Source organism: Streptomyces thermospinosisporus (assembly GCF_039526425.1).
Classification (GTDB): domain Bacteria; phylum Actinomycetota; class Actinomycetes; order Streptomycetales; family Streptomycetaceae; genus Streptomyces; species Streptomyces thermocarboxydovorans.
Genome location: NZ_BAAAIZ010000027.1, coordinates 28017 through 85263 on the forward strand (window position 1 = coordinate 28017; position 57247 = coordinate 85263).

Here is a 57247-nt window from a genome sequence, read left to right on the forward strand (position 1 = left end):
AGGCGGGCGGGCGGCCGTCCCGTGCGGGGTTCTCGGCGAGCGCCGCGCAGCCGGTGAGCGCCACGGTCATCAGCAGTGCCACGGCCGGCCGCGGCAGGCGGGGGGTGCGCCGGGGGGAGGCGGGCCACGGGTCACGCCGGGAGGAGTGGCTCTCCCGGTGCGGGTGGTCGGTCGATGAAGCCATGCGCTCAGCCTGACTTCGGTGACGGCGAAACCCGCTCGCTCGGCGCGCGAGTCCGGGCAAGGTCCCCCATCTGCGCGCCCGTCGCCCCGGCCCGGCCCCCTCCGGCGGCGCGTCGCCTCGGCCGTTCGTGTGACGGCTCGTCCCCCGAGTGGAGCAGGCAGCCGTCGCGTGCCGGTTCCGGGCCCGGGCCTCGTGCGAAGCGTCCGTGAACTCCCTTGCGTGCGCGCGTTCGCGGGCCCCGCGTTCCGACGGCGGGCGGGGAGCGCGTAGGTGGCACGGCCGTACGATGACTGGCCACCAGGCAACCTACGAGAAGGGGCACCGTCATGTCCGACAACGCGGCCTCCGTCACGGACCTCACCTCGCAGTACACCGCACAGGTGGCCAGTGACCTGGAGCGCAACGTCAAGGAGCAGGAGCGCGTCTCGGCGGAGATCGCCGCGCTGCAGGAGCAATTGGCCATGCTGCGGCGCGACCACACCGTGCTGGTGAACATGCGTCAGGCGCTGGAGTCGGCGGCGCAGCGGGCGGAGACCGACGGGGGCGGCGAGAGCGGCGAGACGTCCGAGGAGCCCGCCGGCTCCGGGCAGACCGCCGGGCAGGACCCGCGGTCGCGGGGCGCGAAGGTTCCCGCTCCCCGCGGGAAGAGCGGCGCCAAGGCGGGCGCCGGCAAGCAGAAGCGTGCGAGGAAGGCGTCCTCGGCCGCGCCGGCCGCCGCGAAGAAGCCGGCGCGCAAGTCCCGTACGGCCAAGGCGGAAGCGCAGGCCAAGACGGAAGCGGCTTCCAGGACGGAAGCGGCGACCAAGGCCGGCGGTCCCCGGCTGGTGGATCTCGTCCGGCAGCATCTGGCGGAGCAGAAGGAGCCGCGTTCGGCGGCGGAGATCGCCACCGCCCTCGGCCAGGCGCACCCCGGCCGTTCGGTGAAGACGACGGTGGTGCGCAACACCCTTGAAGCCCTCGTCGCCCGGAACCAGGCCCAGCGCAGCAAGCAGGGCACGTCGGTCTTCTACACCGCGCCCGGCACCGGGTCCGTGCCGGCGCAGGCGAGCGAAGAGGCCTCCTCCGCGGCCTCCTGACGCACGCTCACGAGCGGCCCGGCTCGCCGGAGTCCGGCCTGCGGATCTGCATACCGGGGCGGCGGCGGTGGACGGTGAGATACGTCAGCCCGTCGGGTCCCGCGGTGAGGCTGCGGGTGGAGCCGTGCGGGAGCCAGGTGAGGGTGCCCCGCTGCAGGGAGCGGGTGCCGTCGGGGGCGGTGAGTGTGCCGCTGCCGGCGAGGACGAGGTGCAGCACGTCGAGGTCGGGCTCGCGGTGGGTGCCGACCTGCTGTCCGGGCGGCAGATGCACGACGTTGGCGTCGAGCTGACGGCCGGACTCGGCGAGCCGCCAGAGCGCGCCGGCGGGGGCGTCGTCGAGGGACGCCAGGGCGGCGGTGTCGCACAGGATCTTCGGAAGCGGCGCGTCCGCCGGGGGCGGGCCGGAGGTCCCGCCGTTCGCCCCGGAAGGCGGACCAGGGGTGTCACCGCCTGCCCCGGAGGGCGGACCGGGGGTGTCGTCGCCTGCTGCCGTCATCCGGTGTCACCGTCCTCCGTGCCAGAACACGCCGGTCGCGGGCCGGACGCCGGTGGTCCGGGCCGGCCGCGGCCCGCACGGGAAGTTAGCACGGCGCCGGGGCCGGACCCGTCCGTGGGCGCCGTCCCGTGAGAGTGGCCTGCTCGAACAGGTGCTACGGCGTCAGGGGCCAGCCCAGTGGGTGCACCTGGGAGACGGGCGGTTCGCCGCCGGCCTCGTTGAAGGCGGTGAGGGCCTCGATCAGGGCGGCGCGCTGGCCGGGCTCCAGGCGCGCCACGATCGCGGCGATCTCCGCCCGGCGCCGCGCGGTGACGTGCTCGACGATGCGGCGGCCCTCCTCGGTGAGGCTCAGCAGGGTCTCGCGGCGGTTGGCGGGGTTGGTCTGGCGGTCGGCGAGTCCGGCGGCGATCAGCCGGTCGACCATGCGCATCGCGGTGGACGGGGCGACCCGGAGCTGTTCGGCGAGCGCCACGAGCTTGGTGTCGCCGCGGGTGTGGAGCACCATCAGCATGCGGAACTGCGGCAGCGTCACCCGTTCCTCGACGGCCGCCAGCGACCGCGCCGACACCGCGACCAGCAGCCGTGAGGCGGTGAGGAACGCCCGCGTCACCGCTTCGGCGTCGTCCATGCCCCCGGCGGGGCTCTCGCGCGGCTCCATTCCTTCTTTGTACCGCTCCGGTGCGCCCCGGTCCCGCTCGGGTCGCACGCCGGTTCGCCGGGCGGGTCCCCGGGGCGCCGGTCCGGTCAGCGGGCGGGCCCGGTGTCCTGGCCCGTGTCGCCGGTGCCGTGGGCGTGGTAGCGCAGCAGGAGCATCGCGGCGTCGTCGCCGGGCGGGCCGCCCGCGTGCCGGACGAGGTCCTCGCGCAGCGCCTCCAGGGCGCGGTGCACGTCGGGTTCCTTGAGCAACTGGGTGCGCTCGGCCAGCGGATAGAACCGGCCGTCCTGGTCGCGGGCCTCGGTGACACCGTCGGTGTACAGCAGGAGCTGCTGGCCCGGTGTGAAGGGGACGCGGTAGGGGCGGGGGCCGTCGGCGCCGTGCGCGGAGAGGCCGAGCGGCAGCGCGTACGCGGGGGGTTCGGGGAACTCCGCGCTGCCGTCCCGCCGTACCAGCAGGGGTGCGGGGTGGCCGTAGTTGAGGAGGACGACGTCCTGGTCGCCCCGGATCTCGGCGAGGATCGCGGTGACGAACCGCTCTCCCTGCAGTTCGCGGGCGACGCTGCGTTCCACCCGCTCGCCGAGGCCGACGAGATCGGGTTCGTCGTAGGCTGCCTCCCGGAAGGCGCCGAGGACCACGGCGGCGGTCTCCACTGCGGCCAGGCCCTTGCCCTGCACATCGCCGACGATGACCCGCACACCGTGCGGAGAGGCGACCACCTCGTACAGGTCGCCGCCGATACGGGCCTCGGCGACGGCCGAGGTGTACGACACCGCCAGCTGGAGCGGGCCCGCGGTCAGCGGCACCGGGCGCAGCAGCACCCGCTGGGCGACCTCCGCGATGGACCGCACGCTGGCCAGCTCCGCCTCCCGGCGGGAGCGCATCACCGCCGCGGCGATGCCGACTCCGGTGACACCGGCGACCGAGGCCATGGCGGTGTAGCCGCGCCGTTCGGCGAACAGCCCGTTGTACAGGCCCAGTGCGACGCACAGCAGCAGGGCCAGTACGCCGATCAGGGCGGTGCGGCGCCAGCCGCCGACGAGCCCGGCGAAGGCGGGTCCGAGCGAGACCAGCGGCAGCAGCCCGACGCCGGGACCGGCCGACACGTCCATGACCGCGATCACCGCCATCACCGCGAGCGGCATCCAGGCCAGGGCCTTCTGACTCGGTGACGGCTTCTTGTCGGTCATTGCTGCTCCAGCGGTGTCCGGGCGCTCGAGAGCCGTCCCTTTCCTCCGCAGACGCCCTCCCCAGCTTGAGACTATGCAAAGATCCCGTGCCCCCGAGCGGCGGCGCGGGGCACCTTTACGGAATCGAGTCCGGTGTCCGGTGGTGTCGTCCGGCGGTGTCCCTGGGCCGCCGTACGCACGACGCCCCGGACAGTGGTCTGTCCGGGGCGCCCGTCCGCGGCAGCCGCTTCTTCGTGTGCCGCGGTGCCTGTGACGTGACCACAGTGGCACGCGGGACCCGTGGTGCGAAGCGGAGTCGGGTGCGACGTCAGCCACTCGTAAGGGACGGACGTCCGCCACTCGTCAGGGACACCGGCCGCACAGGAGGACGGGGGCGGGCAGTGTGGTCCGGCATCTTGGCACTGTGCCATGATCCTGACGAACACCGGCACGAGAGGGGAAGGAACGGACGTGACCGCGCAGCGGCCGGAGGAGGGCGGCACGCCTGAACTGCCAGGCGGCGGCCCCTTGCTGCCGGAGGACGTCTGGCAGCGGTTCCTCGACGACGACGAACGCGCCATCCGGGCCTCGGCGCCCAGGGAACCCTCCGCGCGTCAGCGGGCGGAGGGACAGCGCACCCGGCCGCCGCGTGCCGGCGGCTCCGGCCGGACAGCCGGGGATGCCGTCGGCGAGATGTGGCGTCCCGACGATCCGTGGGACGCTCCGGCCTGGCGGGACCTGGACGGCCGTGCCCGGCTGCGCCGCATCGGCCGGTTCGCCGGTACGGCCGCCGCGATCGCGCTGGTGCTGATGGCCTGGTCGCGGCTGGCCACCACGGCGGACGGCACGCCGCAAGGCCCCGGCGACACGGTGCTGCAGCAGTCGGAGGAGATGCCCGCGGAACTCCCGGCGGCCACCTCCCGGCCGAAGGACTCCCTCGCCCCGTCGCCCTCCGCGCCCACCACGTCCGCGGTGCAGGCCGGTTGACGCCGTCCGCCCGGCGGCGCCGGCCGGCCTGCCCGGCGGTGGCTCAGCCGCCCAGCGCGGCGAGGACCACCGACTTGGCCTCCTCCTGCACCTGGCGCAGGTGGTCGGCGCCGCGGAACGACTCGGCGTAGATCTTGTAGACGTCCTCGGTGCCCGAGGGGCGGGCCGCGAACCAGGCGCTGTCGGTGGTGACCTTGATGCCGCCGATGGACGCGCCGTTGCCGGGGGCCTCGGTGAGCACCGAGGTGACCCGGTCGCCGGCGAGGGTGTCGGCGGTGACCTGGGCGGGCGACAGCTTGGCGAGCCTGGCCTTCTCCTCCCGGGTGGCGGGGGCGTCGATGCGCTCGTAGGCGGGAGAGCCGAAGCGGGCGGTGAGGGCGGCGTAGTGCTCCGAGGGGGTCTTGCCGGTGACGGCGGTGATCTCGGAGGCGAGCAGCGCGAGGATGATGCCGTCCTTGTCGGTGGTCCACACCGAGCCGTCGCGGCGCAGGAAGGACGCGCCGGCGGACTCCTCGCCGCCGAAGCCGAGGGAGCCGTCCATCAGTCCGTCCACGAACCACTTGAATCCGACGGGCACCTCGACGAGCCGGCGTCCCAGGTCGGCGGCGACCCGGTCGATCATCGCGGAGGAGACCAGGGTCTTGCCGACGCCGGCCGTAGCCGGCCACTGCTCGCGGTGGGCGTAGAGGTAGTTGATGGCCGTGGCGAGGTAGTGGTTGGGGTTCATCAGGCCGGCGTCCGGGGTGACGATGCCGTGCCGGTCGGCGTCGGCGTCGTTGCCGGTGGCGATCTGGAAGCGGTCGCGCCGGTCGATGAGCGAGGCCATGGCGTGCGGGGAGGAGCAGTCCATGCGGATCTTGCCGTCCCAGTCCAGCGTCATGAACCGCCAGGTGGGGTCGGTGAGCGGGTTGACCACGGTGAGGTCGATGCGGTGCTGCTCGGCGATCCGGCCCCAGTAGGCGACGGACGCGCCGCCCAGCGGATCGGCGCCGATGCGCACGCCGGCCGCGCGGATCGCGTCCAGGTCGAGCACGCTCGGCAGGTCGTCGACATAGCGGCCGAGGAAGTCGTAGCGGCCGGTGGTCCCCGCGGTGAGCGCGCGGGCGTAGGGGATGCGGCGGACGTCCTTCAGGCCGCCGCGGATGATGTCGTTGGCGCGGTCCTGGATCCAGGAGGTGGCGTCCGAGCCCGCGGGCCCGCCGCTCGGCGGGTTGTACTTGAACCCTCCGTCCGCGGGCGGGTTGTGCGACGGGGTGACGACCACGCCGTCCGCGAGGCCCGAGGTGCGGCCGCGGTTGTGGGTGAGGATCGCGTGCGAGACCGCCGGGGTGGGCGTGTAGCCGTCGGCCTCGTCGATGAGCACCGTGACGCCGTTGGCGGCGAACACCTCAAGCGCGGTCACCCGGGCGGGCTCGGACAGCGCGTGGGTGTCGGCGCCGAGGAACAGCGGGCCGTCGATGCCCTGCTCGGCGCGGTATTCACAGATGGCCTGGCTGGTCGCCGCGATGTGGTCCTCGTTGAACGCGGCCGCCAGGGACGAGCCACGGTGTCCCGACGTCCCGAAGGTGACGCGCTGGCCGGCGTCCTCCGGGTCGGGGTGCAAGGCGTAGTACGCCGTGACCAGCCGAGCGACGTCGACGAGATCCTCGGGGCCGGCGGGGCCGCCCGCTCGCTCGTGCTGCATGTGCCCACTCCTCCGCATGGGTCGATACTTCTCCTGCGGAGACATCTTTCCTTGTCAGGGACGTTTTGCGCGAGCGGGCCCCTGGCGCCGTCCCGGCGGGGTGCCGCCGGTGCCGCAGGCGGCCATGACCGTCGGTCAGATGCGGCCGCCGGTCCACCTGGTGAGAGGACCGTGCGCATGGCGTTCCGCGCGGCGGCCGACGGCGTACGAGGCGGCGCTCAGCGCGGTGAGTCCGGCGCCGACGCCGGCGGCGACCAGCTTGCGGTTGGCGATCACGGTCCAGACGGTCTTGGCGCCGGCGGCGACCTGGCCGGAGGTGGCGACGACCACGCGGCGGCCCGCCTCGACCCCCTTCACCGCGCTCTGCGCGGCGCCCTCGGCGGCCTGGGCGGCGCGCCGGGTGCCGGTCGCTGCCGCTGACGCGGTGTCAGTGGCCTTGGCGCCGCTGTCCTTCGCCGCCTGCGCGGCCGCGGCGGTCGCCTTCTCGGTGGCCCCGCGGGCCTTGCCGGCGGTGCGCTCCTGGGTGTTCTTCGCTTGCGAGTTCTTGTTCGGTTCACTCATGCACACCGACTTGCCTGCGATGCCCGGTGCAAACCCGCCGGGTGGAGCGGAGGTGGCGGGGCGGGTGTGGGCACGGTCACCCAACCGCGCGCTGAGCAGGCGGCGTTGACGGCATGTGGAGGGTGAGCGATCGCCCCGGATCCGGCCGGAGGCCCGGTGTGAGGTCTCGGGCGCGCCGGGAGGGGTAGGGGCACTGTGCGAGGACACTGGACGACACAGGGCACGGTCACCGGCCGTGCGAGGAGAGGAGCCCCCGATGGCGAGCATGATGGAGCGCATCAAGCAGTTCGCACAGAGCCCCCAGGGCCGGCGCGCGACCGAGCAGGTGCGTCGCGCGGCGGCCGACCCGAAGCGCCGTGAGCAGGCACAGAAGCTGCTGGGCAAGCTCCGCGGCAAGCGCCACTGACAGACGGCCGGGGCGCGCGGCGGCCCGGCACGGCGGTGAAGGGCCACGGGCCCCGGCATGTAGGGAACGGCCGCGGGCCCAGGCAGGGTGCTGGGCAGCCGCCTGCCCCCGGCGCGTGGGGGAACCGGCCGCCGGACCCGACGCGACGGTGAGGGGTCGCGGGCCCCGGCACGTGGGGAACGGCCGCCAGCCCCGGGCACGGCTGTGAACGGCCGTCAGCTCCGAGCACTTCTGTGAACGGCCGCCGGACCCGACGCGGCGGTGAAAGGCCGCAGGCTCCGGCACGTGCGCGACGGCCATCGGCCCGGAAGAGTGGTGGACAGCCGCGGTCTGGCGCGGCGGTGAAGGGTCACGGGATCCGGTCCGTGTGACGGCGGTCCGGCCAGGCGGCATACGATCGGCCGGTCCGACCCGTCGTGAGGAGTTCCGCCCGGTGACCGCCGTCGTTCCGCCGCCCCGCAGCACCGAGGGACTCCTGCGTCCGCGTCGTCTCACCAGGGTCGAGGAGGGCGAGCGGCTGGAGTCGCTGCTGTGGGTGACCGGGCCGGGCTGGCGGATGGTCAGCAGCGCCGTGCTGGGCGGCGGGATCGGTGAGCGGACCTGGGTGCTCAACGCCCAGGTCGGTCACGGCTACCGGCGCACCGACCCCGACCGGCACCTCGCCTCGCTGGCCGCCGCGGCCGGGCTGCGGGGTCCCGGAGTCGGGCTGATGACGGCGGCCGACGTCTCTGCGTACGGGCATGCCCACGACTCAGGGGCGGAAGCGGTCGTCACGGCCGGGACCGAGGTGCGCGGCTGGGCCGCCGCCGCGGACCCGGCCGGCGAACCGCACGGTCCGGGGACCGTCAACATCGTGGCCGCCGTGCCCGCGCCGCTCACCGACGCCGCGCTGGTCAACGCGGTGGCGACGGCCACGGAGGCCAAGGTGCAGGCGCTGCTGGACGCCGGCCTCGACTGCTCCGGCACGCCGACCGACGCGGTGTGTGCCGCCGCCCGCACCCCCTCCCCCGGTGACGAGCCGTGTGCCTTCGCCGGTCCCCGTTCGCTGTGGGGGGCGCGTCTGGCGCGTGCCGTCCACCGGGCCGTCCTGGACGCGTCACCCGGAGCACGCTGACGGCCCGCACGCAGGGCGCTGACAGGAAGTGCGAGAGCTGTCATCCGCTCCGGCGGGCGGCGGCCCGGTCGGCCTGCCCGCCGGCGCCCAGGGCGCCCGTGGGGCGCAGCGACTCCTCCGGCTCCAGGCGGGTCAGCGCGCGGCGGGACACCCGCAGCACCAGCGGCGGCAGGGCCGCACGGGTCACCTGCACCAGGCGCAGCCAGCGGGGAATGTAGACGGCGGTGCTGCGGTGCTCGACCGCCGACGCCAGCCGTGCGGCGACCAGTTCGGCCGGGTGGACGCGACGGGCCGGGGGCGGCATGTGGCCGCGCAGCTCGCGGAGCACCGGGTAGCGGTCACCGTCGCGGATCATCTCGGTGTCGGTCCAGTTGAGGTAGCCGATGCCCACGGCGACGCCCCGGTGGGCCACTTCGGCACGCAGGCTGTGCGCGAAGGCCTCCACGCCGGACTTGGAGGCGCAGTAGGCGCTCATCATGGGCGCGGCGCCGAAGGAGGCGAGCGAGGCGACCTGGAGGTAGTAGCCGCGGGTGTCGAACAGGTCGGGCAGGAAGGTGCGGGCGGTCACCGCGCTGCCGCCCAGGTTGACGTCGATGATGCGGCGCCATGCGGCGAGGTCGGAGTCGGCGAAGGGTGCGCCCTCGGCGACGCCCGCGTTGGCCACCACGGCGGAGGGCGGTCCGAGGCGCTCCCGTACCAGTGCGGCGGCACGCTCCATCGCGGCCTGGTCGGTGACGTCCACCTCGTGGGCCAGTGCCGGGACGGGCAGTCCGGCGGCCAGGGCCCGCAGTTCGTCCGGTTCGTGGCCGAGGAGGGCGAGCCGGGCGCCACGTCCGGCCAGGTTCCGGGCCACGGCGGCCCCGATGCCCCGGGCGGCCCCGGTCACCACCACGGTGCGATCCAGCAGCGGGTTCGGGCCCGCCGGCGGTGCCTTCATGGTCCTACCGTTCCTCGGTGCCGGTGCGGTCGGCGGGAGTGGTGTCCGGCCGGGCGGTGTGGTCGGGGTGGCCGGCGGTGCGGCGGGCCTCCTTCATCTCGGCCTCGTAGAGGTGGTCGCGGCCCTCGGCCAGTTCCTCGACGGCGCCTCGTTCGATCTCGCGGAAGGGCTGGTAGTAGGTGCTGTCGTAGGCCTCGACGATCTGGAACGTCCAGTGCCCGGGGATCACGTTGCGGCCCAGCACCTGGGTGCGCACCGTCTCCGCCCACTCGGGGTGGCCGGCCCTGCGCAGCAGCTCGACGGTGCGGTCGAGTTCGAGGTCGGCGGTGCCGGTGAGCTGGTGGAAGCTGTAGAGGTGCCCGCGGGCGCGCTCGACGGTCTCCAGTGCCTTGGACAGGGACCCGAGGGCCTCCACCGTCTCGTCGCTGACCCCCTCGGGACGCTGATGGGCGCGGTCGGGGCCTTCGCCGTCGTGACCGGTCATCGTCTCGCCTCCGTCTGTCGCATACGGTCGTCCGTTCCCTCGTGTTCGGTGGTCGTCAGTCGCGTTTGCGTTCGGTCGTCGTCAGTCGCGCTCGCCGGACCGCCGGGCCAGCAGGCGCTGCGCCTGCGGCAGTCCCGGTGCGAGGCGGCGGCGCAGCGCGGCGCGTGCGGCGTTGGCGCCGGCGGCGCCGTGCACACCGCCGCCCGGGTGTGCTCCGGCCGAGGCCAGGTACAGGCCCTTCACCGGGGTCTCGGGGCGGCCGGTGCCGGGGACCGGGCGGAAGAGGAGCTGCTGGTGCATGGCGGTGGTGCCGCCGTTGAGGGCGCCGCCGTGCAGATTGCGGTCGAGGGCCTGCAGATCCGGCGGCGAGAGGATGCGGCGGGCCCGGATCCGGGAGCGGAAGCCGGGTGCGAACCGCTCGACCTGGCGCTCGACGCGGTCGGCCATGATCTCCCGCTCCTTGGCGTCCCAGGTTCCGGTGAGCCCCTCGTCACCGGCGTCGCCGGTGATGTTGTGCGGCACATGGGTGTAGGCCCATGCCGACTCGGTGCCCTCGGGTGAGCGGGACGGGTCGGCGGTGGTCATCTGGCCGAACAGGCAGAAGGGGCGGTCGGGCACCTGCCGCATGGCGATCTGGGCGGAGAAACGGGTGAGTTCGTCGATGCCGTCGGCGAGGTGGACGGTGCCGGCGCCCGCGGCCTGCCCGGCCTCCCAGGGCACCGGCCGGTCGAGCGCCCAGTCCACCTTGAAGGTGGCGAAGTCCCACTGGAAGCGCCGCAGGTCGTCCAGGAGCCGGCCGGGCAGGTGGTCGGGCGCGACCAGCTGCCCGTACAGGGCGGGCACGGAGACGTCGGCCAGGACGGCCCGCCGGGCGGTGACGGTGTCGCCGGAGGCGGTGCGCACCCCGCGGGCCCGTCCGTCGCTCACCAGGACGCGGGTGACGCGCTGCCCGCAGCGCAGTTCCCCGCCGCGGGAGCGCAGCCGGCGGACCAGGGCCTCGGTGAGGGCACCGGAGCCGCCGGCCGGCACGGGGAAGCCGAAGGTCTGCCCGAGCATGGCCATCAGCCAGCCGAAGCCGCCGCTGCCCGCCGCCTCGGGGGCGAGGTCGGCGTGGAGGGCGTTGCCGGCCAGCAGCAGTCCGCCGCCCTCGCCGCGGAACTCCTCCTCCCCCATCCGGCGGACCGGCAGCACCAGGGTGCGCGCCACCCGCAGCCCGCCTGCGGCGCGCAGCCGGAGGGCCAGCCGGGCGGCGGGGCGCACGGGCGGGAACGGGGTGAACAGCGCGTCGATCACATAGGGCCGCAGGTGCTGCCACATCCGGTACAGCTCGCGCCAGGCGGCCCCGTCGCCCGGTGCGAAGGCCTCCACGGACGCGGCGGTGACGTCGATGCGGCGGTCGAGCACCACGCAGCGGCCGTCGGTCAGCGGGTGCGCGAGGACGTGCGGGGCGTGGCTCCAGCGCAGGCCGTGGTCCTCGAGGCGCATCGCGGTGAGGACCGGGGAGGCCGCGGCGAGCGGGTAGAAGGAGCTGCACAGATCGCTGACGAAGTCGGGGTCGACGCCCCGGTCGTGGCGTACCGCTCCGCCGGGCTCGGGCTGCTCCTCCAGCACGAGCACGCTCCAGCCGGCGTCGGCGAGGAGGTTCGCCGCCACCAGCCCGTTGGGGCCTGCCCCGATCACCACGGCGTCAGGCACGGGCGGCTCCCTCTCCCGGGTCCGGCACCACCTGTCCGAGTGGACGGCGGCGTTCCTCCTCGGCGGCCACCTCCTCGCACAGCTCGGCGAGCCGGGCCAGCATGGCTCGGTGGCGCAGCTGGATGAAGGCGTCCACGGCCACGTTGTGCAGGGTGCCGCCGACGCCGTGCAGCGGGTGCTCGTCCACGATGACGAGGCAGTGGTGGCCCCAGGGGCGCAGCTCGATCGCGATGCGCGCGGTGCCGAGCGCCCCCGCCTGGGCCTCGAGTTCCAGCTGCTCGCCGTGGACGCAGCGCCGTACGACGGTGGTGTTGGACAGCTGCACCGGGCCCAGGCGCACCGTGTAGCGGATCGCCGATCCGAGGTCGGGCCAGTGGCCGTGCTCGGGTTCCGTGGCTTCGGTGCCCACCACCCACTGGGCGTAGCGGCTGCCGTCCGCGAGGACGGACCAGACGATCTGCGGGCTCGTTCTGATCAGCCGGTGTCGGACCGCCACGACGACCTCCCGATGTCTTTCAAGGGCTCCGGTCAGCACTGAGTGCCCCGTGTGGCGGAGGTCAACCGGAGGCGGCCCGGCGAACCGCTCGCTCGCCCGCTATGCGGCGTCGCGCGGCGGCAGGACCCAGCGGATGCCCGCGGTGACGGCGGTGCCGAGCGGGCGTACGCACACGTCCTCGGCCGGGGGCAGGCGCGGCACCCACAGGGCGCGGGTGGCCCAGGCGGGCAGCAGCGACACGGCGTTGGCGGCCAGGACGCCGTAGGGCAGCCGGGCGATCAGCGGCACGGGCGGGTGGAGCAGCAGGAAGCGTGCCGTACTGCGGGCCTCCGGGGTGGCGCGCAGCTCACCGCGGTAGGCGGCCAGCCGCTCTTCGAGTCCGGCGCGGTCGGCCGGCGGGTCGACGACGCCGAGTGCGGCGCCGACCCGCGCCATGTCGGCGACGTAGGCGTCGCAGCCGGCGTCGTCCAGGGGGCGTGCGCCGTACCGCTGGTGGGCGCGGAGGAAGCAGTCGACCTCGGCGATGTGCACCCAGCACAGCAGCCGGGGGTCGTCCGCCCGGTACTCCTGGCCGTCGGAGGTGGTGCCGCGGACCATGCGGTGCACGGCGCGGACCCGTTCGACGGCCTGCTGGGCGGCGTCGGCGGTGCCGTAGGTGGTCACGGCGAGGAAGGTGCTGGTCCGCTGCAGCCGTCCCCAGGGGTCGCCGCGGAAGCCGGAGTGGCCGGCGACGGCGGCCATGGCCAGCGGGTGGAGCGACTGCAGCAGCAGGGCGGCCAGACCGCCGATGAACATGGAGGCGTCGCCGTGCACGCGCCTCACGGGCCGGTCCGGTCCGAACCAGCGCGGGCCGGGTGTGCCGTGGATCCGCTCGCGGTTGAGCGGGCCGTCCGGTCCGGCGACGCGGGTGAGGATCGCGCCGCCGATGCGGTCGCGCAGCACCGAGCCCCCGTCCGAGAGGAGTCCCATGGCTCCCTCCGCTTCCCGCGTCCCGGCGTGCGTGACGCTTCCCGCGTCCCGGCGTGCGTGACGCTGCGTGCGTCGAGCGTGCGTGACGCTGCGTGCGTCGAGCGTGCGTGACGCTGCGTGCGTCGAGCGTGCGTGACGCTCCTTCCGTCCCCGGCGTGCGTGATGCCCCGGGCGTACGGCTGTCCCACCTGGTGCCTCTACGCGTACATCTGCCCCACCCCTGTCACCGCTACGCGGCCTGGGGGCTCAGGGGATGTCGCCGCGCCACTCGAACACCCGGTCGCCGGTGCCGCGCGGTGCGTAGACGGCGCGGCCGCCCGCTCCGTAGCGGCCTATCTCGGTGCGCAGGCGGACGCCCTCCTCGCGTTCCGCCCGGGTCAGATCGGTGACGTCCAGCAGCAGGCCGTCCAGCGGACCGCCCACCAGCTCGACGTACGCGCGCCCCTCTCGCGGGCCGGGATCGTCGTGGTCCGCCCCGTAGACCCGGCCCCGCATGAACTCCAGTTCGTCCATAACGGCAGGGTGGCATCCGGCACTGACAACGGGCGGGACTCCGCCTCGCGGAGCCCCGCCCGGTCGACGTCCCCGGCGGATGAGAAGCGCGCTCGGATTCTCAGTGCTTGACGACGTCTTCTCAGTGCTTGAAGACGTCCTTGGTCTTCTCCTTGGCCTGCCGTGCGTCGCCCTTGGACCGCTCGGCGCGGCCCTCGGCCTCGAGCCGCTCGTTGCCCATGACGCGGCCCGCCGCCTCCTTGAGCTTGCCCTTGGCCTGCTCCGTCTTCGCCCTGGCCTTCTGCTCCTCAGCCACCGTGTCTCACTCCCAGTCGCGTGGGCGATCAGTGTCCGTGGGAAGCGGGTGGCCGCCGAGGCGCAGCTCAGACCTCACGCGGGGGCGGGTGGGCGATCTCCGGGCGTGCCACCATGGGACGGGGTAGACGGACGGGATCGGCCGGGGAGGCGGACCGTGGACTGGCAGGGTTTCGCACAGCAGATGGCATCCCTGGCGCGTGACCTTCTGGCCGAGCACACCCTGGACGACACGCTGAAGCAGATCACCGGCTCGGCGGTGGACCTGGTGGACGGCTGCGACGCCGCCGGGATCCTGGTGCTCCAGGGCCGCCGGGTGCGGTCGCTGGCGCCGACGGACGAGATGGTCGCCGAGAGCGACCGCCTCCAGGAACGGCTGCGGGAGGGGCCCTGCTTCGACGTGGCCCGGCCGGAGAGCGGCGAGCAGGTGTTCCGCATCGTCGACTTCACGGCGGGCGACGACCGGTGGCCGGTTTTCGTGCCGCAGGGCAGGGAGCTGGGCGTGGGCAGCATGATGGGGTTCCTGCTGTACACGCGGGAGGAGGAGCTGGGCGCGCTCAACATGTACTCCCGCAAGCCCGGCATGTTCACCGAGGACAGCGAGACCGCAGGCTGGCTGCTGGCCTCGCACGCGGCGGTCGCCTTCGCCACCGCCCGGTCCGACGCGCAGTTGCAGGAGGCCATCGCCACCCGGCATCTGATCGGCGAGGCGATGGGCATCCTCATGGGCCGCCATCACATCAGCGAGGACCGGGCCTTCGAGATTCTGCGCATCCACTCGCAGCGCACCAACACCAAGCTCCGCGAGGTGGCCCGCCAGATCTGCGAGACCGGCGCACCGCCCGGCTGAGCGCCCGCCGGGGCGCTGGTGATCCCGGGCGGGCCCGCAGGCCACCGGGCAGTGACGGCCCCGAATGCACCGGCCGGACACCCGGCACCGGCTCGAACGGACCCGACGGACACTGGCACCGGCACCCAACGCCCCCGGGACGCACCGACGGGCGCCCGCACCGGAGGGCCGGGCGCCCGTGCGGCAGCGGGGGCCCGGCTCAGCGTGCGCCGGTCCAGTTGTGGGCCACGTCGATCACGACGCGGTCGGGCAGCTGCAGCACCCGGAAGGGCAGGCGGGCCCGGACACCGAGGCCGATCTGGGTGTCGCCCTCGAAGCTGCCGGCGAACCGGGCGTCCCGGAAGGTGCGGTACCCGGCGAGGTCGACGCCCGGCAGCGGACGTCCGGCGCGTGCGGGATACGTGGCGGCGCCGGTCTCGGGGTCGTAGGCGGGTGCGGCCACCCGCACCTCGAGGACGGCGCCGCCGGCGACCGGGATGTGCCGGCCGGAACCGTCCTGGTGGAGACGGTCGACGTAGCGGACGGAGTACCCGACGTCCCGGCCCGCGCCGGGCAGGCCGACGACCATCCGGTCGTAGCAGGCGTGCCGCCCGGTCCTGACGTCCCGCACCGGTGTGGTGGTGGGGGTGGTGTCGGTCTTGGGGAGGCTGCCCCAGCCGGTGGGGCAGGCCGTCGTGCTCATGGGTGCGGACTGGGTGGCGACGGCCGGGACCGCCGCGGTCCCCAGCGTGGCGCCGACGAGCACAAGAGTCGCGCAGATCGTTCTGGTTCGTAGCATTTTCGCCCCCGGGCTGGCATCTGCCTGATATCAGGTGAGACGACCCACTGGGGGCGAAGGTTGCGCTTATTACCGGCCTTGTCGCCGCATCCGCCGCGCCTTCGCGTCACTCATGGCACATCCTGGTGAAGAGCGAACGAATCCTGTGCGTCCGCACCGGGAGGACGCGAGATGGAAGAGGAAGCCGCGGTACCGGATGAAGCGCGGCGGACAGGCAGGGGCGGACGGAGCGCGGAGCGGATCCGGACCGGAGGGCCGGCCCGGATCGAGGACGCGCTCGCGGAACCGGTCCTGGCCGCCGTCCGGGCGCTGGACGGGTACGGCGGCCTGGTCTACCTGCGCTCGCCCGACCGCCGTTCCCTGGTGCTGTGTGTGGTGACCGGTGTCCCGCGCTCGCTGCTGCGGTCCTGGTGGCGGGTCCCGGTGGGCGGCGCGCTGCCCATGGCCGAGTCCTATCGGAACCGGGAGAGCCTCTGGCTGCCGGACGAGCGGGCGACGATGCTGCGCTTCCCCCAGTTCACCGCCGCGCTGCCGTACCCGTTCGCCTCCGCCCACCACCCGGTGACCATGGGCGGTGAGGCCGTGGGCGTGCTGGTGGTGCTGCGGTCGGCGTCCCTGGACCCGGTGGCCGCGGAGGAGGTCGACTTCGCGCTGCGGACCGCCGGGCGGACCATGGAGGGCAGGCTCACCGAGTACCTGGACGACCTCCCGGCGCCCGCGCACCCCGGCATACCGGTGCCGGAGATCGAGTACGACAGCCAGCCGGTCAGTGTGCAGCTGCACGCCCCTCCGGCGCGGGCCGTGCGGATCGGCGGCCTCGAATGGGACCTGGACACCGGCCTGTGGAACATGGACGAGGAGGCGCTGGAGCTGCTGGGGCTGGAGGCGTCCACGTTCGGCGGCACCTCGGCGGAGGTGGAGAGCCGGGTGTGCCCGGACGACCGGTACGAGCTGCGGGCGAGCCGGCGCGAGGCGCTGACCACCGGCTTCGTGAGGGCCCGGCGTCTGCGGGTGGTGGACGAACCGGCCGAGGACGGGCAGACCCGCTACCGTCCGCTCGAGCTGCGGGGGCACGTCCTGCGCTCACTGCCGTCCCAGCGGCTGTTCACCGGCGCGTTCGTCGACACATCCGGGTCGGCCACCGCGGCCGAGGCCGCCGAGCGGCTGCCCGACGGGCTGTTCTCGCTCGACCAGGACGGCCGGGTGACCTACGTCAACCAGCGCTGTCTGGAACTGCTGGGGTGCGAGCGCAAGCAGCTGATCGGCCACTACCCGTGGCATGTGATCACCTGGCTGCGCGACCCGGCCTACGAGGACCGCTACCGGGCGGCGATGCTGTCGCAGCAGCCCGTGTCGTACCTGGTGCACACCACGGACGGGCCCTGGCTGGGATTCGTGCTCTATCCAGGGGTGCACGGCCTGACCGGCCGGGTCTTCACCACCGCGCCGCCCACCGCGGCGCGCACGGGGGGCCGGTCCACGGCGCCGGGCGACCTGGTGGGCCCGGCGGCCGCGGAGCAGGTCGCCCCGGCGCGTGCGGGCGCGCTGTACCACGTGGTGCAGATGGCCAGCGTGCTCACCGAGGCGGTGACCGTCCAGGATGTGTGCCGGGCCGTCTCGGAGCAGCTGCTGCCGGCGTTCGGCGCCCAGGAGCTGGCCCTCTACACGGTCAGCGACGGACGGATGTACCTGTTGTGGGAGTCGGGCTATCCGGAAGGCTTCCTCGACCGCTTCGAGGGGGTGCCCCTCGACACCCAGCTGCCCGGTGTGCACGCCCTGACCACCCGGTTCCCGCTGTTCTTCGAGTCGCCCGAGGCGCTGAGCAGCGCCTATCCGGGGATCGCCCTGGACCGGATGAGCTCGTGGTCGTTCCTGCCGCTGATCGCCTCCGGGCACGCGGTGGGCTCCTGCATCCTCGGCTGGGCGGACCGGCACCGCTTCACCCCCGACGAGCGGGCCGCGCTGACCGCGCTGAGCGGGCTGGCCGCGCAGGCGCTGGAGCGGGCCCGGCTCTACGACGACGAGTCGGCCGTGGCCCGCGGGCTGCAGGAGGGGCTGCTGCCGCACCGGCTGCCCGCCATCGAGGGCTTGCGCGCCACCGGCCGCTATCTGCCCGGCACCCGGGGCATGGCCATCGGCGGCGACTGGTACGACGTGATCCGGACCGGCCGCAAGGTGGCCCTGGTGATCGGGGACGTGGAGGGGCACAGTGTGAGCGCCGCGGCCGTCATGGGGCAGCTGCGCAGCGCGGTGCACGCCTTCGCCGCCAGCGGGCGCCAGCCGCAGGAGGTCATCACCCACACCAACCGGCTGCTGTCCGAGCTGGAGGCGGACGCGATCGCCACCTGCTGCTACATCGAGCTCGACCCGGCCACCGGCCGCGCCCTGGCGGTGCGGGCGGGCCATCCGCCGCCGCTGCTGCGCCACCCCGACGGCCGCACCGAGGTCCTCGATCTGGTCGGCGGGGTGATGCTGGGCGTGCAGCCCGAGGCGGTGTACCCGGTCACCGCGCTCAGCCTCGTGCCCGGCAGTGTGCTCGCGTTGTACACCGACGGGCTGGTGGAGATGCCGGGCAGCGACATCGAGACCGGCATCGACACGCTGCGCCGTTCTCTGGCCGCCGGCGCCCCCGACTCGGTCGAGGAGCTCGCCGACCAGCTCATCAAGTCGGCGCACCGCACCGAGGACCGGGTGGACGACGTGGCCCTGCTGCTCACCGCGTTCGGCCGCCCCCAGGAGGGGCCGGGCTGAGGCGCGGCTGAGCGACGGGGCCACCTCCCTCGATGATTTTTCTGAGATGCCGGGATTATTCCTCCCGCTTGTAATGGACCCAGTGTCGGGAATCGCCCGGCCGGCCAGAGGAGAACGGGGCCCATGCCGTCCATGCGCAAGGGCGGGAGCAGGAGAAAGCCGAAGGCGGGGCTGTTGCGGCGGCTCGGCGAGTGGTGCGCGCACCACTTCGTGATCGTCATCGTCGCCTGGCTGGCGGCGCTGCTGGCCCTTCAGCTGTCGAGCCGTTCGGTCGGGGCGGACTACTCCGACAACTTCACGCTGCCCGACGCGCAGTCGCAGCAGGGCCTCGAGGTGCTGCAGCAGCACGATCCCCAGGCGGGCGGTTACAGCAGCCAGATCGTGCTGCACGACGCGCAGCAGGAGCTGACCTCGTTCGGCTCGCAGATGTCCACGGCCGTCTCCGGCCTGCAGAAGCTGCCGCACGTGCTGTCGGCGCAGAACCCGCTGTCCGCGTCCGGCGCCGGCCAGGGCGGCTCGCAGCCGAACGTCGGCCCGCTCTCCTCCGACCGGAAGACGGCCTACATCACCGTCCGCTTCGACGTGCAGCCCTCCACGCTGGGGGACGGCTACCTCCACGGGGTGGACGAGGCGGTCCAGCCGCTGCGGCAGGCCGGGGTCGAGGTGGAGTACGGCGGTCCGCTGGGGGAGCTGGCCCGGCCCGCCCCCGACGACCGGGTGAGCGAGGCGATCGGCTTCGGGGTGGCCATCGTGGTGCTGCTGATCGGCTTCGGCAGTGTCATCGCGGCCGTGGTACCGCTGCTGACCGCGCTGATCAGCGTCGTCGGCGGGCTCGCCATCCTGGGGCTGCTGGCGGCCGCGTTCACCTTCGCCACGGTCTCGCCGACGCTGGCCACGATGATCGGCCTGGGCGTCGGCATCGACTACGCGCTGTTCCTGATCACCCGGTACCGGCAGGACATCATGGACGGCCGGGACCCGGTGGAGGCGGCCGGACACGCCACCTCCACCAGCGGGCGGGCCGTGCTGGTCTCCGGATGCACGGTGATCATCGCGCTGGCGGGTCTGTTCACCTCCGGTGTCTCGTTCATCGGGCTGCTCGGGCTCGCCGCGGCCGTCACGGTCGTCTCGGCCGTGGCCGGGGCGCTCACCCTGGTACCGGCCCTGCTGGGTCTGATCGGCCGGCGCATCGACCGCTACCGGGTGCGCCGCCCGGTGGCCGAGACCGACGCCGAGCCGGGGGCGGAGCCCCAGGGCACCTGGCACCGGTACGCGCAGCGGGTGGAGCGCAGACCCTGGCAGTTCCTCGCGGCGGGCGTGGCCACCATCGCCGTCCTGGCGATCCCGGTGTTCTCGATCCAGCTCGGGCACATCGGCGACGGCGCGGACCCCACGTCGTTCACCGACCGGCGGGCCTACGACCTGATGACCGACGCCTTCGGGCCGGGCTCCAACGGCCCGCTCACGGTCGTCATCGACCAGTCGTCCGTGCCGCAGTCCGACCGCTCCGACCTGGCCTCGCAGGCCCAGAAGACCCTGGACGGCGTGGAGGGCGCGGCCGTGGTCACGCCGCTGACCGCCACGCAGGACGGGGACGTCCTGGTCGGCACGGTGTACTCCTCGGCGTCCCCGCAGAGCGCCACCACGACCGACCTCACCAACCGCCTGGTGGACGACACCCTGCCGCAGGCCGTGCGGGGCACGGACGCCAAGACCTATGTCACCGGGACGACGGCGGCGCAGGTCGACTTCCGCGACATCGTCGCCGAGCGGCTGCCGCTGATCATCGCCGTGGTGGTCGCCCTGGCGTTCCTGATCATCCTGGCCGTCTTCCGCGGGGTGCTCGTCGCGGTCAAGGCCGCCGTGCTGAACGTCCTGTCCATCACCGCCTCCTACGGCGTCGTGGTCGCCGTCTTCCAGTGGGGGTGGGGCGGTCCCGCGCTGGGCGTGAACGGCACGGTGCCGATCGAGAGCTATGTGCCGATGATGATGTTCGCGATCATCTTCGGCCTGAGCATGGACTACGAGATCTTCCTGCTCTCCCGCGTCCACGAGGCGTGGATGCGCACCGGCGACGCCAGGGCGGCGGTCGCCCATGCCCTGGAGATCACCGCGCGGGTCATCACCTGCGCGGCACTGATCATGGTGAGCGTGTTCGCGGCGTTCATCATCAGCGACAACGTCGTGGTGAAGATGCTCGGACTGGGTCTCGCGGTGAGCGTGCTCATCGACGCGACCGTGGTGCGGCTGCTGCTGGTCCCGGCCGTGATGACCCTGCTGGGCCGGCACGCCTGGTGGACACCGCGGTGGCTGGACCGGATCCTGCCGCACATCGACGCGGAGGGGACGGGCACGGACACCCCCCGGCCGGCTTCCGGAGCGCCTGAGTCCTGACGGCGGGTCCCGGAACTGAGTCCTGACGGCGGGTCCGGAACGGCGAGGCGGCAGGCCCCCGGTGCGGGGACCTGCCGCCGTGGTGCCTGCCGTCAGGGGATCAGGCGTTGCGCCGCACGCTGCGCAGGACGAAGAAGCCGAGGATGACCAGCACTCCGCCGAGCGCGGCCGGCCACATCTGGGCGCCGGTCTCGGCCAGGCTGCCCGACTCGGCCTGTGCCTCGGTACGGTCCTCGAGCTCCGGCAGGCTGCCGGGCACCTGAGCGGCCTGGGCGGCCTGGCCCCCGTCGTCGCCCTTGCCGCCGTCGCCCTTGCCGCCGTCGTCCTTGCCGGCGTCACCGGCGTCGTCCTTGGCCGGGGTGGAGGCCTTCACGCCGGGCTGCTCGGCGTTCTCGCCGCCCGAGGGCTCCTCGGCGGGCTCGGTCTCCCGCGGCGGCTCCGACGGGTTCTGCTGGTCGCCCTTGCCGTCGTCACCCGGCTTGTCACCGTCGTCGCCACCGTTGTCACCGCCGGCGTTGCCACCGTCGCCGGCGTCGCCGCCGTTGTCGCCACCGGCGTTGCCACCGTCGCCGGCGTCGCCGCCGTTGTCGCCACCGGCGTTGCCACCGTCGCCGGCGTTACCACCGTTGTCACCACCGGCATTGCCGCCGTCACCGCCGTTGTCACCACCGGCATTGCCGTCGTCGCCGCCGTTGCCGCCGTCGCCCGCGCCGGCGCCGCACTCGCGGCCGCTGTTGATGCAGTCGACCATCTCGTTCATCAGGTCCTCGTCGAAGACGTTGATGAAGTCGCCGTGGTCGGTGATCGGCTTGTGCAGCTGCTCGGGGAAGGAGTCCACCGCGAACAGCGGGGTGGTCTTCCCGCCGTCCTCCAGGCTCGGCGCGTCCACGTCGTAGACGATGCGCTGCACCAGCTGCGGGATCGCCTTGAAGCCGGACGGGCAGTTGCCGTTCTCGTCCGTGAACGCCATGTGCGTACGGTGGTTGGCGCTGTCGATGTTGCGGCCGTCCCAGCAGCTCTGGAACTTGAAGGTGCGCACCACGTCGCTGCCCTCGGGGCACAGCGGGTACTTGTCCTTCAGCTGCCGGTCCTCGAAGCCCGTGCAGCTCCAGGAGGCGTTGGCGTTGGCCGGACCGTTGACGAAGGACTTGGCGTCACCGGTGATGATGCGCAGCAGGCGGGGCATGGCCACGACCTCGCTCTGCGGGTTGCCGACGAAGGTGAGGCTGACGTCCTTGGGCGTCACGATCTCGCCGACGTTGCCCTCGATGCCGCCGCCGGGCTGGTTGGCGTCCTGCTCCTGCTTGCCGTTCTGCAGGCGCAGCACGGGCCAGTAGTACGCGGACTTGTCGCGCTGGTCCTCGCAGCTGGTCTCGGCCGCGGCCAGGTCCTCGTCGCTGGAGAACGCGTTGGTGTCCTGGTTGCCGATGTAGTCGTGGAAGTGGTGGGCGCCGTTGCTCACACCGGGCGCCGCGATCACGTTGTCCGAGTTGAACAGGCCGTTGGCGTTGACACCGCACTCGCTGGAGAAGGTGCCGGTGGAGGCGTTGTCGCCCGGCTCGGGCTCATTGGCGTTCGGCTGGACGCTCTTGATGTCCACGTAGTCGCCGGGGACGGGCCCGTTGCCGGCCTGGCCGCCGTTGCCGCCCTGCTGGCCCTGCTCGTCGCCCTGCTGCTGGTCCTGGCTGCCCTGATCCTGGCCGCCCTGCTGGTCCTGACCATCCTGCTGGTCCTGGCCCGCCTGGTCCTGGCCGCCGTCGCCGGCCTGGCCGTCCTGCTGGTCCTGGCCGTCCTGCGCGGAGGTGTTGTTGCCGGACTCGCGCACGGTGCAGGCGGCGAGTTTGTCCAGGCCCTCGGGCCGGTCGCCCACGCGGTCGATGGCGGTCGCGATGCGCGACAGGGTCGCGGAGCGCTTCTCCTCGAGCGGCTTGGCGATCGCGTTCTGGGCGAAGTCCGGGTCCTGCTGGAGCTCCTGGGTGGACTCCGCGATCCGCTTGTAGGCATCGGCGATCTGCTGGTCCAGCGCGGCGAGTTCCTTGTCCACCTCCCCTCGGGCCTGCTCGGGCACCGCGGTCAGCCGGGTGGCCACGTCGGGGCAGTCGATGGTGGCGCCGTTGAGCACCTGAGCCTGGTTGTCCCCGTCCACGGTCGCGGAAGCGTAGACATTGGCCGCCATCAACCCCCCTCCGCCCAGCATCAGTGCGAACGCGGCGAGGGTCGCTCGCTGTTTCGGGCGTCTGCGTGTGTTGCGTGCCAAGGCAGTACTCCTACGCTTCAGTCGCGGGGGGTCAGCATGGAATTCCCACGCCCCATACGCAGGGCGGCCGCCCTGTGTTCAATCGCCTCACAAGTTCTTCGTAACATCTTCAGAACCGTCGCCCACCGGTGACGGAGCGTCAGGGCCGGTCCGGGTCGGCCGTCGGGCGTCCGAGGCAGGTCACCGAGGCGTCCATCGGCACGTCGAGCACCTCGAAGCCCATCCGGTCGTAGAAGGCGCGGGCCGGCTTGTTCGCCTTGGCCATGACCAGATGGACGGCGGGTACTCCCCGGTCCCGCAGCGCGCGCAGGAAGGTGCGCATCAGCTCCCGGCCGAAGCCGCGGCCCTGCCACTCGGGCAGCAGGTCGATGTGCAGATGGGCGGGATAGCCGGCCAGTTCGGGCAGGACCATGCGCTCGGGGTGGTGCAGCAGGCGGGCCATCACCTCGTCCGGGGTGCCCGGCTCCCCGGACGGCTCCGGGTACCGCGCGGCGACCAGCGGCAGCCAGGTGGTGCGGAACTCCTCGGCGAAGCGCGGGGTGTCCGCGGTGCCCAGGATGTAGCCGACCGCGCTGCCGGTGCCGTCGTCGAGTACGAAGGCGAGGTCCGGCTCCAGGTGGACGTAGGGGGCGGCGAAGGTGGCCGGGAGGATCGAGGGGTCGGCGTAGACCGGGCGGTTGTCCAGGCCGTTGTGGGCGGTGCGGATGCAGATGTCGTCGAGGGCGTCCCGGTCCCCGGGGCGGTACGGGCGGATCGTCGGCGTGGAGATCATGTACGGAATGGTGCCCACTTGGGAGCGCTCCCACAACCACTTTCGGGTGCGCTTCCGTTCGCGAGGTTGGCTCCGGCCGCTCCTGGTTACCCGGCGCTCATGAAGCTGCACTTGCCTGGCCGGAACGGCCAGAGGACGGACCAGACGACGGACGAGGCGCCGGCGGCCGGGGAACCGGGCCCGGACGCCGAGGTGGAGCGGGCGGCACCGGACACGCCCACCGGGCTGCCGAAGCGGTCGTGGGGTGCAGCGCTCAAGGGCAGTCTGCGCGAGTTCAAGGACGACCAGCTGACCGACCGGGCCGCGGCCCTCACCTACTACGGGGTGCTGGCGCTGTTCCCCGCGCTGCTGGTGCTGGTGTCGCTGCTGGGCATCGCCGGCAAGTCGGCGATCGACCGGGTGATGGAACAGGTGCAGGACCTCGCGCCCGGCGCGGTGCGCGACATCCTCACCCAGGCGGTCTCGCAGCTCCAGGGCGGGGCGGGCACCGGCTCGATCGTCGCGCTGGTCGGCCTGGTGCTGGCGGTGTGGTCGGCCTCGGGCTATGTGGCGGCGTTCATCCGCTCCGCCAACGCCGTCTACGACATCCCCGAGGGCCGTCCGGTGTGGAAGGTGCTGCCGGTGCGGGTCGGGCTGACGGTGGTGCTGATGGTGCTGGCGGTGATCAGCGCGCTGATCGTGGTGTTCACCGGTGACCTGGCCCGCCGGGCCGGCGATGTGCTCGGCCTCGGCGACACGGCCGTGACCGTGTGGTCGATCGCCAAGTGGCCGGTCCTGGTCCTGCTGGTCGTCCTGATGATCGCGCTGCTGTACTGGGCGGCACCCAACGCGAAGGTCAGGGGGTTCCGCTGGATCACCCCGGGCAGTTTCCTGGCCCTGCTGATCTGGCTGGTCGCCTCCGGCGGCTTCGCCGTGTACGTGGCCAACTTCGCCTCGTACAACAAGACCTACGGCACCATGGCCGGCGTCATCGTGTTCCTGGTGTGGCTGTGGATCAGCAATCTGGCGATCCTGCTGGGCCTGGAGTTCGACGCGGAGATCGCCCGGCAGCGCGCCATCGCCGGGGGCCATCCGCCCGAGGCCGAGCCGTACACCCAGCCGCGCGACACACGGGCGTGGGACGAGCAGGACCGCCGGCGGATGGATTGACGCGCTTCCTCGCAGGCCCGCTGGTCACTCCATGAGCCCGGCCTCGCAGGCCCGGTGCTCACTCCATGAGCCCGGCGGCGACGGTGGCGCCCAGCTCCCAGCAGCGCTCCAGCGCCTGCTTGTCGGGCGCTCCGGTGACGGTGACGGTGTCCGCGGCGCGGCGCCAGCCGAGGCCCGTGGTGACGGACTCGATGCCGCGCAGTGCCCCGGTGACGTCGCTGCCGCCGTGCACGAAGACGCCGAAGGGGCGGCCGCGGGTGGAGTCGAGGCAGGGGTAGTAGATCTGGTCGAAGAAGTGCTTCAGCGCCCCCGACATGTAGCCGAGGTTGGCGGGCGTGCCGAGGAGGTAGCCGTCGGCCTGCAGCACGTCGCTCGCGGTGGCGGCGAGCGCGGCCCGGCGCACGACCTCGACGTTCTCGATCTCGGGGGCGGTGGCGCCGTCGACGACGGCCTCGAACATCGCCTGGCAGTTGGGCGACGGCGTGTGATGGACGATCAGCAGTGTCGGCACACCCCGACCCTGCCGTGCGCTGCCGCCGCCGCGCAAGCCGCGCCCGCACCCGTACGGCCGGGCGGCGTTGTGGGGAGTGCACTCGGGTGGGACGATGCCTGCGCGTCCAAATGTCAAGACCGGGTACGACGGGGTGCGTAGTGGTCGATGAGGTGCGCAGGCCGCCCGCGGCGGTGGTGTTCGATGCGCTGGGCAGCCGGTACGAGAAGGCGTTCGCCTCCTCCGAGGCGCACCGCGGATCGCTGCGATGGCTGACCGAACGGCTGCCGCCCGGCGCCCGGGTGCTGGACGTCGGCAGCGGCACGGGCCGGCCGACGGCCGCCACCCTCGCCAAGGAAGGTCACCGGGTGCTCGGGGTCGACGTGTCCCCGGTGATGGTGGAGACCGCCTCCCGTCAGGTGCCCGGGGCGGAGTTCGCGTGCGCGGACATCCACACGATGCCGCTGGAGGACGGCTCGTTCGACGCGGTCTGTGTCTACTTCTCGCTGCTGCAGATGTCGCGCACCGAGCAGGCCGGTCTTGTGGAGCGGCTGGCGCGGGCACTGCGGCCGGGCGGTCTGCTGGCGCCGGCGACCGTGCCGCTGGACGTGGAGGACTTCGACGGCGTCTTCATGGGGCAGCCGGTGCGGGTCACCAGCTTCGCGGCGCAGGACGTCGTCGCGGTGGTGCGGGCGGCGGGTCTGACGGTGGAGTCGCAGGAGAGCGTGATGTTCACGCCGGCCCATCCCGACGCCCGGCCCGAGCCGCACCTGTTCGTGCACGCCCGGCGTGCGGAGGGCACGGACGCCTTTCCGGGCGGCCCCGACGGCACGCGGAGGGACTGACCGGGGCGGCACGCGGACGGACTGACCGGGGCGGAGCTGGCCGTCGGAGGCGGACGGGTCAGCCGGTCATCCGCTTGCGCCACATCGGTTCGACCCACTGCCACTCGGCCTCCCACTGGTCGAGGACCCGGTGCCGGATCCTCCTGCGCACCAGCCATCCGGCGCCCAGGATCAGCCCGCCGCAGGCGGCACCGACCGTGACGCCGCCCATGACGACCTGGAAGTGCGCCTCCACGCCCTCGGGGGGCTTGGTGACCAGCCGGCCGCTGCCGTCCGTCCAGACGGTGACGGTGCTGCCGGCCTTCCTGCCGGGCGGGACCTCGGCGCGGCCCGTGTGCGTGGCGCCGTCCCGGTCGGTCCACCGGACGGTCGTCCAGACGCCGGCGCCGCCGTCGTCGGTGACGGGTGCGGGCACCGCGTCGGCGGTGCCCTTGGTCAGGACGGCGGTGGCGGGCCGGTCCTCGGCCCGTCGGTCGGCGAGGGAGGAGCCGAGGGCGCCGGCCGCCAGGAGGCCGACGCACACCGCGGTCAGCAGGGCGAGGACGTGGGTGGCGAGCTGCACCCAGGCCTCGGCGACGTCGCTGCGTCGCCGCAGCGGGTTCCGGCGCCAGCGCCACAGCCGTTCCCTGCGGGGCCGTGCACCGGGTGTGCGTGCCATCGCGCTTCACCTCCTCGCACCGGGGCGGAGGTCAGGACGTCTGCGTCTGCTGCACCGGGACGACCTCGTGCTGGGGCACACCGAGGACGACCTTGAGCGCGCCGGTCTCGGCGGCGTTGCCGAAGACGTCGTACGCCTCCTGCATGTGGTCCAGGGGGAAGGTGTGGGTGACCAGCGGTCCGGTGGGCAGCCGGCCGGCGGCCAGCATGCGCAGCAGGGTGGGCGTGGAGTGGGTGTCGACCAGGCCGGTGGTCACGGTGACGTTCTTGATCCACAGGCTCTCGAGGTGCAGAGTGGCGGGGGCGCCGTGCACGCCGACGTTGGCCACGCGACCGCCCGGCCGCACCATGCGGGTGCACAGTTCGAAGGTCGCGGGGACGCCCACCGCCTCGACGACCACATCGGCGCCGAGCCCGTCGGTGAGGTCCTCGACCAGTTGCTCCGGGCCCTCGCCGGCGTCGACGACGGCCTCCGCGCCGAGGTCGCGGGCGGCCTGCAGGCGGGTCGGTGCCAGGTCGACGGCGATGACGCGCTCGGGGGAGAAGAGGTGCGCCGTGGCGACGGCGGCGAGCCCCACCGGTCCGGCCCCGACCACCACGACGGTGTCGCCGGGCCGCACCTTTCCGTTGAGCACGCCGACCTCGTAGGCGGTGGGGAAGATGTCGGCCAGCAGTACGGCGTCCTCGTTGGCGACCGCGCCGGGCAGGGCGTGCACGGACAGGTCGGCGTAGGGGACGCGGACGTACTCGGCCTGGGTGCCGTTGATCAGATGGCCGAGAATCCAGCCTCCGCCGCCGCGGCACTGGCCGTACATGGCCTCGCGGCAGAAGCGGCAGCGGCCGCAGGCGGTGATGCAGGACACGAGCACGCGGTCTCCGGGACGTACGCTGCGCACGTCGCCGCCGGTCTCGACGATCTCGCCGACCGCCTCGTGTCCGAGGACGGTCCCCGGCTGCACCTCCGGCACGTCGCCCTTGAGGATGTGCAGGTCCGTGCCGCAGATGGTGACGGCGTCGACCCGCACGATCGCGTCGGTGGGCTCCTTGATGTCCGGATCGGGGACTTCTTCCCAGGCGGACTGCCCGGGGCCGTGGAAGACGTAGCCCTTCATGCCGTTGCTCACCCTTCTGCTCGCGGCGGGCCACGGCGTCGGGCGCTGCCGCGCCCGCCTGCGTCGGCGGGCCCGGGGAGGGGGTCCTGCGGCCCGCCCTGCATCTTCCAGTCTGGGCGAACGGCGGCGGTTCCGCGCGGGCCGGACGTCCCGGCCGGCTGGGCTGCCCGGACCCCTCGCGGACTCCCCATCAGCCCCCAGCTCCCCTACCAGGCTCCGCTACGACACCACCGGGCGGGCAATACCGCTGTGCAGGAGGTGGCGGGCCTCCTGGGCGTGGGCGCCGAGGCGCAGCAGCAGGCGGGAGGCGGCGTCGTAGGCGTGGCGGACGGCGGCCCGGCGTTCCAGGCGCGGGGCGAGGGCGGACAGGGTGATGGCGAGGGCGACGCCGGTCCAGGCGACCGGGCCGAGCGGGGTGCAGCCGAAGAAGTGGCTGACGCCGGGGGTCTGCACCAGGGCGGCCAGCACGGCGGCGGAGCCGAGTGCGGTCGTCCACACCAGCGGGCTGTGGCGGCGGCCGGAGAGGGTCTGCACGAGCTGGGCGCCGACCACGCCGCACAGCGCCATGGTGGTGGCGCGGCGGTCGCTGCCGGGGGTGAGCCGGCCGGCCAGGTAGGCGGCGACCGCGCCGAGGCAGGTGGTCACGCCGCGGCGGCGGATGGCGCGCAGCAGCGGGGCGCCGAGCGCGTCGAGCCCCATGGGGCCGGTCGCGGCGTGCACGGCGGTCGCCGGGTCGTCGCTGGGGGTCACCGCCACGGCCATGGCGGGGAACATGTCGGTGAGCAGGTTGACCAGCAGCAGCTGCCGGGTGGACAGCGGCGAGGAACCGGCGAGCAGGGTGCCGAGCACGCTGAAGCCGACCTCGCCGGCGTTGCCGCCGATGAGGATGCTCACCGCGTCGGCGACGCTGCGCCACAGGGCCCGGCCCTCGGCCACGGCGTCGACCAGGACGGACAGGTCGGTGGTGGTCAGCACCAGGTCGGCGGCGTTGCGGGCGGCGGCCGAGCCGCGGGCCTCGATGCCGACGCCGACGTCGGCGGCGCGGATGGCGGCGGCGTCGTTGGCGCCGTCGCCGGCCATCGCCACCACCCGGCCGGCCTGTTGCAGCGCCTCCACCACGTGCAGCTTCTGCTCGGGCGCGACGCGGGCGACGACGCCCGCGCCGTGCAGCGCGCGGACCCGCTCGCGCCGGTCCATGGCGACCAGTTCGTCCCCGGTGACCACCTCGGTCTCCTCGGGCCAGCCCAGCTGCAGGGCGATGGCGCGGGCGGTCTCGGGGTGGTCTCCGGTGAGCATCACGGGCAGGATGCCGGAGCGCCGCAGCTCGGCCAGCAGGGCCTCGGAGGTGTCGCGGGGGACGTCGGCGAGGGCGACGAATCCCGCGAACTCCAGTCCGTCGAGGCCGCCTTCGAGCTCCTCGGCGGGGTCGCCGCCCCGGCAGGGGCGCCGGGCCACGGCGAGGACGCGCAGTCCCTGCGCGGCGAGGGCGTGGGCGGTCTCGGCGGCGTGGCCGGGCAGATGGGGGCAGGCGGGCAGGACGGCCTCGGGCGCGCCCTTGACCACCAGCAGTTCGCCGGAGTGCGCGGAGCCGGCGGACTCGTCCCGGCCGACGGCGGCGGCGTAGCCGCGGCTTGCCTCGAAGGCGAGTTCGCCGCTGGGCTTCCAGCCGTCGTCGGGCGGGGCGACGTCGAGGACGGCCTCGTCGGTGGCGTGCGCGACCTTGCGGCCCTGCCCGGTCTCCTCCTGCGGGCAGGCCCGCGCGGCCAGCCGGACGACGTCCACGGCGTCCTCGGCGCCGGGGTCGAGGACGGTGCCGTCGGCGGTGGCGACGCGGACCAGGCGCAGCCGGTTCTCGGTGAGGGTGCCGGTCTTGTCGAAGCAGACGGTGTCGACCCGGCCGAGCGCCTCCAGCGTGCGCGGGGTGCGCACCAGGACGCCGCGCCGGGACAGCCGCCGGGCGGCGGCCATCTGGGCGACGGTGGCGACCAGCGGCAGCCCCTCGGGCACGGCGGCGACGGCCACCGCGACGCCGCCGCTGACGGCCCGTCGGACCGGGCTGCCGCGCAGCAGGGACAGCCCGGTGACCAGGGCGCCGCCGGTGAAGGTGACCGGCAGGGCCTTGCGGGTGAGTTCCTGCAGCCGGGCCTGCACCCCGGCGGGCGGCGGGGTGCGCGAGGCCAGGGCGACGGCGCGCCCCGCCTCGGTGTGCTCGCCGGTGTCGACCACCAGGGCCGTGGCGTGGCCGGCGACGACGGTGGTGCCCTCGAAGACCATGCAGGTGCGCTGGGCCACCGGTGCGCCCGGTGTCGCCTCGACGGCCTTGGTGACCGGCAGCGACTCGCCGGTGAGGGCGGACTCGTCGACCTCCAGTCCCTCCGCCTCCAGCAGGCGGGCGTCCGCCGGTACGACGTCGCCGGCGGCGAGGCTGATCCGGTCCCCCGGCCGCAGCCGGGCCGCGTCGACGGTGACAGTGCGTCTGCGGTTCTCCTGCCGCCGGGCCTTGGGCTGCTGGCGGGCGGCGAGGCGGGCGAGCGCCTGCTCGGCGCGCAGCCTCTGCAGCCCGCCCGCGACGGCGTTGATGTCCATGGCGCCGACCACGAGCAGGGCGTCCACCAGTGAGCCGAGCAGCGCGGAGGCGACGGCGCCGGTGGCCAGCACGGGGGTGAGGGGGTCGTCGAGTTCGCGCCGGACGGCTCCGGCGGCCTGCCAGGTCCAGCGGGCGGGGGCGGCCACGGGGGTGCGGGCGAGCCGTGCGGCGTACTGCCGGGAGCGGTCGGCGAGCACGGCCAGTCCGCGCGGTTCCGCCTCGCCGCGGGCGCGGCGCAGCCGCTCGTGCGCCTCGTGGGGTTCCATCGCGTGCCACGGCACGTGGAGGTGGGGTTCGGGTGGGGTGGCCCGGGCCACGCGCAGCGCCTCGGTCCACCCGAAGCACAGGGCGGCGGCCGCGGCGGCGTTGACCGGGGCGTGCCGGGTGAGCACACGCCACAGTCGGCCGCTGGGCTTGCCGCCGCGGGCGACCAGCAGTCCGGAAAGGGCGGCACCGGCGCGGGCCAGGGTCTGGGAGCGGCGGCTCACCCGGCGGGCCGACGGGATCGCCCGGAGCAGCCGCCAGACGTCGGCGCTGCCGCCCGGGGTGAGGATGTCGGCGCCCCAGGGAACGGCCGAGCGGGCGTCGACGAGGGCGACGGCGACGTCCCCGGCGGGCAGTCCCCCGGCCACGTCGGGTGGGCTGTCCGGGGTGACGCGGGCGACGCTCACCACGATGTGCCCGTCGTTCTGCAGGGCCCGCACCACGTCGCCGAACGGCAGGTCGGCGGGGGCGATCTCGTCGGCCATGCGGGTGATGTCCTTCAGGTCCGGTCCGCCGGTGATCACCACGTGCAGGCCGGCCCGGCGCGCCGCGTCGAGGACGGCCTCGGCGAACGGCGCGACGGGGTCGACGAACGCCGCGGCCCGCTCGTCGTCTCCGTCGGCCCGGGCCGCGGGGTTGCGCAGGGCGTCGGCGTGCAGCACCAGGCAGTCGGCGATCTCCAGCTGCCGCAGGCGTTCGTCGCTGCGCACCAGGACCCCGGACCGGGCGAGGTGGGTGCTGAGGCCGGTGAGGAAGGCGGCGGGGCCGTAGCGGGCGGCCTTGGGCGAGCCGGCCAGCACGGCCTCGGCGGCCTCCCGGGTGTCGTGGGTGACCAGCAGGGTGGCGGCGGCGCCGGCCAGGCTGCCGGTGCCGGCGTTGGCCGCGTACTCCTGGGCCGGGGTGACCCGCAGCGGCGGGCGGATGTGAGGCGGGCAGGGCAGGGTGGTGCCCTCGTCGCGGCACAGCCCGTCGTGCAGCGCCTCGAAGGCGGCGGCCCGGGCGACCGCCTCGGTGAGCTGGCCGGTGCGCAGCAGTCCGTCGAGGACCAGGGCGACGGGTGACTGGCCCGCGCCGTGGGCGGCGGCGTTGGCGGCGGCCAGGAGGAGTTCCCTGCCGCCGGCGCCGAACCGGCGGCGCAGCAGGGCCCGGAAGCGGGGGTTCTCGCGCAGCAGGGTGACGCCCGCGGTGACGGTCTTGGGGCCGGGCGGCAGGCGCAGCGCCCGTCCGGCCAGGGCGCCGGCCGCTCCGGCGGCGTCCAGCAGCAGCGCGGCGGCGGCGATACGCACCTCGCCGGGGTCGCCGGGGTGGGCGGCGTCCTCCTCGGCCTCGGGTTCGGCCTGCTCGACCAGGCCGGCCCTGGCGGCGAGTTCGGCGGCCCGCCGGGCGACCCGGTCCCCGGCCGCGTCCTCGACCACGGTCACCACCAGCCGGGACAGCCCGCCGTCCCAGTACGCGGTCAGCACATCGGGGTGGTCGAGGAGTTCCGCGGCGACCTTGCGGGCGAGCGGGGCGACGCCGGTGCCCTCGGGGTGGTGCAGCGCGAGGTGGAGGCGCGGTCCGGCCCGCCAGTGGCGGCCGCCGCTCAGCGCGTTGCGGGCGACATGGCCAATGCGGCGCGTGGTGTCGTGGACGGACGTCAGTCCCTGGGCGGTGCTGCGGGCGGCGCCTGCGGCGGCCCCCGCCACCGCTCCCGCGAGAGGCGCGACGTCGAGGCGAGTGAGCATCGTGAGGGTGTCCCCTGGTCCTTGGCGTCAGCCGGAGTGCCGGTCGTCGCGGTGCCCGTCGCCGCGGTGTCCGTCACCGCCGTGCCCGTCGTGGCGGGTCTGCTCGTGGGCGCCGGCGCCGTGCGGAGGGCGGGCGGCGTGCGGTGCGTGGTGCACGGTGGCCTCGGCGACCTTGCGCAGCCCGGCCGCGGTCTCGGTGTCGCCCACCTTGGCGGGCTGCTCGTGCACCTGCTGGGCGGCCGGCCCCGGCCGGTGCCGGGAGGAGGCCAGCCGGTCGCCGGGGCCTCGGGCACCGGGGCCTCGGTCACCGGGCGGCTCCGCTTCCGCTTCCGGCCCGGCGGGGGTGGTCGCGACTGCCTCGGCGGCGTCGGGTTGGTGCTCCGCCGGCCGGGTGTCCTCGGCCGAGCCGGGCCGCGGCCGGGTGAACCAGGCGACGGCGGCCCCGGTCAGCGCCACCGGCCACTCGACGACACCGGCGGTCCCGAGCACTCCGGCCCCGGCGTAGACGGCGATGCGGCGGCCGCGCGGGGAGAGCGCGCCGATCCGGTCCAGGGCGGCCTCGGCCACCTTGCCCGCCTGGGCGGCGCCGGGCAGCTGCCGCAGCCCCGAGGCGACGGCCCGCAGCGGCTGGGGAAGCTCCGGCGTTCGAGACGTGTGCTGAGCCATGGCCGACCTCCACGGGCGCGCCTGGGCGCCACATCGAGCGGTTTACCTGCTTTCGCCCATCTTCAGGCGTGCGCGGCCGAAGCGCTTTCCCAGTACGCCCGAGCCGGGCGCCGCCGGCCGCGGGCGGGCGGTGCACCGCCGGGGCGTGCGTGCGCGGGGAGCGGGCACTCGCATACGCGCAGCGTCCGGTACGGCGAAGGGAGTGCCCATGCCGGAGAACAGTGAGGACACCGCCCGCGCCCGGCGTCAGGGCGTCCCGGGCCTCCGGCTGGCGGAGGACACGCCCGGGCGGCCGACGGCGCCGTCGGCGCTGCGCGAGCCAGCCGAGGCCGGGCTTCCCCGGGACCGCAATCAGGCCATCCTGGAGGCGGCCGAACAGGTCGGCGTGGTGCTCAAGCAGGGCGGCCACCGCTTCGCGCTGGCGGGCAGTGTCGCCGTGTACGCCCACGGCGGCACCGGCAATCTCCAGCACGACGTCGACTTCTGCGTCCGGCCCGAGGACGCGGTGGAGGTGGAGGAGACGCTGCGCGCGGCGGGGCTGCCGGTGCGGCATCCGCCGGAGGACTGGCTGATCAAGGCGACCTGCTTCGGCCAGGACGTGGACGTGATCTTCGAGCTGGCCCACCGCCGGGTCACCACCGAGATGCTGGACCGGGCCGAGGAGCTGCCGGTGGAGTCGGTCCGCATGCCGGTCCTGGCCCCCACGGACCTGCTGTGGAGCCTGATCGCCGCGTTCTCCGAGCACCACTGCGACTTCGGGGCCGTGCTGCCGATCGCGCGGGTGCTGCGCGAGAAGGTCGACTGGGACCGGGTCCGGCGCGACTGCGGCGACGAGCCGATGCCGGCGGCCTTCTTCTGCCGGTGGTCGCCGTCCTCGGCAATCACGACCATCACGACGACCGCCCGGACGAGGTGTCGGACCTGCTGCGGAACGCCGGTGCCCAGGTGCTGGAGGGCGAGGGGACGGTGCTGCGGTGCGGTGACGCCCGCGTGGGGGTCGCCGGGACCAAGGGGTTCGGGGGCGGCTTCGCCGGGCGGTCGGCCGGGGAGTTCGGCGAGCCGGTGATGAAGGAGTTCGTGCGGCACTCGCGCCACTGCGCCGACGGGCTGCGCACGGCCCTGGAGCGGCTGGCGGACGAGGGCTGCGACGCCCGGATCGCGCTCACCCACTACTCCCCCGGCGCGGACACGCTGGCCGGTGAGCCGCTGGAGATCTATCCGTTCCTCGGCAGCTATCTGCTGGCCGAGGCCATCGACACGGCCGGTGCGGATCTCGCGGTGCACGGGCACGCGCACGCCGGCACGGAGCACGGCATGACCGCCGGGGGCGTGAAGGTGCGCAATGTGGCGCAGCCGGTGATCGGCCGCGCCTTCCACGTCTACCACCTGCCGGCCCGCGAGCCGGTGACCGCCGCGGCCCGCACGGACCGGGCCGGCTGACCCGCCTTCAGCCGCACTTCCCGCATCCCCCCAAGAGCGCCACCGGCCCCGCGCCGGTGGCGCTCTTCACGGTTCTCCGCGGCAGCTCTCCGCCGTCCTCCGCCGCGGCTCTCCGCCCTTCTCCCCCGCGGCTCTCCGCAGCCCTGCACGCTCCGCTGCCGGGTGTCCGTACCGCCTCTTGTGTGAACTGCCCGCCAGGCGCGCCCGTTTTAAGCATTTTGTCTGCATAGCATGCAGGCTCCGCGCCCCACGGCCGCTGTTCGCCACACATCAGCCGGGGGGCGCGCCCGCCTCGGTGACGAAGGACGCCGCCGTCGGATCACCCCGCCCCGTACGAGAGGACACCGCATGGCGCTGCCGGGCCGTACCGGACTCGCTCCGGAGCACGCCTTCTCCCCGCACGACGCCGTACTGCGCACCGCAGCCCCGCACCTGGCCCGCCGGCGCTTTCTGACCCTCACCGCGGCCGCCGCCGCCCTCGCCTTCTCCACCAACCTGCCCGCCCGGGGCGCGTTCGCCGCGCCCCGGTTGCAGCCGGCCCGCATCACCGAGGACCCGTTCACGCTCGGGGTGGCCTCCGGTGACCCGCTGCCCGACTCGGTGGTGATCTGGACCCGGCTCGCCCCGGCCCCGTTCGAGGCCGACGGGGGGCTCGGCCAGCAGCGGGTGGAGGTGGACTGGGAGGTGGCGCTCGACGAGCACTTCGTCCTGACCGTGCGCAGCGGCACCGCCACCGCCTATCCGGAGTACGGCCACAGCGTGCACGTGGATGTGCAGGGTCTGGAGCCGGGCACGCCGTACTACTACCGGTTCCGCACCGGCACCTGGATCAGCCCTGCGGGCCGCACCCGCACCGCGCCCCCCGCCGGCGAGGCCACCAGCAGCCTGCGGCTGGCCGCCGTCGCCTGCCAGGCCTACCACGACGGCTACTACACCGTGCACCGGCATCTGGCGCAGGAGGACGTCGACGTGGTGTTCCACCTCGGCGACTACCTCTATGAGTACGCCGTCAACTCCGCGGGCGGGGCGCGCAATTACACCGACCGGATGCTGCCGGCGGTGTTCAACCGGGAGACCATCACACTGGCGGACTACCGGCTGCGGTACGCCCTCTACAAGAACGACCCCGACCTGCGGGCCGCGCACGCCGCCCACCCGTTCGTCGTCGCCTGGGACGACCACGAGACCGAGAACAACTACGCGGGTGCCCTCGACGAGAACGGCAGCACCCCCGAGCAGTTCCTGGTGCGGCGCGCCGCCGCCTACCGGGCCTACTGGGAGAACCAGCCGCTGCGCGCCGCCCAGCTGCCCAGCGGCCCCGACGCGCTGCTGTACCGCCGGCTGCACTGGGGCACGCTGGCGCAGTTCGACATCCTCGACACCCGCCAGTACCGCTCCGACCAGGCCTACGGTGACGCCCCGCACGCGCCCGGCCCGGAGTCGGACGACCCGGCCCGCACTCTCACCGGCGACTCCCAGGAGAGCTGGCTGCTCGACGGCTGGGCCGCCTCCGGCGCCCTGTGGAACGTGATGCCGCAGCAGGTGTGCTTCTCCCAGCGCAAGCTCGACCTGACCGCGAACGCCAAGTTGTCGATGGACGCCTGGGACGGCTACCGCGCCTCGCGGAACCGGCTGGTCGCCGGGGCGAAGGCCGCCGGGGTGGACAACTGGCTGGTGCTCACCGGGGACGTGCACGTGGCGTACGCCTTCGACATCAAGGAGGACTTCGACGACCCCGGCTCCGCCACCCTCGGCACGGAACTGACCTGCACCTCCGTCACCAGCGGCCGGGACGGTGCGCAGCGGCCGTCCAACTGGGACACCTACATGCAGGCCAACCCGCACATGAAGTTCTACGACGGCCGGCGCGGCTTTGTGCGGCTCGAGCTGAACCGGCAGAACGCCCGGGCGGACTTCCGGACGGTGCCCGTGGTGACCTCTCCCGGCGCCTCGGTCTCGACGGCGGCGTCGTTCGTCACCGAGGCGGGTGCACCCGGTCTGCAGCCCGCCTGATCACGGCCGGGGCCGTACGTCGCGCGCTGGTACTGCACATGGCGCGTCCGCGTCACCAAAGCGCGAAAGCGCGGCGCTCCTGACATCGCGTCGACTGCCGCGGGCTAGACCTATTGCGCCCGCGGCAGCCATCCCGAACGAAGGAGACGTACCGAATGGTCCACAGACATGCCAGGACCGCGCGCCGGACCGTGCTCGGCGCACTCGGCGCGATCGGCGCGCTGGTCCTCGCCGCACTTCCCGCGTCCGCGGGGGCGGAGCCCGTCCCCACCACGGGACCCGTGCCCGGCGCGGCGCAGACCCTGGGCGCCGACCGGCCCTCGCCGCAGCTGCTGAACGCCCTGCAGCGCGATCTGAAGCTGACCCCGGATCAGGCGTCGGAGCGGCTGGTCAACGAGGCGGAGGCCGGCACCCGCGCCGGCCGGCTGCGCAACGCGCTGGGCGACCGGTTCGCCGGTGCCTGGGTGCGGGGCGCGACGGCCGAGGAGCTCACGGTCGCCACCACCGACGAGGACGACGTGGCCTCCATCGAGGCGGAGGGTGCGACGGCGAGGGTGGTCGAGCGGCCGCTCGCCGAGCTGCGGGCGGCCAAGAAGAAGCTGGACGCGGCCGCCGAGCGGGTCAAGACGCTCGAGACCCCGGTGTGGTACGTGGACGTGACGCAGAACCGGGTGATGGTGCAGGCGACGAGCCTCACCGCCGGCGCCGCGTTCGTCAAGGCGGCGGGGCTCCAGGCTGAGGACGTCGGCATCCGCGCCACCAAGGACCGGCCGCGGCTGCTGAAGGACGTCACCGGCGGCGACGCCTTCTACATCGAGGACTCCGCGCGCTGCTCGGTCGGCTTCTCGGTGACCGAGAGCAGCCAGGGCGGCTTCGTCACCGCCGGTCACTGCGGTCAGGAGGGCGACTCCACGACCGGCTACGACCGCAGCGCCCAGGGCACCTTCGAGGACTCCGTCTTCCCGGGCGTGGACATGGCCTGGGTGTCGGTCAACGACGACTGGACGCCTACGCCGGACGTGAAGGCGCAGGACGGCCAGGAGGTCCAGGTCACCGGCTCGGTGCAGGCGCTGGTGGGGGCGTCGGTGTGCCGCTCCGGTTCGACCACCGGCTGGCACTGCGGGACGATCCAGCAGCACGACACCAGCGTCACCTACCCCGAGGGCCGGGTGAACGGGCTGACCCGCACCACGGTGTGCGCCGAGCCGGGCGACTCCGGCGGCCCGTACCTGGCGGGCTCCCAGGCGCAGGGCGTCACCTCCGGCGGCTCCGGTAACTGCACCTCGGTCGGCACCACGTACTACCAGCCGGTCAATCCGATCCTCAGCGACTTCGGGCTGACCCTCACGACGGCCAGTACGGGGGCCACGCTGCCGGCCCCGGAGGACGGCACGGCCGAGGAGTGGGCCGCGGGCCGGGTGTACGAGGCGGGCACCACCGTGGTCCGCGACGGTGTGCGCTACCAGTGCCTGCAGACCCACCAGGCACAGGGAGCGTGGGCCCCGGCCGCCACGCCGGCGCTGTGGCAGCGTCTGTGACCCCGCCGGCCGGCTGACCCGTGCGACGCGGACCGCGGCCCCGTGCCGCGGCCGGCGTTCCGGTGTGTCGTCATGGCGATACAGCGACATGGCGATCGCAACGGCACGGCGACCTGGCAGTCATGGCGTCATGGCGTCCGTCAGAACCATCGTTTCGTCACGTCGTCACTGCTCCTCACTGCTCGTCGGCGAGCAGTGCGTAGGCCGCGGCCACGAAGGGGTCGCCGGAGCGGAAGCGGCGGGTGCAGGCCGCGGCGACGGCGGTGCCGGTGTCGGGGCGGAAGCCGAGGAAGGCCTGCTGGCCGAGGGTGGCGCCGCCGTGGAAGTACAGGGGACCGCCGTCGGCGGGGTGCCGGAACCAGGCGATGGTGTGCACATGCCGGTGCTTGAAGCCCCGCCGCAGGACGGGGGTGCGCACGGCGTGCAGGGCGGGGGCCAGGGCCGGGGCGCGGGAGGGGTCGAGGTGGGCCTCGAGGAAGGTGAGCAGGTCGTGGGGGGTGGCGCGGACCGCTCCCGCCGCCTGGAAGCCGCCCGCGTCGAAGGCCGGCACCTCGGCGCCGTTCCTGCCGTGGCCGACCGCGTCCGGTCCGACGTCGTCGGGGCGCAGCGCCGTGCCCTGCAGGCCGAGCGGCTCGAGCAGCCGGGTGGCGACCAGGTCCTGCCAGGTCGTCTCGGTGGCGGCGGCCAGGGCGTGACCGAGCACGGCGACGCCGAAATTGGAGTAGCACCAGCGGGTGCCGGGCCGGTGCCGCGGACGCCCGCGCAGGAAGGCGGTGACGACGCGTTCGCCCGAGTAGCGGGCGTAGGGGTTGGTGCGCCAGGCGGGGAGGGCGCGGACGTAGAAGTCGGGCGGGAGGGCCGGCAGTCCGGCGGTGTGGGTGATCAGGTGGGCCAGCGTCACGGGCGCGGGGTCCGGCGGCCGGGTGGGGTCGAGCAGGTGTGCGGCCGGTTCTCCGCCGGTGAGCATGCCACGCTCGACCAGGTCCGCCATCAGCAGCCCGGTGAACGCCTTGGTGGCGGAGCCGATCTCGTAGCGCACGGCGTCGCGGGGGCGGTGCGGGGGCGGTGCGGTGCCGCCGGTGCGGACCATGCGCCGCCCGCGGTGCGAGACGGCGAAGACGGCGTCGGGCGCGTCGGCCGCGGCCACGGCGGCCTCCAGCCGCGCACCCCGGTCGTCGTCCCCGTGGCCGGGCTCCGGCTCGCCCGCACGACGTGGCATGTGCCGGACCGCCGGCTCGTCGTCGCGGCGCAGCGGGCTGCCCGGCCAGGGGGTGCGGTACGCCGTCGTCATGAGGCGCCGGCCAGTTCGCTCAGGGCGCGGGAGGTGGCGAGGACGGAGGCGAAGGCGGCGACGAGGGTCGAGTGGTAGACCACGTCGAAGACGTCGTCGGGTTCGCCCTCGGGCATCTCCCGGATGGCGGGCATGGCTCCGTCGGGCTGCTGTGCCGCGGCGAACGCCTTCCAGGCCCGCTCGTCGAGGGTGGGGCGGGGCAGGCAGGCGTCGACGACGAGGAGTTCGCCGAGCAGGTCCCAGCGTTCCAGGTCCAGCCAGTCGTCGATCCACACCGGCAGCCAGGTCTCGAGGTAGTCGGCGATGTCCGCGGGCAGGCCCTCGGGGCGCTCGCCCCAGTCGGTGAGGTGGAAGACGCAGTGCGTGATGTCGTAGGCGATCCGGCCCTCGACCATCCAGGGTTCGGGGGTGCGGGCGAGCCAGGTGCCCTTGACGGCCTCCGCCTCCGGGGGGCGCGGGGTGAGGCCGAGGCGGCGCTGGAAGGCGGAGAGGCCGAGCCGCCGGGTGGGGGTGGTCTCGAAGACCTCCCAGCCGTCGATCCGCTGGAGCATCGCGGCCCAGCGCTCGATCTCGGGCTGGCTGTAGCCCAGTTCGCGGTAGGGCAGGTAGACCTCGAACGGGATGGGCGACATCGGTTCGATGTGCTGGCCGCGCACCAGCATCCGGCCGCCGTCGAGTGTCTCGCGCCAGGTGGTGTCGAGCAGCCGGCGGGCCAGCTCGGCCTGGCGTGAGCCGGCGACGCCCTCGCGGAACAGCACACCGCAGATCATGGCGAGCTCCCCGATGGGCTTGAAGCGTTCCAGGAAGCCGGTCTCGGGGTCGACGTCGGGTTCCATGCGGAAGCCGTCGCGGTGGGCCCACAGCCATTCGATCGCGCCCACACCGACGTTGTGGATCAGGCGGGTGTCGGTCATGCGGGCGCTCCTTGTCCGCTGTGCCGGGGCCCCTTCCGGCCCGTTTCGCCGGTCGCCTCGTCGGTCGTGCCGCCCGGCCGGGCGGTGGTCAGCACGGCGGCGAAGGCGGCCATGAGGGTGGAGTGGTAGTGGTTCATGAAGTAGTGCGGGTCGTCGTCGGCTCCGGCCTCGGCGTCGCCGGAGGCGTGTTCCAGTTCGGGCAGGGCGCCCGTGGGGCGCTGGGCGGAACGGATGCGCCCCCAGGCGCCGTCCAGGGCGGGGTCGCCGGTGAGGCGGGGTACGGTCGCGGCGACCGCCAGCAGTTCGCAGCCGAGGTCCCACATGCCGGCCTCCAGGCAGGTGTCGAGCCAGGCCGGGAGCCAGTCGTACAGGTAGTCGGCGAGGGCGGGGGGCAGCCCGGCGGGGTCGCGTCCCCAGTCGGTGAGGTGGAAGACGACGTGGGTGGCGGCGTAGCCCGCGTCCCGTTCGAAGGTCCACGGTTCGGGCCGCCCGGCGAGCCAGGTGCCGGCCGGCAGCAGTTCCTCGACCGGGGCGCGCCGGATGCCGCTGCGTTCCTCTGCGCTGAGGACGGCGAGGCGTCTGGTGGGTTCCTGCTCGGTGAGCCACCAGCTGCGGGTGCGGGCGACGACGGCGGCGGCCTCCTCGTAGGCCGGGTGGCGGTACCCGGCGGAGGCGAAGGCGCCGTACACCTCCAGCGGGTAGGTGGCGAAGGGTTCGAGGCGCTGCATGCGCCGGAACAGCTCGCCCTCGCCGGTCTGGCGCCAGGCGAAGTCCAGCATCGCTCCGGCGTGGGTGTGCAGGGGGTCGTCGGGGGCGGTGTGGTGGGACACGGTGGCGTACACCTGGGCGAGTTCCCCGAGGGGTTTCCAGCTGTGGTCGACCTCGCCGTCGGCGGCCAGGGCGTCCTCGCCGAGCGCGAAGGCGGCGAGGTGTGCGCCGGTCCAGGCGAAGGCGTGCTCGGCGATCTCCCGGATCTCCCGGGTGCCGGTCGCGGTCACACGAGTGCCCCGGTGCGTGCGAGCAGCCGGGCCGCCTCCAACTGCAGGGCGACCTGCGGGTCCTGGCCGCCCATCAGCTCGACGAACTCCAGGCCGGCGCGCAGGCCGAGGGTTTCGGGGACGCCGGGGAGCAGGGTGAGCCACCGGCCGGCGCCGGCCGCCTGCCGCCAGTCCCTGCGGCGCACGGCGCGGACGAAGCCCCGGGCCACGTCGACGGTGCGCCGGCCGGCGGCGCGGGTCACCGCGTCGTCCTCGCCGGGCAGGGCGAGCGGTGCCAGCACGGCGAGTTGGTGGGTGAGGAACTGCCAGCTCGCCCCGTCGAGCCATCCGGCGTCGGGCTCCTCGCGGCGTTCGGGAGTGACGGACGGGTCCGCCTGGCGCAGGGCGCGCGCCATGGCCCAGTGGCTCCAGCGGACGGTGGGCGCGGCGTCGGCGCGGGGCGGGTAGGCCTCGACGGCCTTGCGGAACACGGCCACCTGGGCCGGGTCCGGCGGGGTGCGCAGCAGGGTGCCGGGCAGCATGGCGTCGGCGCCCAGGACGCGTACGGCGGCGAGAGTGACGTCTCCGGCTTCCCCTTCGGTCCCCGCGGGGAGGACCGCATGTGCGTGGTCTCCGCTCCGGAGAGCGGAGACCACTGAGGAAGCGAGGTCCTGCACCGCGCCCTGCAAGAGGGTCGAAGTGCCTGACTGCTCCATCTTGCTACTCCCGTCGACTCACTCAGCCCTTCTTCGGGCGCGGGGTCGGCGGGGAGAGCAGCAGCTTGCCGCCGCCGGCGAACAGCGCCAGGCCGGCGCACTCCCTGCTGTCCCGGAACACGCCGTCGGCCTCGGCCGGGTCGAGTGCGGCCTCGATGTCGGCGCTGCGCACGCCGGTGAGCTTGTCGAGGACCTTGTCTTCGGTCTGCATGACACCATCTCCCTGAGGTGTAGTGAGTACCTGCACCTCCCGATTTACCCATATCGGACAAATAATGCCAACTTACGCAAATACAACTTCCGTAACTTGTTCAACCATTTGGACATGACGGGCCCTGAGAGGGCCGACGCGCCGGACCTCCGCGGGACATGACGCCCCGGCAGCAGGCCAAGGGGGCGAAGGTCTCAGCGCACGTCGGCCATCAGAAGGCCGCTGCGCGGACGGGTGGGGACCCGGTGCAGGGGAATGGTCAGATTCTGCTCCGGCACCGTGTACTCCATTCGGGCCAATCGCGCCGCCAGCGCCTCCAGTACGCCGACGGTGAGGCCCTCTCCGGGGCAGCGGTGTCCGGTGGCCGGGTCGCCGCCGCCCTGCGGGATCAGCTCGTCGCGTCCGGCGGGCCGGCCGAGGAAGCGCCGCGGGCGGAAGGCGTACGGGTCGCCCCACAGCAGTTCGTCGTGGTTCTGTCCGTACACATCGAGCAGCACCAGTCCCCCGGCCGGAACCCATTCGCCGCGCCACATCAGGTCGCGCGCCGCCAGTCCGCCGAGGAACGGCACGAACGGGTAGAACCGGCGCACCTCGTGGGTGAAGACTGTGGCGAACGCGGCGTCCCCGTCGCCCAGCGGGACGCGGTGCTCGGGGTGCCGGTGCAGCGCGTGCGCGAGGAAGGCGACGAACCAGGCGACGGCGGCCGCCGGCCGGACCACATTGAGCAGCTCCACGGCGGCGGTCTTCTCATCGAGCAACTCCCCGTCCGCGTCGCGGTGCCCGCACACCCGGGCGAGCACCGAGCCCTCGGGTGCCGTCACGGTCCCGGCGCGCACCTCGCGCACCAGGCGCGTCAGCCGGTCCTCCTGGCGGCCGCGGGCGCGCAGATGACGAGGTCCGGCGGAGGCGAAGCCGTCGACCATGGCGATCATGTCGCGGGCGGTGGCGGGGGCGTCGCCGTCGGCGAGCGGGACGCCGGCCCAGCGGTGGCCGCCCCGGGTGAGCACGACGGCCGCCTCGTCGAACAGCACCACGGCACAGCGGCGGCTCCAGGCGGGCACCGCCTCGTCCCAGGCGGCGGTGACCTCCTCGACGAGTCCGGCGACGCGCTCGGGGGCGAGCAGCGGCAGGAACACGGCCTTGCGGGCCCGGTGGGCGGCGCCGTCGAGGTTGTGCACGGCCTCGCGGCCGAAGAGGGTGCCGAGGACCGGTTCCGGGATCGCCCGGTGCCGGTGCACGTTCCGCTCGTCGTAGAAGAACCGCACCGCCTCCGGCCCGCGCAAGGCGAGCGCCGGCCGGCCGAGGATCCGGGTGCGCACCACCGGCCCGGAGCTGTCGCGCATGCGGTTGGGCAGCCAGGCGTAGCCCTCGGTGAGCAGGGGAAGGGTGCGGTCGATCACGGGGCGGCTCAGTACGTCCATGACAGCCGGGTGCCCGCGCGGCCGGCGCGGACACGCCCGCAGAACCCGGTCGCCTCCGCCGTCGCCCGCCCCGGGGCGCTCACGGCGTTCACCCTGCGTCATTCACCGGTTCGCCGCACACGGCCGTGCCCGCGGGGGCGGATCGGCCGAGCCTGGACAGGGCGGGCCCGGTGGCGGTGGTGCCCCGGGGGCGGTGACATCCGATCCGGAGGGCTGAGCGACATGAGCAGTGCCGTCTCACACGGCTGGGAGCACGTCGTCGTCACCGGCGGTGCCGGTTTCGTCGGCTCGCATCTGTGCGGCGCCCTGCTGGACTCCGGTGCCCGCGTCACCTGCGTGGACGACCTGAGCACCGGCCGTCCGGAGAACATCGCGCCGCTGCTCGACCGGCCCGGCTTCCTGCTGGTGCAGGCGGACGTGGCCGAGGAGCTGCCGGTGCGGCAGCCGCCGGACCTGGTGCTGCACTTCGCCTCGCCGGCCTCTTCCGCCGACTGCCGGCGGCTGCCGCTGCACACTCTTCAGGCCGGCAGCCTCGGCACCCGCAACGCGCTGGAGCTCGCCCGCAGCGCCGGGGCGCGGTTCGTGCTGGCCTCGGCCTCGGAGGTCTACGGCGATCCGCAGAAGAACCCGCAGGACGAGCGCTACCCGGGCAACGTGGACCCGGCCGGTCCGCTGGGTGTGCGCGCCGAGGCCAAGCGCTTCGCCGAGGCGCTGACCACCGCGTACGCCGAGAGCCACGGCACCGACACCTGCATCGTGCGGCTGTTCCACACCTACGGCCCCCGGATGCGCGGGGACGACGGGCGCGCGGTGCCCACGTTCGTCCGCCGGACGCTGGCCGGTGAGCCGCTCACCGTGACCGGTGATGGTCGCCAGACCCGTTCGCTGTGCTACGCCGACGACATCGTGGCCGGTGTGCTCGCGGCGGCCGCCCACGGCCTGCGCGGCCCGGTCAACATCGGTTGTCCGGACGAGATCTGCATGCTGGACCTGGCCCGGCTGGTCGTCGAACTGACCGGCTCCGGCTCGGAGATCCGCTTCGTCGAACGCCCCCCGGGCGACCCGGCCGGGCGCCGCCCCGACATCACCCTGGCCCGCGACAAGCTCGGCTGGGAGCCGCGGGTGGGCCTGGAGGAGGGGCTGCGCCGCACCATCGCCTGGTTCCGTGCGGAGGCGGACGGGGCCGTCCTGGCCTGAACACCCGGTCCGCGGGTCGCCGCATCGGGTGTGCCCCGGCCTGCGTCGGCACGCCCGGGCCGGGTCCGTCAGCCGGGCAGTTTGGCGCGCACCCGTGCGGCCACGGTGGCGGGTACGGCTCCGGCGCGCAGGGAGCGCCGTACCAGGCGGGCGTCGCGCCGCACGTCGCGGGCGGTGTGCCGGCCGCGCCACAGCAGGGAGGGGGCGGCGCCGGTGTCGTCGGCGGCGATCAGCAGTCCGCCGAGCATGGACAGGTTCTTCAGGAAGTGGATGCGCTGGCCGCTGCGCGCCTCGGGATCGTCCTCCTCCCAGAAGCGGTGGCCGGCCAGGGTGGTGGGTACGAGCGTGGCGGCGATGGCGAGCGCGGCCGGGCGGGGCATGCGTCCGGTGGCCAGCATCAGTCCGGCCGCCACCTGGACGGCGCCGCTCAGCCGCACCGCCTGCTCGGTGCGGTCCGGCAGGGCGTCGACGCGTTCGGTGACGGGCTGGACGACGGGCTCGGCGGCCGGAGCAACGTCCTGGGGGCGGCGGACGGAGTCCAGGCCGCCCGCGAGGAACATCGAGGCCAGCATCGGGCGGCCGAGGACACGCAGCACACTCATGGACAGCTCCTGGGGTCTCGGGGGTGCGGGACCGGCCGGGTTCCCGGGTGGCGGGCGGCCATGCCGCGCTGCCGGGACGGGTGGCGGGCCGTCCTCACCAGTACCGGGTGGTCAGGGCCGGCTGGTGGAGGGCCTCCACGGCGTCGCGCAGGCGCAGGGCGACCCCGATGGTGGCGCGCAGGGCGGAGGGCCGTGCGGTCTGGGCGGTCTCGGTGGCCAGCACCAGCAGGCAGCCCGCGGCCTGCTCCACCACGGAGACCGGCAGGGTGTAGTCGTTGTCGGCGGCGGCCCGGAACGCCTTCAGCGGGATCCCGGCGCCGTCGACGGTCCGCTGCGCGGCCTGCTCCAGGTGCTGGACGGCCTCCTCGCACAGCGAGGCGGGCAGGGTGAGGGTGCGCTGGAACGGTGTACTCGTCATGATCCAGTGGTCCCCCGGCCCGCGCCCCGGGGATCGGCGGCGGGCGGGAATTCACCGTCCTGCGTGAGCGGTTGACCGCGGAATGTCCCGCCCGCCGGTTGCGTGGTCGCCGGTGGTTCAGCGGGTGACGACGTGGTGCTCGTCGGGGACGCAGTGGGTCATGGTGAGGCCCTCCACGTCGCGCGGCGGGTTGTCGCCGAGGTTGGCCGGCCGCTTGCGGTCCTCGTCGGTGAGGTCCTGGCTCGCCAGGGGTTCCAGGGTGGCGACGTCCTCGGGCGTGATGCCGAGCCCCTCGCCGACCCGGCGGCCGAGGTCGTTCTCGGCCAGCAGGAAGTGCCAGACCATGCGCTCCTGCACCGGGCGGTCGCACTGGGAGAGCAGGGTGACGAAGTTGTGCACCAGGTCGTCCCGCTTCGCGGGGCAGCGGCCCGGAGCCCTGGCCTCTCAGCTGCCGGCCTGCGGTCCGGAGAGGAACCGGTCGAGCGCGGCGGTGAGCTCCTTCGGCTTCTCCACGGGCAGCTCGTGCCCGGCGTCGATGATCCGGATCACCGCGTCCGGGTAGTGCGTGGCCATGCGCAGCATCTGCTTCACCGGGAGCTGGATGTCGTGGCAGCCGTGCACGATCAGCGTGGGCACGCGGATCTCGCCGACCCGGTCCAGCACGTCGAAGTCCCGCATGGCGTCGTAGAGGGTCATCACGACCTCGCGGGGCGTGGCCGCGGAGGCGCGGATGTACTCCCTGACCTCCTGGCGAGGGTACCCGGGGGCGAAGGCGCGGTGGATCTGGGCGGCGATGAACAGCTTGAACGGCACCCGCGCGGACGCGGCCATCAGCAGTCCGCGTCCCCGGCTGTAGACCATGCGGCTGATGGAGTTCACCAGGACTAGCCGCTCGACCCGCTCGGGGTGGGTGAGGGCGATGGTCTGGGCGATCATGCCGCCCATCGAGTGCCCGACCGGGATGAACCGCTCGACCTTCAGATGGTCGAGCAGGGCCATCACGTCGCGGGCGAGTTCCTCCACGGTGCGGGCCGCGCCGCCGCTGCTCTCGCCGTGTCCGCGCAGGTCGAGGCGGATCACCCGGCGCCCGGCGGAGAAGTGCTCCATCTGGTGGTCCCAGCGGTGCCGGTTCGCGGTCCAGCCGTGGATGAACACCAGGGGCACGCCCTCGGCGTCGCGCGGCCCCTCGTCGTCGTAGATGAGTTCCGCGCCGTCGACAGCGAACTGCGGCATGGGGCGTCGCCTCCTGGGTCCCGTTGGGTTACTGGTCGGTAGGGTAGCGCCGGTTGCGGCGGCCGTCAGTGGTGTTCGCCGAGGAAATCCAGGATGTGCCCGTAGACGTCGAGGGCGGCGCCGCGGCCGAGGAACGTGTCCAGGTGGCCGTAGCCGGGGATCTCGGCGTAGCGCACGTCGAGCTGGGGCTGCCGGCGGGCGAGCACCTGGTGGCAGAGCTTCTGCGAGTCCAGCCACAGCCCGTTCTCGCTGCCGGAGATCAGCAGGAGGGGGGTGTCGATGCGGCCGGCGGCGTCGAGCGCGTTGGGCGGCAGGGCGCGGTAGCGGTGGTCGGTGTCGTGCCAGCGCACCACGGTGCGGGCGAGTTCGATGCGCCGCAGGTGCGGCAGGATCCACAGCGGCGCGGGGCCGAGGAGGTCGGCGAGCCGGCCGTGGGTGGTCTCGCTGAGGTGCTCGTGCACGAACAGCGAGGCACCGGTCCCCCAGGCCGAGTTGTGCAGGATCTGGCAGGTCGGATCCGGGCAGGCGGCTTTGCGGGAGGCGAGGGCGAACAGCGGGGTGTACTTCGACCACAGGCCGACGGAGCGGAAGTCGACCGGGATGTGGTCGATGCGGGACCTCAGCAGCTCCCCGGCGAGCGACATCCGCAGCGAGGTGCGGCCGGCCAGCTTGGGGGTGAGGAACACCCCCTGGGAGACCACTCCCGCGAGGCCCGGCACCAGGCCGGCGGTCATGCTCAGCGACAGGCAGAGCGAGCCGATGCAGTGGGCGACCACGAACAGCGGCCGGTCGCCGATGCGTTCGCGGACGTGGCTGACGGCGGCGGGGATGTCGTACAGGGCGACGTCGTCGTAGGTGTAGCGCCCGCCGGTCGCGTTGTAGGGCAGCCGGCAGCTGCCGCGCCAGTCGAGCAGCCAGGGCTCGTAGCCCTCGTCGAGCAGGACGTCGACCAGGTTGCGGGTCTCCGGCAGCAGGAACATGTCGGCGGAGGCGGTGTGCCCGTGCAGCAGCAGAACGGCCGGCCGGTCGCCGCTGCTGCTGCCCCTTCCGACGCGGGTGAGGCCGAGGCGTACCCCGTCGCCGGCGCGCAGCGGGATCTCCTCGACGGCGGCCGGGTCGAGCCGGTGCTGCAGCGGGCGCGGGGCGGGTGCGGTCCTGACCCGGCGGAGCGCGGGCGCGGCGGTTTTCCTGGTCCTGGTCTGGAAGATCATCGGTGGCGCTCCGTGAGGGTGGTGGTGCGGCGCAGGTCGAGCAGGTCGGCGGCGGCGCGGGCGAACGGTCCGATCAGTCCGCGGCCCATCTCGAGACCGAACCAGGCGAGCCAGGTGAGCTTGGCGGCCCGCTTCTCCTGGCTGGTCAGCCGAGGGTCGACCTTGATGCCGTCGATCTGGTCGCGGACATAGGAGTCGGCGGGCACGACGACCTCGCCGGCCAGCGTGGCGGGCTCCCCGGCGGGGCCGATCTCGACGGTGAGAGCGCGCGTCTGCCGCCACAGGTCGCGCCGGGCGCGGGCGTACTTACGGCCCTCCAGCCACCAGCGCCCGCCGCTCGCGTCCACCAGTTCCAGGCGGTAGCGCAGCAGTTGATGCTTCATGCCGTGCCGCTGCGGAATGCCCTCCTCGGGGCGGACCCACACGTCGCCGCGCTCCACGGTGAGCGGTTCGGCGTGCAGCACGGGGCAGGTGACCGTGCCGCGCACGTCGACCCGGCGTTCGCTCACCAGTTGGTGCATGCCGGCGATGGAGAGGGTGAGCGCCATGGAGCACGGCAGATCGGCGGGTGCGCCGACCGGCCCGACCGTGCCCTCGGTGGTCTCGGAGAACCACAGGTAGGGCGGGTCCTCCTTGGCCGGGAGCCGGCCCAGGCCGTCCTCGGCGAGCTTCTCGAAGGTCTTCAACTGGGCGCGTGCGTCGTAGCGCCGGGCGGGCGGCAGGCCCAGGGCCTCGACGAGGGCGGCAGTGCGTTCCATCTCGGCGGCCGGTCCCTTGAGGGTGGCCTCGCACAGCTTCAGCGCCGTGGGGCTCTGCAACACGCGGGTGAGGAAGGCGAGTTCGGGCACGGGCTCGGCCTCAAGGCGGGCCAGGGTGCCGGTGCGCCACTCGTCCCAGTCCTGCACACGCACATGCATGCCGCCGAACGCCATGTCCCGTACGACGTCGTCGAGGGTGTTGGGGACGCCGGTGAGGTTGTAGTCGAAGCCCCAGGCGTCCGGTTCGCACACGACGGCTGCGGCGACGCGGCTCACCCAGTCGACGGGGGCGGCGTTGAGGTACCGGAAGGCGGGCACGGTGCGGAAGCGGCCGAAGGCCGAGATCAGGCCGCTGCTGAGGTCCTGCGGGTTGTGGGCGCCGGTCTTGGTGTGGCCGCCGATGCCGCCGGGGCGCAGGGCGGTGACGATCAGACCGTGGTCGCGGGCGCGGCGCAGGGCCACCTCGGCGGCCCACTTGGACTGGTCGTAGCCGGAGACCAGGCGGTCGATGTGCGCGAGGGGGTCGTCCTCCCCCATGGAGGCGATGCCGACCTCGTTGAACACGGCGATGGAGGAGATGTGGTGCAGCGGCTTGGGGCGTCCGGTCGCGGCCAGCTCGGCGAGGGCGAGCGGTCCGAGGACGTTGCTGCCCCGCAGCGACTGGTAGCCGCGCAGGAAGTCCACGGCGGCGGCGACACCGACGATGCTGTCCAGCTCCTGGGCGAGCCGCGCCCAGGTCTCGTCGGACAGCCCCAGGCGCGGGCGGCGCATGTCGCCGGGGAGGACGGTGATGCGCCGGCGCACCTCCGACGACCAGGGCAGCCGGTAGCTCTTCAGCGCCTCGCCGAGCCGGGTGAGCGCCGCGTCCTCGTCTTCGGCGCGCACCAGGCAGTACACGTGGGCGTCGCTGTGGCGCAGCAGGTCGAGCAGCATGTGCCCGCCGAGGAACCCGGTGGCCCCGGTGAGCAGGATCCGGCGGGGCGGGACGGGCTCCGGGTCGGACACGAAGGGCAGACGGTCGGCGAGCGCCAGGTCGGCGAGGATCTGCTGGAGATCCTCGGGACGGGCGGTGTCGGGGCCGGCCGGGGTGGCGGTGGCGACCGGGGTGACCGTGGGGGCCGCCGGTGACGCGGGGGCCGAGGGTGAGGCCACCGGCGTTGCGCTCACGGACGGCAGGGAGACGTGCGGGCTGCGGCGGGCCAGACTGATCGGGCGGCCGTCGGCGAACACCTCGTCGAGGTCGAGCACGATGCCGAGCTCGTCCTCCAGCGCTGCGGCGAACTCGACGGCATCGACGGAGGAGCCCCCGGCGTCGAAGAAGTCGGCGTCCACGGCGAGTTCCCCGCCCGGCAGGAAGCGCCCGGCGATGGCGGAGATGGCCGCGGCCAGGGCGTCGGCGTCCTGCGCGGCGGGGCCGCTCTCGGTGCTGCCGGACTCGGTGCGCGACACCGGGCTTTCGGACTCCGTACGGGAGACCGGGCTTTCGGACTCCGTACGGGAGACCGGGCTTTCGGACTCCGTACGGGAGACCGGACTTTCGGACTCCGTACGGGAGACCGGACTTTCGGACTCCGTACGGGAGACCGGACTTTCGGACTCGGTACGGGAGACCGGGCTTTCGGACTCCGTACGGGAGACCGGACTTTCGGACTCCGTACGGGAGACCGGACTTTCGGACTCCGTACGGGACACCGGGCTTTCGGACTCCGTACGGGAGACCGGACTTTCGGGCTCGGTACGGGACACCGGCCCCGCGCTGTCCGCCCCGGTGTCCGACGCCGTGTCCTCCGCGTCGGCGGTCTGCGCCCGCCGGCGCTCGGAGACCTTGGCCAGCAGTCCGGGGACGTCGAGCGGGCCGCCGCCGCGTTCGATGGCCTCGGCCTCCGCAACCGTGTCCTGGTTCACCTCACGCATGGGAGCCCTTCGCTCTTCACCGGTTCCTGTTCCTCTCATGCCTCAGCAGCCCCGCGGCCTACTGCTGCCGCCAGGACCGGAACGCCCGCAGGTGATCCGGTGTGACGACGGCTTCCAGACGGTCGTCGTTCTCGTCTCCCCCGCCGAGCGCGGCGAGCAGCCGCCGTGCGGGGGCGTTGCGCGGGGTGCGCTCGGCCGTCAGGCGGACCTTGGTGCAGCCGAGTTCCCCGGCCCGGTCCGCCATCCACTGCAGCAGCCGTTCCTCGACGCCCCGGCCGAGCGCCCGGCAGCTCATCGACCAGGCGAGCAGGTCCAGCAGGTCGCCGTCGGCCCGCACGGCGAGCAGGGCGATCTGCCCGTAGTCGCCGAAGCGGTCGCGGGCCGCCGCGGTCCACACCTCGCCGCGCTCGCGCCACCGGGCCAGGTCACCGCCGTCGGCGGAGCGCGCCCGCAGGGTGAACTGGTTGGTGCGGCGGACGAGTTGTTCGCCGCGCGGCACATCCGCCGTGGTGAGCGGCCGGATGTCGACCTCCAGTTGCAGCCCGGCGAGGAACTCCTCGAACGAGGTCTGCGCGCGCACGGCGTCGCGTTCCCGCTCCTGGGCGTAGAAGCGTACGCGCAGCGCGTCCTCGGCGGTTGCCGCGGCCGGTACCAGCGGCCACAACCGGCGCAGGAACCCGGCGAGTTCGGTGGCGGGCGGGCAGGTCACCGACAGCACCTGGGGATGGGCCGCACGCATCCTGGCGATCTCGGCGGGGTTGTCGTCCAGGAACAGGAAGCTGTCCAGGCCCAGGTTGAGGGTGCGGGCCGCCTGCGCGAGCCGTTCCGGCTTGGGTCCCCACTCCGCGGAGAGCACGCTGAAGTGCTCGGGCTTCAGGGTGCTGTCGGGGCGGTCGAGCACCGCCCGCACCACGTCCTCGTCGTTGTTGCTGACCAGCACCAGCAGCGCACCGGCCTCCCGCCAGCGCAGCAGGCGGGAGGCGAGCAGGGCGCGCGGACCGGTCAGGTCCACCGACTCGGGGCCGGCCTCGCCCGCGACGCCGCCCCAGAGGGTCTCGTCGCCGTCGACCGCGATCACCTTGGGCCGGCGGCGCGCCGCGCGGAGCGTCTCGGCGAGCGTGAGCGCCACGGCGGCCTGGAACTCGGTCGTGAACGGCAGATGGGCCAGTCGTTCGGTGCGGTCGTCGAAGACCTTCTCGACGGGGTGATGCCGGGTCCAATCGTCGGGGCCGAGGACGGCGAGGCCCGGCTGCTCGGCCAGTTCGGCGGCCAGTTCCCGTTCCCAGGCGGTGAACCGGTCCTCGGGCCGGGCGGTCGGCAGGACGCCGACGACCAGCGGCTTTCCGGTCCGCTCGGCGAGGCCGCGCAGTGCGGCCGGGTAGGCGGTGCGCAGCTCGGTGAGCAGCTCGTCGTCCACAGGTCCGAAGCGTTCCAGGTCGGCGCCGCGCAGCAGCACCACGCCGGCCTGTGTCGCCGGGTCGGCGAAGACCCCCGAGGGGTCCTGGAGCGCGGCGAGCACCTGGTGGTACGGCGCCTCGGCGACCTCGGTCGGTGCCGTTCCGGCGGCCTCGTCGAACGCGGTCTCGCAGATCAGCGGCAGGCTGCCGAGCGCGAAGGTGGCGGCGAGGGCGACCCGGGTCCGCGTCGGCCCGGCTGCTGCGGAGGCGTTCGCCCCGGGGGCGTTCCCAAGGGGGTTCTTCCCCAAGTCCATGTCCTTCCCGACGGGCGTCGCAGGTGCCTCCGCAGTCTCCTCCAGGAGCCGCAGGTACTCCTCGGCCAGTGCGCTCGTCGCCGTGGCATCGAGGATGTCCAGGTTGTGGTCGAAGCGGATGCTGTTCGCGTCCGGCGTCATGGTGATCATCAGGTCGAGGTCGGAGTAGCCCGTCCCGGCGGGCAGCACCTGGACCCGGTCGAGCCGGCCGGCGGCGGAGCGGACGTAGTTGAAGTAGACCTCCACCAGGGGCGCGTGCGGCCGGTGCAGCCCCTGCCGGGACAGCACGGGCAGCACGTCGGAGAACATCGCGCCCTTGGCCAGGATCCGCCGCAGCCGCTGGTCGGTCCGGCGCAGCACCTCCTCGACCCGCTCCCCGGGGCGTGCCTCGGCCGGGAAGGGCACCGGCACCCCGAAGAAGCCCACCGCGTCGTAGGCGTCGGCGTGGATGCGGGTGTCGACGGGCACCGCGAGCACGAACCGCTCGCGTTCCCGCAGGCGGGCGAGCAGCACGGTCAGGGCGCCGAGGCAGAAGGCGGCGGGCGTCACGGCGAGCCGGCTCGCGGCGGCGGTCACCTTCCCGGTGAGCCCCTCGGGCATGGTCACGGTGACGCTGCCCGCGCGGTAGGACCGTGCCTCCGGGCGCTCATGACTGAGCGTCAGATCGAGGCGGGAGACGCCCTCGAAAGCCTGGTGCCATGCGGCGGTCGTCGCGTCCTGCTCCGCGTTGCCGCCCTGCTGCGCCCCGAGCAGCAGCCGGACGTCCCGGTTGGTGAGGGTGCCGTCGAGCCGGGTGCCGGACAGCTCCCTGTCGATCTCCCCCGCGACCAGCAGCAGGGACTGCAGGTCGCTCACCGCGTGGTGGGCGCCCAGGACCAGGACCTGCCCGTGCTCGGCCCCGCCGTCGAGGAGTTCGAAGCGCCACAGCGGCGGCTGGGCCAGGTCGAACGGCGGCTCCAGCAGGGCACGCAGGCGGCTCGCCGGGTCGATGCCGTCCTCGTCCGTGACCGCCGTCCAGCGCAGGAGGGGCCGGGCCACCTCCCGGTGGACGCACAGCCGGCGCCCGCCCTCGGGGCCGGTCACGATGCCGGTGCGCAGGGCCGCGTGGCGGGCGGTGAGCCGGGCGAGGATACCGGTGAGCGCCTCCTCGGTGGTGGGTTCGGTGAGCCGCAGTGCGAGACCGATGCCGTGGGCGGCGTCGGGCATGCCCGGTCCGGCGCTGCGCAGCAGCCGCACCACGTCCCGGGTCGCGGGCAGCAGTTCGGTGCCGGGCACCTCCTCGGCGGTGGCCGGTGCCTGGGCCGCTGCCGGCTGCTCCTCGGGAGCCTTGACACGTTCCGGCAGGGCGGCGGCCAGCATGCGGGCGAGGCCGCGGGTGTCGGCGGCCGAGAACACCTCGGCGGCCGGGAGGTCGACGCCCAGTTCGCGGGCGAAGTCGTTGCGCAGCCGCACCAGCATCAGGGAGTCCAGGCCGAGTTCCTTCAGGGCCGTGGTCGCGGAGACGTCGGCGACGCCGCCCGAGACGGCGGTGATCCTGGCCCGCACATAGGCCTCGATCCAGGTGGCGCGGTCCTCCTCGGTGGTCGCGGCGAAGACCTTGCGGACGAGTTCGTCCGCGTCGCCGTCGCGGGCCGGTGCGCCGACCAGGTCGGCGAGCATCGGGCGGGTGCGGGCGGCCTCGGGGGCGAGGGCCAGCATCTCCCGGTCGAGGGCGATCGGGGCGAGCTGGCGCCGGGAGTCGGACAGCAGACGGGTGAAGAGCTCGCCGCCCTCCTCCGGGGTGAAGGGCACCAGGCCCGAGCGGCTGGTCTGGGCGGCCCGGGTGTCCGAGGCGGCGACCATGCCGACGCCGCTCCAGGCGCCCCAGTCCAGGCTCTGCGCCCTGCGGTGGCCGAGGTGGTGGGCCCAGGCGTCGAGGAAGGCGTTGGCGGCGCTGTAGGGGGCCTGTCCGGCGGAGCCGAGCAGGCCGGCCGCGGAGGCGAACAGCACCAGGTTGTCCGCCTCGGGGACCAGTTCGGTGAGCAGGGCGGTGCCCAGGACCTTGGGTGCGAGGACGCGCAGAACGCGGTCGTCGGTCAGGTTGGCCACGGCGGCGTCGTCGAGGACACCGGCGGCGTGCACCACGGTGGCGACGGGCCCGGCCGCCTCGCGTACGGCGTCCAGGGCGGCGCTCAGCGCGGCGCGGTCGGCGACGTCGGCGCGGGCCAGGTGCACGGTGACGCCGCGCTGCTCCAGTGAGGCGATCCAGGCGGCGGCGTCCGGGCCGGGTGTGCCGCGGCTCAGCAGGGCCAGTCGCCGGGCGCCGAGCCGGACCAGGCGTTCGGCGACGACCCGGCCGAGGCCGCCGAGACCGCCGGTGATCAGGTGGACGCCGTCGGGGCGGACGGTGCCGTCGGCCCGGTCGTCGGGGCGGGTGCGGGCCAGGCGCGGCACCAGGCGGCCGGAGTCGCGCAGGGCGACGAGCCGTTCGTCGTCGGCGTGCCGCAGCTGGGTCCACAGCGCGTCGGTCCCGCCGGTGCCCGGCAGGTCGACGAGGGTGGTCGACAGCTCCGGGTGCTCCTGCGCCACGGCGAGGGCGAAGCCCCAGGCGAGCGCCTGCTGCGGACGCGTGACCTGCGCCTCGGGTCCGGCGGCCTGGGAGGCGCGGACGACGACGAACAGGCGGGGTGCGGGGCCGCCGCGGCCGGTGAGCGCCCGTACCAGGTGCAGGGTGCTCAGGCAGCACAGCCGGGCCGCCTGCTCGGCGCTCGCCCCGTCGGTGACCGGGGGCGCGTCGAGCGGGGTCAGCAGCACCACCCGCTCGGGCGGCGCGTCCGGGAACGCCTCGTCGAGCAGGCGGTTCACCTGCTGCTCGTCGGCCGGGTCGAGGGTGTAACGCCCAGGGCCTTCGGCGGTGAAGGTGTCGCCGCGCCGGGCCAGCACGTGCCGCCCGGGCGATCCCAGGCGCTCGGCGAGTTCGCCGGCCACGCCGGTGGTGTCGGCCAGGATCAGCCAGCGGCCGTCGGTCGCGGGTTCCCGCGCCTCGGGGCGCACCTGCCAGCGGGTCTCGAACAGGGCGCCGTCCAGCGGGGAGAGCGCGGCCAGCCGGAACTCCTCGGCCTCCAGCAGGAGTTGATCGTCCTCGTCCCACAGGCGCAGGTCGAGGGTGGCGGTGTCGCCGTCCAGGGACCGCAGCGCGCAGGTGACCCACGCGGGTGCGGTGCGCCGCCCGGTGTGGCGCAGCCGTCCGACCCCTGCGGGCACGAACGCCCGGCCCTCGGGCGCGTCGCCGGGCAGGCCGGCGGTGTGGAAGGCGGCGTCGAGGAGGGCGGGGTGCAGCAGATGGCCCTCGGCGGACCGGTCGGCAAGGCGGGCGAGCGCGGTGGTGGCGTCCCGGTGCCCCTCGGTCAGGCCGCGGAAGGCCGGGCCGTACTCGATGCCGAGGGTGCCGAGCCGCGCGTACAGGGCGTGCGGGTCGGCCTGTTCGGTGCAGCGGGCGCGGAGTCCGGGAAGTTCGGCCGGCGCCTCGGCGTCGCCCGTGCCGCCGGCCTCGCCGGTGAGGATCCGGCCGGTGGCGTGCCGTTCCCAGCGGGCGCCGGGCGCCGCGGCCGCCACGGTGAACTGGCGGGCGCCGCTCTCGGCGGGCCGCAGCACCAGCTGGAGCCGTACGGGGCGCTCCTCCTCCAGCCGCAGGGGCCGCAGGAAGGCGACGTCGGCCAGCCGTATCTCACCGTCTCCGGCGTCCGCCGCGACGGCGGTGGCGGCTTCCAGGGCCATGGCGAGGAAGGCGGAGCCGGGCAGCCAGACCTCGCCCGTGACGCGGTGGTCCGTCAGATAGGCGAAGCGGCGGTCGCGCAGGTCGATCTCGCTCTGGAACAGGTGGTGGTCCGGTGTGTCGCTCGCCTCGACGTGGGTGCCGAGCAGCGGTGAGCCGCCGGATGCGGTGGCCGGGGCGGGGGCCAGCCAGTGCCGGGTGCGGGCGAAGGCGTAGGTCGGCAGGTTCACCCGGCGGCCCGTCGGGAAGAGGGCCTTCACGTCGGGGGTGTGACCGGCCGCGTAGAGTTCGCCGACCCTGCGCAGCAGCGCCTGGCGGCCGTCCTGCTGGCGGCGCAGCGAGCCCACGGCGGCCGCGTCGATGCCGGCCTCGGCGGCCACCGCCTCGATGGACGCGGTGAGGGACGGGTGCGGGCTGAGTTCGACGAAGTACCGGTAGCCGTCGTCCAGCAGGCGGCGGATGGTGTCGGCGAAGCGGACCGGACGGCTGAGGTTGCCGAACCAGTAGGCGGCGTCCAGCCGTTCTCCCGGTACGGGCTCGGCCAGCACGGAGGAGTACAGCGGGGTGTGCGGCTCGGCGGGCCGCACACCGCCCAAGCGCTCCAGGAGTTCGTCCCGCAGCGGGTCCATCAGCAGGGTGTGCGAGGCGAACGGCGTGCTCAGCCGCCGTACCGTGACGCCGCGTGCCTCCAGGCGGGTGCGCAGCTCGGCGAGGGCCCCGGTCTCGCCGGAAACGGCGGTGGAGCGGGGGCCGTTGACGGCGGCGACGAACAGCCGTCCGGCGTAAGGCTCGAGGAGTTCCTCCGTCTCGGCATGCGGCAGTTCCACGGCGGCCATTCCGCCGCGGCCGACCAGCGGCACGACCGCGTGGGCGCGGCCGGTCACCACGGTCACGGCGTCGTCGAGCGTCAGG

At 74.2% G+C, this 57247-nt stretch carries 46 protein-coding genes and 2 pseudogenes (1 of these 48 running past the window's edge); 14 read left to right on the top strand and 34 right to left on the bottom strand.

Features of this window, described 5'->3' with window-relative positions:
- Window positions 1-184 (bottom strand): hypothetical protein (locus tag ABD207_RS10820; RefSeq protein ID WP_344011985.1); only part of this gene is annotated, 184 nt, incomplete at its 3' end.
- 326 nt (window positions 185-510) lie between these two features.
- Here ABD207_RS10820 and ABD207_RS10825 point away from each other — a divergent pair.
- Window positions 511-1260, top strand: a complete 750-nt coding sequence (locus ABD207_RS10825; RefSeq protein ID WP_344011987.1) for a hypothetical protein — start codon at window positions 511-513, stop codon at window positions 1258-1260.
- A gap of 7 nt (window positions 1261-1267) precedes the next feature.
- Here the strand turns inward: ABD207_RS10825 and ABD207_RS10830 are convergent, their stop codons facing one another.
- From ABD207_RS10830 to ABD207_RS10840, 3 genes are all read right to left on the bottom strand, one after another.
- Window positions 1268-1756: a cupin domain-containing protein gene (locus ABD207_RS10830; protein WP_344011989.1), complete on the bottom strand. Its 489-nt coding sequence runs from the start codon at window positions 1754-1756 to the stop codon at window positions 1268-1270.
- Window positions 1757-1910: 154 nt separating this feature from the next.
- Window positions 1911-2414: a MarR family winged helix-turn-helix transcriptional regulator gene (locus ABD207_RS10835; RefSeq protein ID WP_344011991.1), complete on the bottom strand. Its 504-nt coding sequence runs from the start codon at window positions 2412-2414 to the stop codon at window positions 1911-1913.
- Between the two features lie 86 nt (window positions 2415-2500).
- Window positions 2501-3601 carry a PP2C family protein-serine/threonine phosphatase gene (locus ABD207_RS10840; protein WP_344011992.1) on the bottom strand — a complete coding sequence of 367 codons (1101 nt, stop codon included), beginning with the start codon at window positions 3599-3601 and terminating at the stop codon, window positions 2501-2503.
- Between the two features lie 450 nt (window positions 3602-4051).
- On the opposite strand from ABD207_RS10840, the gene ABD207_RS10845 reads away from it, so the two are divergent.
- Window positions 4052-4567 carry a hypothetical protein gene (locus ABD207_RS10845; protein WP_344011993.1) on the top strand — a complete coding sequence of 172 codons (516 nt, stop codon included), beginning with the start codon at window positions 4052-4054 and terminating at the stop codon, window positions 4565-4567.
- A 43-nt stretch (window positions 4568-4610) separates the two neighbouring features.
- On the opposite strand, the gene pgm is transcribed toward ABD207_RS10845, so the two are convergent.
- Both pgm and ABD207_RS10855 read right to left on the bottom strand, forming a co-directional pair.
- Window positions 4611-6251, bottom strand: coding sequence for a phosphoglucomutase (alpha-D-glucose-1,6-bisphosphate-dependent) (gene pgm, locus ABD207_RS10850; RefSeq protein WP_344011996.1), 1641 nt, complete (start codon window positions 6249-6251; stop codon window positions 4611-4613).
- Window positions 6252-6386: 135 nt separating this feature from the next.
- Complete coding sequence (locus tag ABD207_RS10855) at window positions 6387-6812, bottom strand: hypothetical protein (RefSeq protein ID WP_344011998.1); 426 nt, start codon at window positions 6810-6812, stop codon at window positions 6387-6389.
- A gap of 256 nt (window positions 6813-7068) precedes the next feature.
- Here ABD207_RS10855 and ABD207_RS10860 point away from each other — a divergent pair, with 256 nt between their 5' ends.
- Window positions 7069-7218: a hypothetical protein gene (locus ABD207_RS10860; RefSeq protein ID WP_344012000.1), complete on the top strand. Its 150-nt coding sequence runs from the start codon at window positions 7069-7071 to the stop codon at window positions 7216-7218.
- A gap of 433 nt (window positions 7219-7651) precedes the next feature.
- Entirely contained in the window at window positions 7652-8332 is a 681-nt protein-coding gene (locus tag ABD207_RS10865) for an adenosylcobinamide amidohydrolase (RefSeq protein WP_344012002.1), read from the top strand.
- A gap of 40 nt (window positions 8333-8372) precedes the next feature.
- On the opposite strand, the gene ABD207_RS10870 is transcribed toward ABD207_RS10865, so the two are convergent.
- The 7 genes from ABD207_RS10870 to ABD207_RS10900 all read right to left on the bottom strand — a co-directional run bounded on the left by ABD207_RS10870 (window position 8373) and on the right by ABD207_RS10900 (window position 13721).
- Entirely contained in the window at window positions 8373-9269 is an 897-nt protein-coding gene (locus ABD207_RS10870) for an SDR family oxidoreductase (RefSeq protein WP_344012003.1), read from the bottom strand.
- 4 nt (window positions 9270-9273) lie between these two features.
- Window positions 9274-9753 carry a hypothetical protein gene (locus ABD207_RS10875; RefSeq protein WP_344012004.1) on the bottom strand — a complete coding sequence of 160 codons (480 nt, stop codon included), beginning with the start codon at window positions 9751-9753 and terminating at the stop codon, window positions 9274-9276.
- An 81-nt stretch (window positions 9754-9834) separates the two neighbouring features.
- Window positions 9835-11448 (bottom strand): phytoene desaturase family protein, encoded by a 1614-nt coding sequence (locus ABD207_RS10880; protein WP_344012006.1) that lies wholly within the window; start codon window positions 11446-11448, stop codon window positions 9835-9837.
- On the bottom strand, window positions 11441-11944 hold the full coding sequence (locus tag ABD207_RS10885; RefSeq protein ID WP_344012007.1) for an SRPBCC family protein: 504 nt from the start codon (window positions 11942-11944) through the stop codon (window positions 11441-11443). The genes ABD207_RS10880 and ABD207_RS10885 overlap by 8 nt, the downstream gene beginning before the upstream one ends.
- Window positions 11945-12043: 99 nt before the next feature.
- Window positions 12044-12913, bottom strand: coding sequence for an oxygenase MpaB family protein (locus ABD207_RS10890; protein WP_344012008.1), 870 nt, complete (start codon window positions 12911-12913; stop codon window positions 12044-12046).
- Window positions 12914-13159: 246 nt separating this feature from the next.
- Window positions 13160-13426 (bottom strand): hypothetical protein, encoded by a 267-nt coding sequence (locus ABD207_RS10895; RefSeq protein WP_343998813.1) that lies wholly within the window; start codon window positions 13424-13426, stop codon window positions 13160-13162.
- 121 nt (window positions 13427-13547) lie between these two features.
- Window positions 13548-13721 (bottom strand): CsbD family protein, encoded by a 174-nt coding sequence (locus ABD207_RS10900; RefSeq protein ID WP_344012009.1) that lies wholly within the window; start codon window positions 13719-13721, stop codon window positions 13548-13550.
- Between the two features lie 156 nt (window positions 13722-13877).
- Here ABD207_RS10900 and ABD207_RS10905 point away from each other — a divergent pair, with 156 nt between their 5' ends.
- Complete coding sequence (locus ABD207_RS10905) at window positions 13878-14570, top strand: GAF and ANTAR domain-containing protein (protein WP_344012010.1); 693 nt, start codon at window positions 13878-13880, stop codon at window positions 14568-14570.
- 199 nt (window positions 14571-14769) lie between these two features.
- Here ABD207_RS10905 and ABD207_RS10910 read toward each other — a convergent pair whose 3' ends face one another.
- Window positions 14770-15348: an AMIN-like domain-containing (lipo)protein gene (locus ABD207_RS10910; RefSeq protein WP_344012012.1), complete on the bottom strand. Its 579-nt coding sequence runs from the start codon at window positions 15346-15348 to the stop codon at window positions 14770-14772.
- Between the two features lie 171 nt (window positions 15349-15519).
- Between ABD207_RS10910 and ABD207_RS10915 the strand changes: the two genes are divergently transcribed.
- The gene (locus ABD207_RS10915; protein WP_344012013.1) at window positions 15520-18099 is read left to right on the top strand and encodes a SpoIIE family protein phosphatase; all 2580 of its coding nucleotides are present in this window, start codon (window positions 15520-15522) and stop codon (window positions 18097-18099) included.
- A 123-nt stretch (window positions 18100-18222) separates the two neighbouring features.
- Window positions 18223-20493 (top strand): MMPL family transporter, encoded by a 2271-nt coding sequence (locus ABD207_RS10920; protein WP_344012015.1) that lies wholly within the window; start codon window positions 18223-18225, stop codon window positions 20491-20493.
- A 100-nt stretch (window positions 20494-20593) separates the two neighbouring features.
- Here ABD207_RS10920 and ABD207_RS10925 read toward each other — a convergent pair whose 3' ends face one another.
- Both ABD207_RS10925 and ABD207_RS10930 read right to left on the bottom strand, forming a co-directional pair.
- Entirely contained in the window at window positions 20594-22669 is a 2076-nt protein-coding gene (locus tag ABD207_RS10925; protein ID WP_344012059.1) for a DUF1996 domain-containing protein, read from the bottom strand.
- Window positions 22670-22889: 220 nt separating this feature from the next.
- Window positions 22890-23522: a GNAT family N-acetyltransferase gene (locus tag ABD207_RS10930; protein ID WP_344012017.1), complete on the bottom strand. Its 633-nt coding sequence runs from the start codon at window positions 23520-23522 to the stop codon at window positions 22890-22892.
- Window positions 23523-23621: 99 nt separating this feature from the next.
- Here ABD207_RS10930 and ABD207_RS10935 point away from each other — a divergent pair, with 99 nt between their 5' ends.
- On the top strand, window positions 23622-24671 hold the full coding sequence (locus ABD207_RS10935) for a YihY/virulence factor BrkB family protein (protein WP_344012019.1): 1050 nt from the start codon (window positions 23622-23624) through the stop codon (window positions 24669-24671).
- A gap of 58 nt (window positions 24672-24729) precedes the next feature.
- Here ABD207_RS10935 and ABD207_RS10940 read toward each other — a convergent pair whose 3' ends face one another.
- A complete protein-coding gene (locus tag ABD207_RS10940) occupies window positions 24730-25182 on the bottom strand; it encodes a flavodoxin family protein (protein ID WP_344012021.1) in 453 nt (150 codons plus the stop codon).
- A gap of 110 nt (window positions 25183-25292) precedes the next feature.
- Between ABD207_RS10940 and ABD207_RS10945 the strand changes: the two genes are divergently transcribed.
- Entirely contained in the window at window positions 25293-26006 is a 714-nt protein-coding gene (locus ABD207_RS10945; protein WP_425580681.1) for a class I SAM-dependent methyltransferase, read from the top strand.
- Window positions 26007-26064: 58 nt separating this feature from the next.
- On the opposite strand, the gene ABD207_RS10950 is transcribed toward ABD207_RS10945, so the two are convergent.
- From ABD207_RS10950 to ABD207_RS10965, 4 genes are all read right to left on the bottom strand, one after another.
- Complete coding sequence (locus ABD207_RS10950; RefSeq protein WP_344012025.1) at window positions 26065-26664, bottom strand: Rv1733c family protein; 600 nt, start codon at window positions 26662-26664, stop codon at window positions 26065-26067.
- Between the two features lie 31 nt (window positions 26665-26695).
- Window positions 26696-27775 carry a zinc-dependent alcohol dehydrogenase family protein gene (locus ABD207_RS10955; protein WP_344012027.1) on the bottom strand — a complete coding sequence of 360 codons (1080 nt, stop codon included), beginning with the start codon at window positions 27773-27775 and terminating at the stop codon, window positions 26696-26698.
- A gap of 219 nt (window positions 27776-27994) precedes the next feature.
- Window positions 27995-32350 carry a cation-translocating P-type ATPase gene (locus ABD207_RS10960; protein ID WP_344012030.1) on the bottom strand — a complete coding sequence of 1452 codons (4356 nt, stop codon included), beginning with the start codon at window positions 32348-32350 and terminating at the stop codon, window positions 27995-27997.
- 27 nt (window positions 32351-32377) lie between these two features.
- Window positions 32378-33016, bottom strand: coding sequence for a hypothetical protein (locus tag ABD207_RS10965; RefSeq protein ID WP_344012032.1), 639 nt, complete (start codon window positions 33014-33016; stop codon window positions 32378-32380).
- A gap of 208 nt (window positions 33017-33224) precedes the next feature.
- On the opposite strand from ABD207_RS10965, the pseudogene ABD207_RS10970 reads away from it, so the two are divergent.
- The 4 genes and pseudogenes from ABD207_RS10970 to ABD207_RS10985 form a co-directional block, all read left to right on the top strand.
- Window positions 33225-33779 (top strand): annotated as a pseudogene (locus ABD207_RS10970) (nucleotidyltransferase family protein); the annotation flags it as partial.
- Entirely contained in the window at window positions 33731-34456 is a 726-nt protein-coding gene (locus ABD207_RS10975) for a metallophosphoesterase family protein (RefSeq protein ID WP_425580682.1), read from the top strand. The pseudogene ABD207_RS10970 and the gene ABD207_RS10975, both read left to right, overlap by 49 nt.
- Before the next feature lie 348 nt (window positions 34457-34804).
- Window positions 34805-36469: an alkaline phosphatase D family protein gene (locus ABD207_RS10980; RefSeq protein ID WP_344012034.1), complete on the top strand. Its 1665-nt coding sequence runs from the start codon at window positions 34805-34807 to the stop codon at window positions 36467-36469.
- 155 nt (window positions 36470-36624) lie between these two features.
- Entirely contained in the window at window positions 36625-38007 is a 1383-nt protein-coding gene (locus ABD207_RS10985) for a trypsin-like serine protease (protein ID WP_344012035.1), read from the top strand.
- Between the two features lie 175 nt (window positions 38008-38182).
- On the opposite strand, the gene ABD207_RS10990 is transcribed toward ABD207_RS10985, so the two are convergent.
- The 6 genes from ABD207_RS10990 to ABD207_RS11015 form a co-directional block, all read right to left on the bottom strand.
- Complete coding sequence (locus ABD207_RS10990; protein WP_344012036.1) at window positions 38183-39298, bottom strand: serine hydrolase domain-containing protein; 1116 nt, start codon at window positions 39296-39298, stop codon at window positions 38183-38185.
- Window positions 39295-40212, bottom strand: coding sequence for a DUF6895 family protein (locus tag ABD207_RS10995; RefSeq protein ID WP_344012038.1), 918 nt, complete (start codon window positions 40210-40212; stop codon window positions 39295-39297). Before ABD207_RS10995 ends, ABD207_RS10990 begins: the two co-directional genes overlap by 4 nt.
- Entirely contained in the window at window positions 40209-41210 is a 1002-nt protein-coding gene (locus ABD207_RS11000) for a DUF6895 family protein (protein ID WP_425580684.1), read from the bottom strand. The genes ABD207_RS10995 and ABD207_RS11000 overlap by 4 nt, the downstream gene beginning before the upstream one ends.
- Complete coding sequence (locus ABD207_RS11005; RefSeq protein WP_344012040.1) at window positions 41207-41905, bottom strand: hypothetical protein; 699 nt, start codon at window positions 41903-41905, stop codon at window positions 41207-41209. The genes ABD207_RS11000 and ABD207_RS11005 overlap by 4 nt, the downstream gene beginning before the upstream one ends.
- Before the next feature lie 22 nt (window positions 41906-41927).
- Window positions 41928-42116, bottom strand: a complete 189-nt coding sequence (locus ABD207_RS11010; protein ID WP_343998778.1) for a hypothetical protein — start codon at window positions 42114-42116, stop codon at window positions 41928-41930.
- Between the two features lie 194 nt (window positions 42117-42310).
- Window positions 42311-43537: a cytochrome P450 gene (locus ABD207_RS11015; protein WP_344012041.1), complete on the bottom strand. Its 1227-nt coding sequence runs from the start codon at window positions 43535-43537 to the stop codon at window positions 42311-42313.
- 222 nt (window positions 43538-43759) lie between these two features.
- Here ABD207_RS11015 and ABD207_RS11020 point away from each other — a divergent pair, with 222 nt between their 5' ends.
- Window positions 43760-44734, top strand: coding sequence for an NAD-dependent epimerase/dehydratase family protein (locus tag ABD207_RS11020; RefSeq protein WP_344012043.1), 975 nt, complete (start codon window positions 43760-43762; stop codon window positions 44732-44734).
- A gap of 68 nt (window positions 44735-44802) precedes the next feature.
- Here the strand turns inward: ABD207_RS11020 and ABD207_RS11025 are convergent, their stop codons facing one another.
- The 7 genes and pseudogenes from ABD207_RS11025 to ABD207_RS11055 form a co-directional block, all read right to left on the bottom strand.
- Entirely contained in the window at window positions 44803-45336 is a 534-nt protein-coding gene (locus ABD207_RS11025) for a DoxX family protein (protein WP_344012046.1), read from the bottom strand.
- A 94-nt stretch (window positions 45337-45430) separates the two neighbouring features.
- A complete protein-coding gene (locus ABD207_RS11030) occupies window positions 45431-45754 on the bottom strand; it encodes a hypothetical protein (protein ID WP_344012048.1) in 324 nt (107 codons plus the stop codon).
- Window positions 45755-45871: 117 nt separating this feature from the next.
- Window positions 45872-46168 (bottom strand): annotated as a pseudogene (locus ABD207_RS11035) (catalase-related domain-containing protein); the annotation flags it as partial.
- A gap of 30 nt (window positions 46169-46198) precedes the next feature.
- On the bottom strand, window positions 46199-46987 hold the full coding sequence (locus ABD207_RS11040) for an alpha/beta fold hydrolase (protein ID WP_344012050.1): 789 nt from the start codon (window positions 46985-46987) through the stop codon (window positions 46199-46201).
- A 65-nt stretch (window positions 46988-47052) separates the two neighbouring features.
- Window positions 47053-48198 carry an alpha/beta hydrolase gene (locus ABD207_RS11045; RefSeq protein ID WP_344012052.1) on the bottom strand — a complete coding sequence of 382 codons (1146 nt, stop codon included), beginning with the start codon at window positions 48196-48198 and terminating at the stop codon, window positions 47053-47055.
- Window positions 48195-50861 carry a thioester reductase domain-containing protein gene (locus ABD207_RS11050; RefSeq protein WP_344012054.1) on the bottom strand — a complete coding sequence of 889 codons (2667 nt, stop codon included), beginning with the start codon at window positions 50859-50861 and terminating at the stop codon, window positions 48195-48197. The genes ABD207_RS11045 and ABD207_RS11050 overlap by 4 nt, the downstream gene beginning before the upstream one ends.
- Window positions 50862-50928: 67 nt before the next feature.
- On the bottom strand, window positions 50929-57247 hold part of the coding region annotated (locus tag ABD207_RS11055) for an SDR family NAD(P)-dependent oxidoreductase (protein WP_425580685.1) (this coding region is incomplete at its 5' end). 2213 nt of the annotated region lie beyond the right edge of the window; 6319 of 8532 annotated nt are visible.

Excerpts from the sequence above, each read along its gene's own strand:
- ABD207_RS10825 (WP_344011987.1), top strand. The coding sequence starts at position 511 with ATGTCCGACAACGCGGCCTCCGTCACGGACCTCACCTCGCAGTACACC.
- ABD207_RS10830 (WP_344011989.1), bottom strand. The coding sequence starts at position 1,756 with ATGACGGCAGCAGGCGACGACACCCCCGGTCCGCCCTCCGGGGCAGGC.
- ABD207_RS10835 (WP_344011991.1), bottom strand. The coding sequence starts at position 2,414 with ATGGAGCCGCGCGAGAGCCCCGCCGGGGGCATGGACGACGCCGAAGCG.
- ABD207_RS10840 (WP_344011992.1), bottom strand. The coding sequence starts at position 3,601 with ATGACCGACAAGAAGCCGTCACCGAGTCAGAAGGCCCTGGCCTGGATG.
- pgm (WP_344011996.1), bottom strand. The coding sequence starts at position 6,251 with ATGCAGCACGAGCGAGCGGGCGGCCCCGCCGGCCCCGAGGATCTCGTC.
- ABD207_RS10855 (WP_344011998.1), bottom strand. The coding sequence starts at position 6,812 with ATGAGTGAACCGAACAAGAACTCGCAAGCGAAGAACACCCAGGAGCGC.
- ABD207_RS10860 (WP_344012000.1), top strand. The coding sequence starts at position 7,069 with ATGGCGAGCATGATGGAGCGCATCAAGCAGTTCGCACAGAGCCCCCAG.
- ABD207_RS10870 (WP_344012003.1), bottom strand. The coding sequence starts at position 9,269 with ATGAAGGCACCGCCGGCGGGCCCGAACCCGCTGCTGGATCGCACCGTG.
- ABD207_RS10875 (WP_344012004.1), bottom strand. The coding sequence starts at position 9,753 with ATGACCGGTCACGACGGCGAAGGCCCCGACCGCGCCCATCAGCGTCCC.
- ABD207_RS10890 (WP_344012008.1), bottom strand. The coding sequence starts at position 12,913 with ATGGGACTCCTCTCGGACGGGGGCTCGGTGCTGCGCGACCGCATCGGC.
- ABD207_RS10895 (WP_343998813.1), bottom strand. The coding sequence starts at position 13,426 with ATGGACGAACTGGAGTTCATGCGGGGCCGGGTCTACGGGGCGGACCAC.
- ABD207_RS10910 (WP_344012012.1), bottom strand. The coding sequence starts at position 15,348 with ATGCTACGAACCAGAACGATCTGCGCGACTCTTGTGCTCGTCGGCGCC.
- ABD207_RS10915 (WP_344012013.1), top strand. The coding sequence starts at position 15,520 with ATGGAAGAGGAAGCCGCGGTACCGGATGAAGCGCGGCGGACAGGCAGG.
- ABD207_RS10920 (WP_344012015.1), top strand. The coding sequence starts at position 18,223 with ATGCCGTCCATGCGCAAGGGCGGGAGCAGGAGAAAGCCGAAGGCGGGG.
- ABD207_RS10925 (WP_344012059.1), bottom strand. The coding sequence starts at position 22,669 with ATGGCGGCCAATGTCTACGCTTCCGCGACCGTGGACGGGGACAACCAG.
- ABD207_RS10930 (WP_344012017.1), bottom strand. The coding sequence starts at position 23,522 with ATGATCTCCACGCCGACGATCCGCCCGTACCGCCCCGGGGACCGGGAC.
- ABD207_RS10935 (WP_344012019.1), top strand. The coding sequence starts at position 23,622 with ATGAAGCTGCACTTGCCTGGCCGGAACGGCCAGAGGACGGACCAGACG.
- ABD207_RS10945 (WP_425580681.1), top strand. The coding sequence starts at position 25,293 with ATGTCAAGACCGGGTACGACGGGGTGCGTAGTGGTCGATGAGGTGCGC.
- ABD207_RS10950 (WP_344012025.1), bottom strand. The coding sequence starts at position 26,664 with ATGGCACGCACACCCGGTGCACGGCCCCGCAGGGAACGGCTGTGGCGC.
- ABD207_RS10955 (WP_344012027.1), bottom strand. The coding sequence starts at position 27,775 with ATGAAGGGCTACGTCTTCCACGGCCCCGGGCAGTCCGCCTGGGAAGAA.
- ABD207_RS10960 (WP_344012030.1), bottom strand. The coding sequence starts at position 32,350 with ATGCTCACTCGCCTCGACGTCGCGCCTCTCGCGGGAGCGGTGGCGGGG.
- ABD207_RS10965 (WP_344012032.1), bottom strand. The coding sequence starts at position 33,016 with ATGGCTCAGCACACGTCTCGAACGCCGGAGCTTCCCCAGCCGCTGCGG.
- ABD207_RS10980 (WP_344012034.1), top strand. The coding sequence starts at position 34,805 with ATGGCGCTGCCGGGCCGTACCGGACTCGCTCCGGAGCACGCCTTCTCC.
- ABD207_RS10985 (WP_344012035.1), top strand. The coding sequence starts at position 36,625 with ATGGTCCACAGACATGCCAGGACCGCGCGCCGGACCGTGCTCGGCGCA.
- ABD207_RS10990 (WP_344012036.1), bottom strand. The coding sequence starts at position 39,298 with ATGACGACGGCGTACCGCACCCCCTGGCCGGGCAGCCCGCTGCGCCGC.
- ABD207_RS10995 (WP_344012038.1), bottom strand. The coding sequence starts at position 40,212 with ATGACCGACACCCGCCTGATCCACAACGTCGGTGTGGGCGCGATCGAA.
- ABD207_RS11005 (WP_344012040.1), bottom strand. The coding sequence starts at position 41,905 with ATGGAGCAGTCAGGCACTTCGACCCTCTTGCAGGGCGCGGTGCAGGAC.
- ABD207_RS11010 (WP_343998778.1), bottom strand. The coding sequence starts at position 42,116 with ATGCAGACCGAAGACAAGGTCCTCGACAAGCTCACCGGCGTGCGCAGC.
- ABD207_RS11015 (WP_344012041.1), bottom strand. The coding sequence starts at position 43,537 with ATGGACGTACTGAGCCGCCCCGTGATCGACCGCACCCTTCCCCTGCTC.
- ABD207_RS11020 (WP_344012043.1), top strand. The coding sequence starts at position 43,760 with ATGAGCAGTGCCGTCTCACACGGCTGGGAGCACGTCGTCGTCACCGGC.
- ABD207_RS11025 (WP_344012046.1), bottom strand. The coding sequence starts at position 45,336 with ATGAGTGTGCTGCGTGTCCTCGGCCGCCCGATGCTGGCCTCGATGTTC.
- ABD207_RS11030 (WP_344012048.1), bottom strand. The coding sequence starts at position 45,754 with ATGACGAGTACACCGTTCCAGCGCACCCTCACCCTGCCCGCCTCGCTG.
- ABD207_RS11040 (WP_344012050.1), bottom strand. The coding sequence starts at position 46,987 with ATGCCGCAGTTCGCTGTCGACGGCGCGGAACTCATCTACGACGACGAG.
- ABD207_RS11045 (WP_344012052.1), bottom strand. The coding sequence starts at position 48,198 with ATGATCTTCCAGACCAGGACCAGGAAAACCGCCGCGCCCGCGCTCCGC.